Below are 57,049 nucleotides of genomic sequence, written 5' to 3'. Positions count from 1 at the left end.
CATCCTCGGACCCGGGCCACAGCACCGGTTGCGCCCCGGCCGCGGCCACGCGGTCGGTGTCGCCCCGCGTGGTGCCGGTGACGCGCCAGCCCCGTGCCGTCAGGAGTGGCGTCAGATAGCCGGCCGAATAGCCGTGACCGAAGACAAGCATTTCCATGTCGCTACCGTAACGGCAGCCGCGGGCGGGCGCCAGACGCTTGCCTGCGCTGCGACCTGCTGGCAGGGTCGGACAACCAGAAGGACATGACCAGATGACGGATTGCCGCTTTTTGCCGATCGAGACACCCCAGGCCCCGGATCGCAGCGAATACTTCGACGCGACCGAGGCTGTTGCGCATCTGCGCGCGCTTTACGATCAGGCCACGGGCTTCCTGCTGGAGCATTTCACGCGGGTGCTGCACGGGTCGGCGCCGACGGCGCGCTATCGGGCGTTCTATCCCGATCTTCGGCTGGCGATCCCGACGCATGGCAAGGTCGACAGCCGGCTGTCCTTCGGCCATGTTGTGGCGCCGGGCATCTATGCTGCGACGATCACCCGGCCGGACCTGTTCGAGGGCTACCTGATCGAGCAGGTCGGCCTGCTGATGCGGAACCACGGGGTTTCGGTATCGGTGGGCGTCAGCGATACGCCGATGCCCGTGCATTTCGCCGTGGCCGCGCAAAGCGACCTGGCCGTCCCGCAGGAAGGCGTGCTGGATTTCAGCCTGCGCGACGTCTTCGACGTGCCCGACCTGAACACCATGAACGACGACATCGTGAACGGCGTGGCCGGTCCCATGCCGGACGGCAGCCAGCACCTGGCGGCCTTCACCGCGCAGCGCATCGACTATTCCCTGGCGCGGCTGGCCCATTACACCGCAACCGCAGCCGAGCATTTCCAGAACTTCGTGCTGTTCACCAACTACCAGTTCTATGTCGACGAGTTCGAGGCCTTTGCGCGTCGCGTCCTGGCCGATCCGGGGCTGGGCTATACCGAGTTCGTGGCACCGGGGAACCAGGTCATTCGCGGTCCGCAGGAACCCGTCGAGGTGCTGTCGAAGATGCCGCAGATGCCGGCCTACCACCTCAAGCGGGCACACGGGCAAGGGATCACGCTGGTCAATATCGGCGTGGGGCCGTCGAACGCCAAGACCGCGACGGACCATATCGCGGTGTTGCGCCCGCATGTCTGGCTGATGGTCGGCCATTGCGCGGGGCTGCGGAACAGCCAGTCGCTGGGCGACTTCGTCCTGGCCCATGCGTATCTGCGCGAAGATCACGTGCTGGACGACGACCTGCCGGTATGGGTGCCGATCCCGGCCCTGGCCGAGGTGCAGGTCGCCCTGCAAGAGGCCGTGGCCGAGGTCACGCGGCTGGACGGATACGAGCTGAAGCGCATCATGCGCACGGGCACCGTCGCCACCATCGACAACCGCAACTGGGAGTTGCGCGACCAGTCCGGCCCCGTCCACCGCCTGTCGCTGTCGCGCGCCGTGGCGCTGGACATGGAAAGCGCGACCATCGCCGCCAACGGCTTCCGCTTCCGAGTTCCCTATGGCACGCTTCTGTGCGTCAGCGACAAGCCCCTGCACGGGGAACTGAAGCTGCCGGGAATGGCCACGGATTTCTATCGAACCCAGGTCGCCAACCACCTGCTGATTGGGATTCGCGCGATGGAGAAGCTGCGCGACATGCCGCTGGAGCGTATCCATTCGCGCAAGTTGCGGTCATTCAGCGAGACGGCGTTCCTGTGATGCGGCGCTGAAAGCCCAGCAAACGCAGGTTTTCGCGCTTGAGCCGAAAAAGGCTTGATCTGCCCGGCAAAACCGTGTGTAGCAGGCGATATGCCGCAAAAGGCGCAATTTGTGGGCCCGGTGGAACAGGGCAAGAGGAGACAGACCATGGCTACGGCTGCTGCAAAACCGATGACCAAGACCCAGCTGGTGGCGACTCTCGCCGAAGAAATGGGGTCGGACAAGAAAACCGCCGCGGCGGCTCTGGACGCGATCACCGCGATCGTCACGCGTGAAGTCGCCGGTGGCGGCGCCGTCACCCTGCCGGGCATCGGCAAGGTCGCCTGCCGCGCCCGCCCCGAGCGTCAGGTCCGCAACCCGCAGACCCAGGAAATGATGACGAAGGCCGCCGACAAGCAGGTCAAGGTCACCATTGCCAAGGCTCTGAAGGACAGCGTCAACAGCTGATCCTGCCGCTTCGTGGCGAAACGACAAGGGTCGTGCCTGCGGGCGCGGCCCTTTTGCTTTCCGGCTTCACGCCGTCGTGACGGTCTGCTAGCCGTCTTGCACCACCTGCAAGAAAGGCCCGACATGGACATTCGCGCGATCCTGATGGGGCTGGGCTTTGCGGTGATGTGGGCCTCGGCCTTCACCTCGACCCGGATGATCGTGACCGAGGCGCCGCCGCTGATGTCGCTGGCGCTGCGCTTTGCGCTGTCGGGCGTTGTCGGCGTCCTGATCGCGCTGGCCATGAAGCAGACCTGGCGGGGGCTGACGCGCGGGCAGTGGCGGGCGGTCGTGGTGCTGGGGCTGTGCCAGAACGCTCTCTACCTGGGGCTGAACTGGATGGCGATGCAGTGGATCGAGGCAGGGCTTGCCTCGATCATCGCGGCAACCATGCCGTTGATGGTGGCCTTCCTGGGCTGGACGTTGATGGGCGAGCGGCTGCGCCGCATGGGCGTCGTCGGGCTGTTCCTGGGCGTTTTGGGCGTCGGGATCATCATGGGCGCGCGCCTGCAGGGCGGCAGCGACCTGACCGGGATCGCCATGTGCTTTGCCGCGGCACTGGCGCTGGCCGTCGCCACACTGACGGTGCGCGGCGCAAGTTCCGGCGGCAACGTCATGATGGTCGTGGGCCTGCAGATGCTGGTCGGCTCGCTGACGCTTGGCCTTATCGCCCCCTGGTTCGAGACGTGGGACGTCATCTACACGCCGTGCCTGGTCTGGGCCTTCCTCTATACCGTGATCGTGCCGGGACTGCTGGCGACATTCGTCTGGTTCCTGCTGGTCGGGCGCATCGGCGCGGTCCGCGCGGCGACCTTCCACTTCCTGACGCCGTTCTTCGGCGTCGCCATCGCCGCCATGCTGTTGGGCGAGGATCTGGGTGCGGGCGACGTCATCGGCGTTGCGATCATCATGGTCGGCATCCTGGCCGTGCAGCTGTCCAAGGCGCCATTGCCGGTCAAACGCCCGCCCCCCAGTTGACGGATCCGGTGCAGGTCCTGCCGCGTTGGCCGAACAGAGATGATTTGCGACGCCTTGTCGTCGTTGATTTTCACGAAATGTTCGCCATCTTGGTTCCATGCGCGCCGACCAGATCCTGCACCCGACCGAGGCCGGGCTTTACTGTCCGCCCGGCGACTTCTTCATCGACCCCATCCGCCCGGTTCCCCGCGCGCTGATCACGCATGGGCACGGCGATCACGCGCGGGCAGGCCACGGCGCAGTCATGGCCACGCAGCAGACGCTGGACATCATGGCGATCCGCTATGGCGAGGATTTCACTGAAACGCGCCAAGCCGCAGACGGCGTCACCCGGGTCGGCGAGGTCGAGGTCAGCTTTCACCCTGCGGGGCATATCCTCGGCTCGGCCCAGATCGCGATCCAGCCCGACAAGGGGCCGAAGATCGTCGTGTCGGGCGACTACTGCCGGGCGCCGAACCCGGTCTGCGCCTCTTACGAGCCGGTGCCCTGCGACGTCTTCGTGACCGAGGCGACCTTCGGCCTGCCGGTCTTTCGCCACCCCGACCCGGTGGCCGAAATGACCCGCCTGATCGCGAGCATGGCGGAATTTCCCGGACGCCCGCACCTGATCGGCGCCTATGCCCTGGGCAAGGCGCAGCGGGTCATCGCACTGGCGCGGCAGGCCGGGATCGACGGCCCCATCGCGATCCACGGCGCGCTGCAGCGGCTGTGCGATTTTCACGTGGAACAAGGCATAGACCTGGGGCCCTTGGTGCCGGCCACGGCCAAGCAGGTGGATGCGCAGTTGATCATCGCGCCGCCGTCGGCCTTCGCAAGCGCCTGGGTGCAGCGCTTCCAGGACCCGGTGATCGGCTTCGCCTCGGGCTGGATGGCGGTGCGCGCCCGCGCCCGGCAGCGCGGGGTGGAACTGCCGCTGGTCATCAGCGACCATGTCGACTGGCCGCAGGTCACTCAGACGATCCGGGAACTGGCCCCCGAGGAAATCTGGATCACCCACGGCACCGAGGACGGGCTGATGCGCTGGTGCGAGATCGAGGGCTTTGCCGCCCGACCCCTGCGCCTTGTCGGCTATGAGGAAGAGCCGGAATGAAGGCTTTTGCGTATCTTCTGGAGCGTCTGGCCTTCACCGCCGCGCGCAATGCCAAGCTGCGCCTGCTGCGGCACTACCTGGAGCAGACGCCGGACCCCGACCGCGGCTATGCCCTGGCGGCGCTGACGGGGGACCTGAAGCTGCGCGCCGTGACGCCCAGCCTGCTGCGCGGGCTGATCGAGGAGCGCGTGGACGGCCAGCTGTTCGCCCTGTCCTATGACTTTGTCGGCGACCTCGCCGAGACAATCGCGCTGTTGTGGGAGACCGACGAGGACCAGGACGTGCCGCTGCACCAGGCGGTGGCGCTGCTGTCGGACACCGGCAGGTCGGGACTGCCTGCGGCCATCGCCGCGATGCTGGATCGGCTGGGGCCGTCGCAGCGGCTGGCGTTCCTGAAGCTGGCCACGGGCAACATGCGCGTCGGCCTGTCGGCACGCATGGCCCGGATCGCCCTGGCCGAGATGGGCGCGCCCGAGGTCAAGGACATCGAGGAGATCTGGCACGGCCTGACGCCGCCTTATCAGCCGCTGTTCGACTGGATTGCGGGCGGCACGCAGCCCGAACACGCGGCCCGTGCGCCCTTCCGGCCGGTCATGCTGTCCACGCCGGTCGATCTGGACCAGCTGCGGGCCTTAGATCCGGCAGACTATACCGCCGAATGGAAGTGGGACGGCATCCGCGTCCAGGCGATCAACGACGGGGGCACGCGCAGGCTCTATTCCCGGACCGGAGAGGATATCGGCAAGGCCTTCCCGGATCTTCTGGACGCGTTGAACTTCGACGGCGCCCTGGACGGAGAACTGCTGGTCAGACGCGGGCCGGAGGTTGCGCCCTTTGGCGACCTGCAGAAGCGCCTTGGCCGCAAGGTCGTCGGGCGCGCGATGCTGGACAGCCATCCGGCTGGCCTTCGGGTCTATGACGTGATGATCTGGCAGGGGCGCGACCTGCGCGACCTGCCGCACGAGGATCGCCGCGCCATCCTGGAGACCGCAGATTTCGGCAGCGACCGGATCGACCTGTCGCCGCTGTTGCCGTTCGAGACATGGGACGACCTGGCCGCCCTGCGCGCCGACCCGCCAAGCATCGTCATCGAGGGCGTGATGATCAAGCGGCGCGACAGCACCTATGTCGGCGGCCGGCCGCGCGGCCCGTGGTTCAAGTGGAAGCGCGACCCGATGGTGGTGGACGCTGTGATGCTCTATGCGCAGCGGGGCCACGGAAAGCGGTCGGGGTTCTATAGCGACTTCACCTTCGGCCTGTGGGACGGCCCGCAGCTGGTCCCGGTCGGCAAGGCCTATTTCGGCTTTACCGACGAAGAGCTGCGCGAACTGGACCGCTTTGTCAGGAACAACACCACAGAACGCTTTGGTCCCGTGCGCGCCGTTGCGCCCAAGCTGGTGCTGGAGGTTGCGTTCGAAGGGCTGAATGCTTCGCCCCGCCACAAGTCAGGGGTTGCGATGCGCTTTCCGCGCATCAGCCGCATCCGCTGGGACAAGCCCGTGGACGAGGCCGACCGGCTGGAGACGCTGAAAGACATGATCCCGTGAACCTTCCCAAGGAGTTTCAGGAATGGTTCGCCACGCAGGGCTGGCAGCCGCATCCCCACCAGATCGACCTGCTGAACGCCCGCGGCGACAGCCTGCTGATCGCGCCCACCGGCGGCGGCAAGACGCTGGCCGGGTTCCTGCCCAGCCTGGTCGAGCTGCGCGACCCTCCTGGGGGTCTGCACACACTCTATGTCTCGCCCCTGAAGGCGCTGACGGCGGATATCGCGCGCAATCTGTCGCGTCCGGTGGCGGATCTGGGCCTGAAGATCCGCATCGAGGATCGGACCGGCGACACCCGGTCCGGTCAGCGGGCGCGACAGCGCGTCGATCCGCCGGACATCCTGCTGACCACGCCCGAATCGCTGGCGCTGATGCTGTCCTATGAACAGGCGCCGGCGATCTTCGGGTCCGTGCGCCGCGTAGTCCTGGACGAGCTGCACGCCCTGGCCGAAAACAAGCGCGGCGACCAGTTGATGCTGTGCCTGGCGCGGCTGAAGGCGCTGGCCCCCGGCATGATCGCGACCGGCCTGTCGGCCACCGTCGAGGACCCTGCGAGGCTGGCTCGCTTTATGGGCGGGGCGCGGGTGATCCATGCCGATCCCGGCCCCGATCCAGACATCGCCATGCTGCCCACCACGCGTCCCGCGCCATGGGCCGGAGGCGGTGGCCACTATGCCGTGCCCGACGTCCTGGCCGAGGTCGCGCGGGCCAACACTACCATCATCTTCATCAACACCCGCGCCCAGGCCGAGCTGTTCTTCCAAGCCATATGGGCCGCAAATGATGCCAACCTGCCCATCGGCCTGCACCACGGCAGCCTGTCCCGAGAAGCGCGCCAGCGGGTCGAGGCCGCCATGGCGGCGGGCGAATTGCGCGCCGTGGTGGCCACGGGCAGCCTGGACCTGGGCATCGACTGGGGCGCCGTCGACCTGGTGATCCAGGTCGGCGCGCCCAAGAACGTCAAGCGGCTGGTCCAGCGCATCGGCCGAGCCAATCACCGCTACAACGCGCCGTCCAGGGCGCGGATCGTGCCGGCCAACCGGTTCGAGGTGATCGAATGCGTCGCCGCATTGCAGGCGGTGCGTGAACGCGACCTGGACGGCGACGACCGGGGGCAGGGGCCGCTGGATGTCCTTTGCCAGCACATCCTGCTGACCGCCTGCGCAGGACCCTTCGACGCCGACGCGCTGTTCGCGGAGGTGCGCGAGGCCGGTCCCTATCGCGAGCTGTCGCGCGCGGATTTCGACGCCTGCGTGGATTTCGCGGCCACCGGCGGCTATGCGCTGCGGGCCTATGACCGCTGGCAGCGGCTGATGCTGCGCGATGGGCTGGTGCGCCTGCGCGACCCGCGCGCGGCCCGCGACCTGCGCATGAACATCGGCACGATCGTCGAGGCCGAAATGCTGAAGGTCCGCTTTCGTGGCCGTGGCGGCAGCCTTCTGGGTGAGGTCGAGGAAAGCTTCGCCTCGACCCTGGTGCCGGGCGACACCTTCCTGATCGGCGGCCAGACCGTACGTTACGACGCGCTGCGCGAGATGGTGGTCGAAGTGACGAAGCAACCCGCGAAAGAGCCGCGGATCGCGGTCTATTCCGGGCTGAAGCTTGCCACGTCGACCCAGCTGTCGCACCGGGTGCAGGCGCTGATCGGCGATCCGGCAGCGCATGTCATCCTGCCACCGGACACGCAAGAGTGGCTGGCGCTGCAGGCCCGCGTCAGCGGGCTGCCACGTCCGGGCGTGCTGGTCAGCGAAAGCTTCCCGCATCAGGGGCGGTGGCACTTCGCGATGTATGGATTTGCGGGCCGCAACGCATTGCAGACGCTCGGCCTCTTGATGACCCGCACGATGGAGGTCGCGGGGCTGGGCCCCCTGGGCTTCCTGTCGACCGATTACGCGCTGCTGATCTGGTCGCTGGACCCGGTGACGGACCCCGCGCCCCTGCTGGACCGCGACGGGCTGCGCGAAGGCCTGGGCGACTGGCTGGGCAGCAACGCCGTCATGAAGCGCAGCTTTCGCAACGTGGCGACCATCGCCGGGCTGATCCAGCGCAACCTGCCGGGGCAGCGCAAGTCCGGGCGGCAGGCGACGTTTTCCAGCGACATCCTCTATGACACGCTGCGCAGGTACGACCCCGATCACCTGATGCTGCGCATCACCGCCGACGAGGCCCGGCGGGGCCTTGTGGATTTCGACCGGATCGAGGAAATGCTGGCCCGCACCGACCGATTCGACCACCGAGTCCTGGACCGCGTCCCGCCACTGGCCGCACCGCTGCTGCTGGAGATGGGCCGCGTGCCCATCGCGGGCCAGGGCCGCGAGCGCATGGCCGAGGCCGAGGCGGCGGCCCTGATGGCAGAGGCAGGATTGACGACGTGACGGCCCATCCCTTCGACTTCGACGGCCAGCATCTGCTGGCGCGAACCTCTGGCGCGCTGGTCTGGCCGGCGCGGCGCTGGCTGATCGTGTCCGACCTGCACCTGGGTAAATCCGAGCGGATGGCACGCCGCGGCGGCGCGCTGCTGCCCCCCTACGAGACCGAGGCGACGCTGGACAGGCTGGAGGCCGAGATCGACGCGACCGAGCCCGATACAGTGGTCAGCCTTGGCGACGGGTTCGACGACGATGCAGCCGGGCGCAGCTTGCCCGATGCGATCTGCCGGCGTCTGCGGGCCATGGCTGCCGGGCGCCGCTGGATCTGGATCAGCGGCAACCACGATCCCGGCGGCATCTGTCCGCGCATGCCGGGACAGTCGGTCGATGCGCTGCACGACGGCTTGATCCTGCGGCACCAGGCCGGGCAGGGCCCTGACGTCTCGGGCCACTACCACCCTTGCGTCACGCTGGCTGGCCAGCGGATGCGCTGCTTCCTGGTCGGTCGGGACCACCTGATCCTGCCGGCGTTCGGAACCTATACGGGTGGTTTGCCTGTGACGGACGCAGCACTTGCGCGACTGGTGCCGCAAGGCACCGCCATTGCCTGCGGCGCGCGCCCGATCGCGTTTCCGGTCGATGGGGCGCGGGTGCGGCCACGCAAAAGGGCAGGCGGGTTTCGCCGGCCCTTCTGATGCATCAAGCCGCTAATCAGAACCGGAAGTTCAGGCCGACCTTGACGTTGCTGTGGGTGGGTGTCGGGCGGGTCGCGACTGCAGTGTCGTCGCCGATGTCGAATTCGACCGTCTTCTCGCCGAAGTCGCGGTACTGGTACTCGGCGAAAATGGACATCCGATCGGACATCCGGCGTTCGACGCCCAGTCCCAAGGCATAACCGGTGTTCGAGTATTCGACCGTCTGCGAATCATCGTTCAGGGTGCCGGTATAGTCGAATTTGCCATGCGCGATGCCCGCGGTGCCATAGACGAGCGTGCCGGGCGAGACCTCGTAGCCGGTCTTCATGACCAAGGTCGCGACGTACTTGACGTCGCTTTCCAGCGTGCCCTCGGAGCCGAATGCCGACACTGCATCGCTGCCGTCGACACTGCCGCCTTCGATGCCAAGTTCGGGGCCGAAGACCCACTTGTTGCGCTGCCAGCGATAGCCAGCATGCAGGCCGCCTGTGACCCCCTTGATGTCAGCCTCGCCAAGGTCGTTCGCGCGGCCGACCGTGCTTCCGTCCGAGAGCAGCTCCAGGCCAATCTCGTCATCGCCGCTGAAGGAGTAGCCAAGCGACCCGCCGACATAACCGCCTGCCCAGGTGCTGACCGAAACGGGTGCCACCTCGACCGGGGTCACCTCGACCACCGGCGCGACGACGGGTTCGCCAGCAAGCGCAGCCTGAATGCCGATGAAGACGGACGCGGACGCGGCGAGTGCGAGTCGGTTCGAGTGCATGATGGTGTCCTGCAAATGCGGCCGGAGGGCGACCGGATATATCAATACTCTGCGCAAGTAAGGCAGATCGAGCCTTGGGAATCAAATGGAACGGCACATTGGATGAGGCGATCCGGCCGCTGAACGGCCGGCCGTGGTCTTTGTGCAACAACCTAAGGATGTACTATCAGGTATCAAGATTCTCGACGTTCAGCGCGTTCTGCTGGATGAATTCCCGCCGCGGTTCGACCACGTCGCCCATCAGCTTTGTGAACAGGTCCTCGGCTTCGGCCACGTCTTCGATCCGCACCTGCAGCATCGTGCGCGCGACCGGATCGAGCGTCGTTTCCCACAACTGCTCGGGATTCATCTCGCCCAGACCCTTGTAGCGCTGCAACGACAGGCCCTTCTCGCCCTCGAGGAACACGGCCTGCAGAAGCCCCAGCGGGCCGAAGATCGGCTGGTCGCGATCCTTGCGGATCAGCCGCGCGGGCTTGCCATAGATGTCCTGCAGTGCCTGCGTCATCTCACCCAACCGGCGGCTTTCGGCGCTCCGCAGCATCTGACCGTCCAGGGTGCGATTCTCCTCGACGCCGCGCAGCGTGCGCGACAGGCGGATACCGGCATCCTGGGTCGGACGGCCCTGCCAGCCGCGCTCGTATTCTTCGGCGATCAGGTCCAGGCGTGCGGCGATGTCGGCGGCCACGCCCTTTGCATCCTGGTCGATCCGCCCGACCACCAGTGCACCGGCAATGGCTGCCTGTTCGGTGATGTGTGGCGGGTAATGCGTCGGGTAGGCGCGCAGATAGCGGCGGGCCTGCCGGGCGTCTTCGATCACGCGGGCCAGGTCGTTGCCGGTAATCTCCTCGCCCGATGCCAGGCGGAGGGTGGCGCCTTCGGCACCCTGGTGGATCAGGTAATCCTCCAGCGCGGCCTCGTTCTTCAGATAAACCTCGGACCGGCCGCGCCCGACCTTGTAGAGCGGCGGTTGTGCGATATAAAGATGCCCGGCCTCGATCAGCTCCGGCATCTGCCGGAAGAAGAAAGTCAGCAGAAGCGTCCGGATATGCGCGCCGTCCACATCGGCATCTGTCATGATGACGATCTTGTGGTAGCGCAGCTTCTTGAGGCTGAACTCGTCGCGCCCGATTCCGGTGCCGAGGGCGGTGATCAGCGTGCCGATCTGGTCGCTGGACAGCATCCGGTCGAAGCGGGCGCGTTCCACGTTCAGGATCTTGCCCCGAAGCGGCAGCACCGCCTGGTTCTGGCGCGACCGGCCTTGCTTGGCCGACCCGCCGGCCGAGTCTCCCTCGACGATGAACAGTTCCGACAGCGCCGGGTCCTTCTCCTGACAGTCCGCCAGCTTGCCGGGCAGCGAAGCCACGTCCATTGCCGTCTTGCGCCGCGTCAGTTCGCGTGCCTTGCGCGCGGCCTCGCGCGCCAAGGCGGCCTCGATGATCTTGCCGACAATCTGGCGGGCCTCGGTCGGGTTTTCCTCGAACCACTCGGACAGCTTTTCGTTCACCAGGCTCTCGACCGCAGGGCGCACCTCGGATGACACAAGCTTGTCCTTGGTCTGGCTCGAGAATTTTGGATCGGGCACCTTTACCGACAGTACGCAGGTCAGGCCCTCGCGCGCGTCGTCTCCGGTGAAGTCGACCTTCTCCTTCTTGGCGATGCCGCTGTCCTGGGCGTATTTCCCGATCACCCGGGTCAGGGCACCGCGGAAGCCCGCCATGTGCGTGCCGCCGTCGCGCTGCGGGATGTTGTTGGTGAAGGGCAGCACCGTCTCGTGGTAGCTGTCGTTCCACCACATCGCGACCTCGACCCCGATGCCGTTCTTCTCGCCGGTCATGAAGATCGGTTCCGGCATCACGGCGGTCTTCGACCGGTCGAGGTACTTCACGAATTCCCGCACGCCGCCGTCGTAGAAGAGCTCGGTCTTCTGGACCTCGGCATGCCGCTCATCCTCGAGGATGATGCGCACGCCGCTGTTCAGGAAGGCCAGCTCGCGCAGGCGATTTTCCAGCGTCTTGAAGCTGTAATCGAGGTTCGAGAACGTCCCTTCGGGGTGGTTGGTCTTGGCCGAAGCCATGAACCGCACCTCGGTCCCCTTCTGGCCGGGAGCGTCGCCCACCACGCGCAGATGTTCGACCGTGTCACCATGTTCGAAGCGGACGAAATGTTCCTTGCCATTGCGCCAGATCCGCAGCTCCAGCCAGTCGGAGAGCGCGTTCACCACCGACACGCCCACGCCGTGAAGGCCGCCAGAGACCTTGTAGCTGTTCTGGTCGAACTTCCCACCCGCATGCAGCTGGGTCATGATGACCTCTGCCGCGCTGACACCTTCGGATGCGTGCATGTCGACCGGGATACCGCGGCCGTTGTCGCGAACGCTGACGCTGCTGTCCGCGTGGATCTTGACCTGGACGAAGTCGGCGTGGCCGGCCAGCGCCTCGTCGATGCCGTTGTCGACGACCTCGTAGACCATGTGGTGCAGGCCCGACCCGTCGTCGGTGTCGCCGATATACATGCCGGGCCGTTTGCGCACTGCCTCCAAGCCCTTGAGAACCTTGATGGAAGAGGCGCCGTATTCGGCGGGCTGCTGGGCGGTGTCGGTCATGCGTCGGGGTTCCTGTTCATACTGTCCCGATATAGGCCTTCGGACCGGCAAAGTCACGGCTTTGGCTGGGTTTTTCAGCCCTTTCGGCGGGTTTTCTGCAAACTGTCAGCCCCGGCCGGACCAAAGCTGCCCCGCCGCCAGCGCCAGTCCCACCAGGACCAGCAGCCAGCCCGAGATCCTGTTCATCCACCGCATCCCTTGGGGCGTCGCCAGCCGGGTTCGCGCGGCCGCGATGGCGGCGCCCATGACCAGGTTCAGCCCCAGCGGGATCGTGGCCGACATCAGCGCGATCAGCGCAACATCGCCGCCCGTCAGGCGGGCGATGGGGAAGAAGCCCGGCAGCACCGAAACGTAGAATAGCGCGGCCTTGGGGTTGCCGGTGATCGCCAGAAGCCCGGCCGAAAAACCAGCCCAGCCCCCGCTGCGCGTCAGGCGGCTGTCGCCCTGGACGGGTCGGCCTGCGTGGCGCAGCAGCGCGAGCCCCATCCCCAGGAACACCGCGACCGCGGTCCAGCGCAGCGCCGACAGAAGGGCCTGTTCGCCGACCAGAAGCGTCAGCCCGAAGATGGCGACCAAGGGCCAGACCAGGTCGCCAACGGCCACGCCAAGCGCCAGCGGCCAGACCCCGGCCCAGCCAGACGACAACCCTCGTGCCATGATGGCCACCCAGACGGGGCCGGGCGTCAGCCAGATCGCGCCAAGCGCGCCGGCATAAAGCCAGAAGGATTGCGCCGTGAACGTCATGCGACCTCCACGGCGGCCGAGCGGCCGTCGGTCTTGGTAACCGACAGGCGGCGGGCGCGGGGGCCGAAGGCGTCAAACAGTTCGGGTCCGGTGCCGGACAGCAGGCTCTGGGCGGGCAGGGCGATGATCCGGTCATAGAGCGCGGCGCGCCGGTCGGCATCGAGGTGCGCCGCGACCTCGTCCAGCAGCAGCAGCACGGGCTGGTCCGACAGCGCCCGCGCATTGGCCAGGATCAGCGACAGCAGCAGCGCCTTTTGCTCTCCGGTCGAGGAGAGGGCGGCGGGCATGTCCTGCGGCCCCCAGGACGCGCCCAGATCGGCGCGGTGGGGACCGGACAGCGTGCGCCCCGCCGCCACGTCGCGCGGCCGCATTGCGGCAAGGCGCGCGGCGATGCTGTCGGCGTCAGCGTCGTCGGCCGCGCCTTCGCCTGGCAGAAGGGTCAGCTGCGCCGCCGGAAAGTCGCCGCCGTCCTGTGCGGCCATGATGGTCGCCAGCGCGTCCTGCCGGTTGCGGGTCAGGGCGCTGCCGGATTCGGCCATCTGCCCTTCGAGCGCGCGATACCAGCCCGCGTCCTGGACCTGGTCGCGCAGCAGCCGGTTGCGTTCGCGCATCGCCTTTTCATAGGCCAGCGCAAGGTCGGCATGATCGGGCATCAGCGACAGGGTCACGCGATCCAGGAACCGGCGGCGCCCCTCGGGTGCGTCCGACCACAGCCGGTCCATCGCCGGGACCAGCCAGATGACGCGCACCAACCGGCCCAGCTGCGTCTGCGGCACCGTCTTGTCGTCGATCGTCACGCTGCGGGTCTCTCCGGGCGCCGCGGCAGTGTCGACCGCATGATCGCCAAGGGCCGCGCGGATGCGCCAGCCCGCGTCAGGGCCCTGGCGCGCCTGTTCGGCGGCCGCGGCGCCGCGAAGACCGCGCCCCGGCGCCAGCATAGACATCGCCTCGAGGATGTTCGTCTTTCCCGACCCGTTCGGCCCGAAGATCGCCAGCGGCTGCTTGTCCAGCCCAAGCTCCAGCCGGGGCCAGGACCGGAACTGCGACAGCCGCAGCGAGTTCAGTGTCACACGCGCATCGGCATGACGACATAGACCGCCGTCTGGTCGCTGCCTTCGCGGATCAGCGCCGCATCGCCCGACCCGTTGAACATGAAGACCGCATTGTCGCGGTCCACCTGGCTGGCGATTTCCTGCAGGTATTTCGCGTTGAAGCCGATCTCCAGCGGCTCGTCTGCATAAGCGACGATCAGTTCTTCCTCGGCCGCGCCGGCATCGGGGGCGTTCACCGACAGGATCAGCCGGTCCTGGTCCAGCGACAGCTTGACCGCGCGCGAGCGTTCGCTGCTGACGGTGGCGACGCGGTCGACGGCACGGGCGAAGTCGGTGGCGTCCACCTCCAGCTTGCGGCTGTTGCCCTGCGGGATCACCCGGCTGTAGTCGGGGAAGGTCCCGTCGATCACCTTTGAGGTCAGCGTGATCGTCGGGGTGGCGAAGCGCACCTTGGTCTCGCTGACCGACACGGCGATTTCGGCCTCGTCGTCGTCCAGCAGCTTGCGCAGCTCTCCGACCGTCTTGCGGGGGACGATCACGCCCGGCATCTCGTCGGCGCCGACCGGCAGCGGCGCGTCGATGCGCGCCAGGCGGTGGCCGTCGGTGGCCACGCAGCGCAGCATCGGGCCGTCCTCGGACTTGGCGACGTGCATGTAGACGCCGTTCAGGTAGTACCGGGTCTCCTCGGTCGAGATCGCGAACTTGGACTTGTCGAACAGCCGTCGCAGCACGCCCGCGGGCGCGCGGAAGTTCGCGCTGTATTCGCTGGTGGCCATGACCGGGAAATCGGCCCGCGGCAGGGTCGCCAGGCTGAAGGACGACCGCCCGGCCTGGACCGACAGCCGGCCCGCCGCGTCGTCGCTGGCGATCTGCACCAGCGCGCCGTCGGGCAGCTTGCGCGCGATCTCGTTCAGCATGACGGCGCTGACGGTGGTCGAACCCGGCCGCTCGACCTGGGCGGCGGCGCTGTCCACGACCTCGGTATCCAGGTCGGTGGCGCGGAAGCTGACGCCGTCGGGCGTCGCCTCGATCAGGACGTTCGCCAGGATCGGGATGGTGTTGCGGCGTTCCACGACCGACTGGGCCTGCGACACGGCCTTCACCAGAACGGCGCGCTCGATCGAGAATTTCATCAGCTTCCCCTGTCCCATAGGCGCTTCGGCCCGTTCGTCGGACCTGATGTGTAACCGCGCCGGCGGGCGGTCACAAGATTTTCGTTTTTCAGGCTTCGAGCATCCGCTTCAGGACGGCGATATCCTCGACCATGCTGCTGTCCTCGACCAGCAACTCCTCGATCTTGCGCACGCCGTGCATGATCGTGGTGTGGTCGCGCCCGCCGAAGCGGCGGCCGATCTCGGGCAGGGACCGGCTGGTCAGCTGTTTCGACAGATACATGGCGATCTGGCGGGGCCGGGCGACGTTGCGGGCGCGCTTCGGGCCCATCATGTCGGCCAGGCGGATGTTGTAGTGCTCGGCCACCTTGCGCTGGATGTCGTCGATGTTGATCTTGCGGTCGTTGGTGCGCAGGATGTCGGCCAGGCATTCCTGCGCGACCTCCAGCGTGATCTCGCGGCGCAGCAGGCTGGCATGTGCAAACAGCCGCTGCAGCGCGCCTTCCAGCACGCGGACGTTGGTGGTGATGCGGTGGGCCAGGAACTCCAGCACCCCCGCGCCGATCTCCAGGTCGGGCTGCTGGGCGCGGAAGACCTCGGTCTTGGACTGCAGGATGCCCAGGCGCAGCTCGTAGGTGGTCGGGTGCAGGTCGACGATCAGGCCGCAGGACAGCCGCGACTTGATGCGTTCCTCGAGGCCCTTGATCTCGGCGGGCGCGCGGTCTGCGGAAATCACGATCTGCTTGCCCTGGTCGACCAGAGCGTTGAACGTATGAAAAAATTCCTCTTGGGTGCTGTCCTTGCCGGCGATGAACTGCACATCGTCGACCATCAGCATGTTCACGTTCCGGAACATGCCCTTGAAGTCCATGATGGTGCTTTCCCGCAGCGCCTGGACAAAGCGGTACATGAACTGCTCGGCCGACAGGTACAGCACCTGCGCCGCCGGGTGGCGCGCCTGAAAGTCATGCGCGATGGCGTGCATCAGGTGCGTCTTGCCGAGGCCCACGCCGCCATAGAGGAACAGCGGGTTGAAGCCCACCGGACCGCCCTCGGCCACACGGCGGGCGGCGGCGTGGGCCAGCTCGTTCGGCTTGCCGACGACGAAATTGTTGAACGTGTAGCGCGGGTCCAGCGGCGCGCCCAGGTCGGCCCGGGGGGCGCGTGTGGTTGGCGTTTCGGCCGCGTGGCTGGCGGGGGCGGCGGCCTGCGCGGCGGGACGGGCCGCCTGGCTGCCGACGTCGAAGCGCAGCCTTTCGACGGTGGCGCCAGAGCGGGTCAGGACCGCCATGATGTCCTTGGCGAAATGCCGGTTCACCCAGTCCGAGATGAAACGGGTCGGGCTGACGAAATGCGCGGCCCCGTCATCGATGGACGCCAGGCGCAGGGGCTTGATCCAGTGGTTGTAGTTGTTCGGCCCGACGCTTTTTTCCAGCTCGGCGCATGCCTGACCCCAGATCCTGTCCATCATCATCCTGTTTCCCGTGCCTGTCCCCACCCCCCGCCGGTTGATCCGACGGGCCAGGATTCGCGCGGCCTGGGGGCTTGGCGACAGAAACAGCGCCACCCAGCGGCCGGAATGGCCGCATGAGGGGCGTCAGCCCGTTTCCAATCACAGACACAGATCCAAGGCATGCCAATGGCAGTCGGCACTATTGAACCCGAAGGCGAAGATACTCGCCTGGCCGTTTCATGACTGACCCGAAGGCTTGTTCACGAGGTCCGACCCGTCCCCCAAGCGACGTGAATCGCAAGAAGCAAACTAGCCCCAGCAGCGCGATCCCCGCAACCGAACTATGCGCTTGACAGCAACTTGTCGGAATCGAATCTGCGATGTCTTTGACTCGATTATCAAAAATGCCAAGGCGCTGATTTCTTGAAGTTTTCCGGTTTCGCAGGTGCAGAAAGAAAAATCGGGCGCGGCTATCTTGGCCACACCCGATCCGCTCTTTTCAAGCTGTTCCAGCGGCTTTTCGGCCTGCCGGAAGCGCAGGCCTCAGGCGGCCGAAAGTGCCTTCACGCGGGCAGCCAGACGCGAGATCTTGCGCGAGGCGGTGTTCTTGTGAACGACGCCCTTGGTGACACCGCGCATCAGTTCGGGCTGGGCGTTCCGCAGGGCATCCTTGGCGGCATCGGCATTGCCCGAAGCGATCGCCTCTTCGACCTTGCGCAGGTAGGTGCGGATGCGCGAGCGGCGAGCCTTGTTGACGTCGGTGCGACGTTCGATCTGGCGGGCGCGTTTCTTGGACTGGGGCGTGTTGGCCATGGGTCGGAGATCCTATCGGGTCGTTTGCATTTCACTGTTTCGAACGTGCAAAAGCCCCATGACGCCGACCCTTGACAGGGACGGACATGATTCTTGCCAAAGCGGGCCCACACGCATGTAAGCCCGGGCCTATAGGCCAAGGCGCGGCAAAAGGAAACCCCCTACCTGTCGCGGAACTGCGCTTCGCGCTTTTCCAGGAAGGCGGCCATGCCCTCCTTCTGGTCCTCGGTCGCGAAGAGGGCGTGGAAGGACCGGCGTTCGAACAGCAGCCCCTCGCGCAGCGTCGTTTCATAAGCGCGGTTCACGGCCTCCTTGACTGTCTTGGTGGCGATCTGCGACTTCTCGGCGATCTTGCGGGCGGCGGTCAGCGCCTCGGGGATCAGCTTGGGCGTGGGCACGACGCGGCTGACAAGGCCCGAGCGTTCGGCCTCGGCCGCGTCCATGAAGCGGCCGGTCAGGTTCATGTCCATGGCCTTGGACTTGCCCACGAATCGCGTCAGGCGCTGGGTGCCGCCGATGCCGGCGACAACGCCCAGGTTGATCTCGGGCTGGCCGAACTTCGCGTTCTCGGCGCAGATGATGAAGTCGCAGACCATTGCCAGTTCGCAGCCGCCGCCCAGGGCATAGCCGCTGACGGCGGCGATGATCGGCTTGCGCACCCGGCCGATGGCCTCGATCTGCGCGCCGAACAGGTCCTCCTCATAGACCTCTACGAAGGACTTCTGCGACATCTCCTTGATGTCGGCGCCGGCGGCGAAGGCCTTTTCGCTGCCGGTCAGCACGATGCAGCGGATCTTGTCGTTGCGGTCGGCCTCGGTCATGGCGGCAGACAGCTCGTCCAGAAGCGTGGCGTTCAGCGCGTTCAGCGCCTCGGGACGGTTCAGCCGGATCAGGGCAACCTCGTCCTCGACTTCCACGATGATGGTTTCGTAAGCCATAGGCTTGGACCTCGTTGCCAATTTGCATTGCGGCCGAGTCCTATCAGCAAGGGGCGCAAAAATCCAAGGGTTCAGCGCTGGCAGCCCGGGCACCAGAAGCTGGACCGCCCCGACTGCACGATTCGGCGCAGCGTGCCGCCGCAGCCGTCGCGCAGGCAGGGCTGCCCCGCGCGGTCATAGGCGCGGAAGCTGTGCTGGAAATAGCCCAGCTCTCCGCTGGCCTGCCGGTGATCGCGCAGGGACGACCCGCCGGCGGCGATGGCGTCCGACAGCACGTCGCGGATATGGCCCACCAGAGCGGCGATCCGCGCGGCCCCGATGCGGCCAGCCGCCCGGCGCGGGTCGATACCCGCCCGCCAGAGCGATTCGCTGACATAGATGTTGCCCAGCCCCGCCACGATCCGCTGGTCCAGCAACGCCTGCTTGACCGGCACCCGCCGCCCGGCGAAGGCCGCCGCCAGATAGGCGGGCGTGAAGGCCGGGTCGAAAGGCTCCGGCCCCAGGTGGTCCAGCAGCGGATGGTTGGTCCCTTCGCGGATCAGGTCGACCATGCCGAAGCGGCGCGCGTCGTTGAAGGTGATCGTGGTCCCAGCGTCCGTCGTCAGCACGACATGGTCGTGGCGCGCGATGATGCCGGGGTCGCGGTGAAAGCCCGCCAGTCCCGCACCCTCGACCAGCATCCGGCCCGACATGCCCAGGTGCCACAGGACCGTGCCGCCGCGATCCAGGTCCGCCAGCAGGTATTTCGACCGCCGCCGCAGCTGCGTCACGGTTGCGCCGGTCAGGACCTGCACCAGGTCCACCGGCATCGGCCAGCGCAGGTCGGGGCGACGGACCTCGGCCCGGGCGATGCGCGCGCCCTCCAGATGCGGCAGCAGGCCGCGGCGGACGGTTTCGACTTCGGGCAGTTCTGGCACGTGGTCCCTTTCGGCGCGTCGCGCGTTGTGCATCCGGCCGCCGCGCGTCTGGTCGCATTGCACCCGTGGCGCATCGCGGTCATTGTGCCGGCGTCAGGCTGGACATATCTGGCGATGGAACAGGCAAACGGCAAGCGCATGACGGACAGCAGACAGACCCATTTCGGCTTTCGGACCGTCGACGAGGATCAGAAGGCCGGGATGGTCCACCAGGTCTTTTCCAGCGTCGCATCCCGATACGATGTCATGAACGACCTGATGAGCGTCGGCATCCACCGCATCTGGAAGACCGCGATGATGGACTGGCTGGCGCCCAGGGCCGGCCAGCACCTTCTGGACGTGGCGGGCGGCACCGGCGACGTGGCCTTCCGCTTCCTGGACCGCGCACCGCAAGGCCGGGTCACGGTCTGCGACATGACCGAATCGATGCTGGTCGAGGGCCGCAAGCGCGCCGAGGCCGCCGCAAAGGCCGACCGGCTGTCCTGGGTCACCGGCGATGCGATGGCGCTGCCCTTCGGGGACAACAGCTTCGACCGTTACACGATCAGCTTCGGCATCCGCAACGTGACCCGCATCCCCGATGCGCTGGCCGAGGCCTACCGCGTCCTGAAGCCCGGTGGCCGCCTCATGGTGCTGGAGTTCAGCCAGATCCCGGTCCCCGCCATGCAATGGGCCTATGACCGCTACAGCTTCAACGTGATCCCTGCCATGGGGCAGGCGGTGACGGGCGATCGCGACAGCTATCAGTATCTGGTCGAGTCGATCCGCCGCTTTCCCGACCAAGAGACGTTCGCCCAGATGATCCGCGATGCGGGGTTCGGTCGGGTTCAGTGGCGCAACCTGTCGATGGGCATCGCCGCGCTGCATTCCGGCTGGAAGCTGTAAGGCGTGCGCGGACCACACAACATCCTGCGGCTGATCCGCACCGGCGCCACCTTTGAACGCACGGGCGCCATGGCCGCCGTTCTGAACGCGGTCGATGCGCCGGTGCGGCTGCGGCTGGCGGCGCGGGTTCTGGGTTGGCCGTTCCGCTGGATGGGCTATCGCGGCGACCCGGCGCTGCCGCCGATCACGCGCGCGATCACCGCGCTGGGTCCGGCGTATATCAAGTTCGGGCAGATCCTCTCGACCCGCGCCGACGTGGTGGGGCCTGAACTTGCCGGGCAGCTGCGCATGCTGCAGGACCGCCTGCCGCCGTTCCCGACGCGTGTCGCGAAAGAGGCCGTGGCGGCTGAGTTGCGCGCCCCCGTCGACCAGCTCTTTTCGGAATTTTCGGAACCGGTGGCGGCGGCCTCGATCGCGCAGGTCCACCGCGCCCGCGTGCGAGAAACGGGGCGCGAGGTCGCCGTCAAGGTCGTGCGTCCCGGCATCGGCGCCGCCTTCAGGCGCGACATCGACGCTTTTCACTTCGGCGCCCGGCTGATCGAGATGCTGTCGCCGTCGACCCGCCGTCTGCGACCCCGCGACGTGGTCCGCCACTTTGAACAGACCGTGACCGGCGAACAGGATCTACGCCTGGAAGCCGCTGCCGCGTCGGAATTCGCCGAAAATACCGCGCGCGATACCGGGTTTCAGGTGCCGCTGCCGCATTGGGCGCTGTCCAGCCGTCGGGTTCTTACCGCCGATTGGGCGGAGGGTCTGCCGATGGGCGACCCCCAGGCGCTGCTTGCCGCGGGTCACGACACGACCGACCTGGCCCGCCGGGTGATCCAGCTGTTCCTGTCGCACGCGCTGCGCGACGGGTTCTTCCATGCCGACATGCATCACGGCAACCTCAAGGTGGCGGCGAACGGCGACATCATCGCCTATGACTTCGGCATCATGGGAGAGATCGACGACTATACCCGCCGGGTCTATGCGCAGATCATCTATGGCTTCATCCAGCGCGATTATCGCATGGTGGCCCGCGTCCATTTCGAAGCGGGCTACGTGCCCCGCGACCGGGACGAGGCCGCCTTCGCCCGCGCGCTGCGCGCGGTGGGCGAACCGATCTTCGGCGCCGATGCCAGCCGGATCAGCATGGCCAACCTGCTGTCATACCTGTTCGAGGTGACCGAACGCTTCGGCATGCCCACCCGGACCGAGCTGATCCTGCTGCAGCGAACCATGGTCGTGGTCGAGGGCGTGGCCCGCTCGCTCGACCCGCAGCTGAACATCTGGGACGCGGCCAAGCCGGTCGTGTCGGACTATATCAAGGCAGGCATCGGCCCCAAGGCGGCGCTGCACGACCTGAGCCAGGTGGCGCAGACCGTCGGCCGCTATGGCCCGTTGCTGCCCCGCATCATCGAGCAGATCCTGTGGGACCGCGCCCATCCCGAGGAGGCGCGCCTGACCCTGATCCAGCCCCGCCCCGCGCTGCCCTTGTGGCTGGTGACGGTGCTGGCGCTGGCGGCAGGGGCTGGCATCGGCCTGGCGCTGGCCTGATCAGAAGCAGATGATCTCGGCCTCGGCCTCGGCGCGCCGCAAGGTGGCCACGGTTTCCGTCAGCGCCGCCATGCCCCGGAACATGCCCGCCCGCTCACCGGTCGTCTGCCGCATGCGCAGGACCGTTTCGGCGCTGACATAGTCGCGATAGGGCAGGACTTCGGCGATACGGTCGACGGCGCAAGAGCAGCGGTCCAGCATGTCGCGCGTCTGCCCGTTCGCGGCCATGCAGGCAAACACGTACTCGGCCCGCGCGTTGGTCGGATAGTCGTTGACGGCCTGCGCGCCCACCGGCGCCGCGTGGGATGCCAGCAGAGCCAGCGCGGCAAGCCCGGCAGACCAGTGAGGTAGCAGGGTCCGGCCAAAGCATGTTTGCCGGGTCATTCAAGCACCAGTTCGTTGCGATAGCCCGGAGTCTCGGCCGTGGCGGCGCGCAACTCCTGGATCGGGTCGGCCGGATCGCCCATGACGAAAGTCAGGGTCAGCGTCTGGAAACCGTGCATGCGGGCGGCGTTCGGGTCGTCCTCGAAAGGATGGAAGGTGGCGGTGGTCGTCTCGCCGTTGCGGGCGATCTCTCCGCCCCGGAACAGCGCGTCCTTCATCCGGTTGCGGATGTAATCGGGGCTGCCGCCGGTCAGCGCGGCCATGTCGCGCGCGGTCTGTTCCAGGAAGAAGGTCAGTACCGGGTCGCCGCCCGAAACCGGGAAGGGCCCGATCTTGCGGTCGCGGGTTTCGGTCTTCTGGTTCAGTTCCAGCACCGGTTGCTGGTCGCTGGGGTCGACGACTTCGGACAGCGTCAGGGCGCCGTCGGCCGTGGGCTGGAACCCTTCCGCAGCCGGACCCTCGATGGTCATGCGATAGGCCAAGCGGTCCTGGCCCAGGTTCCACGGGCCGCGTTCGGCGAAGACCGCATCGCCCGCTTCGGCAGCCAGAAGCGGCTGCGGCGACAGGGCGGCAAGCCCCAGCCACAAGGCTGCTGCGATGGCGCGTTTCATGGTATGTCCTCCCACTCTTGTCGGAACATGATGCGTGGCAGTCAAAGCCCGGCGCAAGCCCTGCCACGTGACGCATCAACCCTTGGTCTTACGCCATAAGCCGGCCCAGCATCTCGGCCAGTTCGGCCGGCCGCACCGGCTTTTCCAGAAGATGCACATCCATGGCCGCGCAAACGCGGGCAATGGCCGGATCGCGATGCGCGGTGATCATCACCGCCGGCACCGGACGGTCCGACGCCGCACGAAGCGCCTCGACGGCGGCAAAACCGGTCTCGCCGTTTTCAAGGTGATAGTCGGCAAGGATCACGTCCGGAGGTTCCTCTCCCATCGTGGCCAAGGCTTCGGCGGTGTCGCCGGCAATGCGGGGCACCATGCCGAGGCGGTCGCGCAGGATCATCTCGTATCCGCGGCGCATGTCGAGGTCGTTTTCGACCACCAGCGCCACGCGCCCGCGCAGCGCCAGCATGGCGGTGTCGACGGCGCGGGGCGCTGGCTCGGGGCCGCCGTCGATCAGCGGCAGCCCGACACGGAAGACGGTGCCGCGCATCGCCTCGGAGTGCAGGCTCAGCGGATGGCCCAGCTTGGCGCAGGCCCGCCGGACGATCGACAGGCCAAGGCCCATGCCGGGAGTGCCCGAATCATGCGCCAGCCGCTGGAATTCGTCGAAGATGCGGTTCCGGTCCACGGCCGGAATGCCCATCCCGCTGTCATAGACGCAGAGCCAGCACATCCCGCCCCGACGGCGCGCGCCCACGACCACGCCGCCGCGCTGCGTGTACTTGATCGCGTTCGAGACCAGGTTCTGGGCGATGCGGCGCAGGAAGATCGGGTCGCTTTCGACAACGGTGCCGGTCGGGACGAAGGTCAGCCGCAGGCCCTTGGCCTCGGCCAGCGGCGCGTATTCAGTGGCCAAGCGACGAAACAGTTCTCCCAGCGCGACGGGCTGGCGGTTGAACTCGATCCGCTGGCTGTCCAGCCGCGAGATGTCCAGCACCGCGTGCATCAACTGCTCGACTGATTCGAAGGCGCCGCCAAGGCGGTCGGTCAGTTCAGCCTGGTGTTCATCCATCCGAGTGTCGGCCAGCGCCGACAGGAACAGCCGCGCGGCCGAGAGCGGCTGCAGCAGGTCGTGGCTGGCCGCGCGCAGGAAACGGGTCTTCGAGCGGTTCGCCTCTTCGGCCGCCGCGCGGGCCACCGCCAGTTCGCGGTTCCTTTGCGACAGGTCGGCCATGGCGCGTTCCAGGTCGCGTGTGCGGGCCAGGACCTCCTGCTCCAGCGCGACGGCCGCCTGGAACATCGACCACGCCGAGCCGCGCGATTCCTCCAGCCGGTCGATGCGGTCGATCAGCACCTGGTTGATCCGGGTCAGCTTCTCGATCTGCCTGGCCGGCGGATCGTCCTCACGCAGCATCGACACCCCCGCCGGGGTCCAGAAAGGCCAGGCCGACGAAGGTCTGGTTCACGTGCATGCCGCTGTGCTGTTCGCCATAGGTGTTGAACCCGGCGACGCGGTGGCGGCGATAGATGTCGGACATGCAGCCGATCAGGCCCGCGCGTTCCAGCGCCAGGCGACGCAGGATGCAATCGAAGCCCAGGATCATCAGCGGCGGCCGGGGCAGCGCGTCGAGCGCATCGGCGAAGCCGCGCGTCATGTCCTCGGCCCGGCCGAGGGTCAGGATCGTTCCGGTGTCGATGGCCGACATCAGGGACAGCCCGCCGTCGTCGGTGATCGCGCTGATGGCACGGACATGGTGGCGCCGGCCCATGCGCAACAGCAGGGGGTGGCGCGCGAATTCGGGCGGCGTCAACTCGGTGCGCGGCAGGCCGGTCAGGCGCGCATATTCATCGGCCGCGGGTTCTGCGTTCAGCTCCAGGATGCGGCGCTTTTCGGGGATCGCGGCCGTGACGACGGCGCGGGTCGGCGTGGGGCTGAAATGCGCGAAGGTGATCTCGGCGATGTCCAGGTCCGTTTCGACCAGCACGAACACCGCCATGTTCGACTGCACCCGGCCCTCGGCCAGCAGAGAGGTATGACGGAAATCCAGCCCGTCCCCCGCAGACCCGCCGAGCACCGGGACCGATGGCAGGGCCGCGTCCAGCGTCGCCACCAGCGCGTCCTCCTGTCCCGCCAGGCCGTCGACCAGCAGCAGGCCGAACAGCCGTCGCGCCGGGTCGGTGCCAAAGTCGCGGTGCATCGCCCGAAGGCGCGCCATCCAATCCGAGACCGGCAGCGACGCAAGCTCGGGCAGCGTCAGAGCCGTGGCGCGGAAATGGCGGACCGGGAACCCGATCGCGACCACGCTGCCCGAGGCATAGCCGCCCGGCCCGATCTCTCCGGCGGATGAGCATCCGACGATCACGCAATCGGTCGGGAGCTCGGCCGCCAGGGCCTCGTGCAGGGCGGCAAGCCCGTCGCCTGCGGCGCCGAACAGCAGCACCAGGGCGGGATTGGTGCCGCGCAGGCCGTCCAGCAAGGTCGGGACCAGGTCGATCCCGCCGCGGTCGGCCTGCACAGCAACCGGCCCGGTTGCGCCCTCCTTCGCCACCGGGCCGGTATTCATCAACCGGCCTCGAACAGCCGGACGGAGTTCGCCAGCAGCACTGCCTGGGTGCGGCGGCGCGCATTGATCTTGGACATGATCGCCGTGATGTGGGTCTTCACCGTGGCCTCGGCGATCGACAGCTCATAGCTGATCTCCTTGTTGGCCTTGCCTTGGCAAATCAGCCGCAGGATCTTCATCTGCTGCGGTGTCAGCGTGGCGAAGCGGCGGGCCAGTTCGGCCTTGGCCTCGTCGCCGGCGTCGTCGCGGGCGGGGTCATAGCACTCGGGGGTGACGTGTTCGCCTTCCCACATGCGGCGCAGGCTGTCGACCAGCGCCTCTCGCGACAGCGACTTGCTGATGTATCCCTGCGCCCCCGCCGCCATCGCGGCCGATATCATCGCGCCTTCCAGATCCGCCGAGATCATGGTGATCGGCACGCCCGGCAGCTGCCGGCGCAATGTCACGATGCCTTCGGCGCCGCGCGCGTCGGGTAGGTTCAGGTCCAGAATCACCGCGTCGGGCGCACCCTGCATGCGGATCTGCTCCACCGCCGCAGCAAGGCTGCGGGCGGTGCGGACGTTCTTCAGGCCAAAACTGATCTTCAGCGTCAGTGCCAGCGCGTCACACATCAGCGGATGGTCGTCCACGATCAGAATCTCGCGGACCTGATCTGCGGTGGGTCGCGGTGACGACACAGGACGCGCCTGCATGGCGGCTGCGGTCATGGCATTCCTCCCTGTTGCAGCGGCCCGCTCCTCCTCCAAGGTGCGACCGCATGTGACAGTTTAGGGACGGTTGCCGTTAAAGCAAGCGCCTTGCCAAGACAAAGGTGGGACGAGGACCTCTTGCTGCTTGGGCGTCACCCGCTGACGGAGTCGAACGTTTGGTCCCAGATATTGCCCTCCGTGTCTTCGACATGGACGTGGATGGGCTGGCCATCGGAGTCAAAGGCGAAGCGGAAGACCGGGTCCTCGCTGACGGAAATGCCAGCCGCCATGGTGAACAGCAGCTCCTCGCCCTGGCGCACCTCCAGCCGGTCGATGAAATGTGCCGGGATGTTCAGCAGCGTCACCTGGTCGCGCTGCAGCCCCGAGAAGTTCGGGTGCCGGATCATCAGCGTGCCGATGCTGCGGTCACCCTCGATCGCGGTGCGCCAGCGCATCTGTCCCATCGTGTCCTTCACGGCGGCCATGTCCTTGCCCGCGGGCGCCGAACAGCCGCCGGCCGCCTTGACGAAACGCCCCGCCATCACCGGCGCGCCGTTCGCCAGCGTGGCGATGGCGCGGACGTCGGAATAGCTGTCGACGCGGACCCGCACCTCGAAGTCCAGGGGCATCAGCGCCTGCCCGAAGGTGTACTCGGCCGCAACCGGGGCCGGATTTTCGTCGATCACCAAGGTCGTTGCCGTCACTGCCGGCGCATGCGCAGGCTGGGTCAGGCGTATGGGCACAATGGCCGCCTCATGCGCCCGCATGGGGGCGTCGAGGTCCAGCACGGCCGGATCGACCGGCGGCTCCGCCTCCAGCCCGATGACCGACACGCGCAGGTCGTCCCAGGTCGGCGACGGCTGCAGGGGGTTGTCCTGCGCCAGGGCAGGCGCGGCCAGCAGGACCGCGCCAAGGGTCAGCCAGAGTCTCATCCTCCTATCCTCCCTTTTTCATCCTCCGATAGATGAAGTCCGCCGTCGTGGCGGCCGCGTCCTCCTCGGCCCGGGCGACGACCTGCGCCCGCAGCGGCGACTTGGAACAGACCGGATCGGTCGCCCGCGCATCGCCCGCCAGCGCCATCGCCTGACAGCGGCAGCCGCCGAAATCGACAGTCTTGCGTTCGCAGCTGGCGCAGGGTTCCGGCATCCAGGACGTGCCGCGGAAGGCGTTGAAGCTGTCCGACAGGTGCCAGATGTCCGACAGGCTGCGCTGCTGCGCGTTCTCGAACTGCATCCACGTGATCGACTGCGCCGCGTGGCAGGGCAGGACGGTGCCGTCGGGGCCGACGTTCAGGCCGGTCGAACCCCAGCCCCCCATGCAGGCCTTGGGATAGACTGCGTGATGGTCGGCGGGCACGAAGTCGATGACCATCCGCCCGCGCAGCCGGACGCGCGCGTCGTTCACGACCTGCCGGGCAAAGGCCGCCTGCTCGCGCGTCGGCATGAGCGCGGCGCGGTTCAGGTCGGCCCAACCGTGGAACTGCACCGTCGCCACCTCGATCCGGCGCGCGCCAAGCCGTTCGGCCAGATCCAGCATGTCGGGCAGGCGTTCCATGTTCTGGCGGTGCACGACGGCGTTGATGGTCAGCGGAAAGCCGATCTCGGTCACCCAATCGGCAAAGCCCATCTTCTTGTCCCAGGACCCCGGATGGCCGCTGATCCGGTCCGCCATGTCGGGGCGGATGCCCTGCAACGACAGCTGGACATGGTCGACGCCGGCGCGGTCCAGTTCCTCCAGCCGCTCGCGAGTGATGCCGATCCCCGAAGTGATGAGGTTGACATACAGCCCCGCGTCCCGCGCATGCGCCACGATCTGCGCCAGGTCGCGCCGCGCACCCGGTTCACCGCCCGAGATGTGGACCTGCAGCACGCCGAGGTCGGCCGCCTGCCGGAACACCCGGCCCCAGTCGTCGGCGCTGATCTCGGATTGCGCGCGCACCAGTTCGACGGGATTGCTGCAATAGGGGCAGGCTAGGGGGCAGCGATGCGTGACTTCGGCCAGCATCGCCATGGGCAGGCCGGGGGTGACGGGGTTGCCGTCCAGGTCGCGGGGCTGCTCTGCCAGGTCCTTCATGCCGTGTCCTTCACGAAGACCATGCGGCGTTCGATCAATCCGGACAGGAAATCGCGCACGTCTCCGGCGATCTGGTCGGCCGGCGCCTTGTAGCGCACGGCCAGCCCCGCCACGATCGCCTCCATGCTGCGGCGGCCGTCCAGCTCGGACAGGATCGCCTCTCCGATCTGGTCCAGCTGCATGGCGCGTTCGGGGGCCTGCAGAACGCGGATGCCGCGGACGCGGTCGCCCTGCAGCCTGACGCCGCGGGGCAGGTAGGGGACGTCATGGGCTTCGATCAGGGGGGTCATGCGCGCATCCCCTCTCCGGGGCGCCAGGCGCCGGGGGGGATGTTGCCTTCGACATAGCCGTGCCACAGAGCGTCCAACTGCGCCCACAATACGTCCGTCTTGAAGGTCAAGGCTGCCGCCGCCGCGTCCTGCTTTTCCAGCGTGTCGGCGTGGGCCAGCACGAAATCCAGGCCGAACTTCACGTCCTCGGGCGCCTCGGTCAGGCGCTTCTTGAAATAGGACAGGCTGCTGTCGTCGGCGAAATCATAATGCGCCAGCAGCCCCTCGATCCGTTGCGCGTGGATCTTCGGCGCGAACAGCTCGGTCAGGCTGGCGGCGACGGCGTCCAGCAGAGGCATGTCCCGCACGAAGCGGACATAGGCATCCACCGCAAAGCGGGTCCCCGGCATGATCCCCACGCCGCTGGCGACATAGTCGGGGTCCAGCCCCACCGCCTCGGCCAAGGCCAGCCAGCGGCGGATGCCGCCGCCCTCGGTCGCGCCTCCGTCATGATCCTCGATCCGCTTGCGCCAGGCGCGGCGCAGGGCAGGGTCGTCGACCCGGCTCATGAAGGCCGCGTCCTTCATCGGGATGCGCGACTGGTACATCCAGCGGTTGATGACCCAGGCTCGCACCTCGTCCGGAGTGCACTGGCCGCCGTGCAGGCGGGCGTGGAACGGGTGGCGGTCGTGATAGCGTTCGGCCCCTATGGCGCGCAGCCTGGCCTCGAAGTCCTCGCGCGATTGGGCGGTTCCCTGGATGTCCCTCACAATGTGATCTCCATTCCGTCGCGGGCGACCTGCCAGCCCTGAAGGGCCGCGTCGGCGACCTGCGGGCTGGCCGGGTCGGTCAGCGGGTTCGAATTGTTCATGTGCACGAAGATGCGCTGCCCGACCGTGGTACCGGCCAGCGCGGGCATCGTGTCCGTCACCGGCATGTGGCCCATCCGGCGGCCGGTCTTGCGGCCGAGGCCCATGCGGATCATTTCCTCATCGTCCCAGAGCGTGCCATCGAACATCAGCGCGTCCGCGCCCTCGATCCGGTCCAGCAGCCAGTCGGGCAGGTCAGCGCAGCCGGGGATATAGAGCGCCCGGCGACCATTGGCCCGCAATTCGACGCCTACCGTGTTTTCGCCCAGCAGGCCGGTCTCGACCACCTCGCCCTCCTGGTAGAGCGGCACCTTCCCCGGCACGGCGAACAGCGTGGCCGTCAGGCCAGAAACCAGTTCGACCGTCTGGTCCAGCGCCGCCGCGCGGCGGGGCACAAAGTCAGGGTTCACCGCGGCCAGCATCGGGTTCGCCGCCAGCGCGTCATGGATCGCCGCCGTGGCATAGAGGTCGAAGGGCTGGCTTTCCCGCAGGGTCAGCAGCCCGGCCACATGGTCGATATCGCCATTCGTGACCAGCACCGCCCGCAGCGGCATGTCGCGCGGGCCGCTTGGATGCAGTGCCGACGTCGCGGCCAGTTGCGCGCGAATGTCGGGCGAAGCGTTCAGGATTGCCCAGTCACGCCCGTCGGCGCTGACCGCGATCGAACTTTGGGTCAGCGACGGAATCCGACCGGCGCGTGCGGCATTGCAGTTGCCGCAGCCGCAGTTCCATTGCGGCAGGCCGCCGCCCGCCGCCGCCCCGAGGATGATGATCCGCATCGCTATGTCCCGACGAAAAAGGCTCCGTCCGATCTGATCGGACGGAGCCGTTGCCTTATCTGTCCGACAAGGCTCAGAACAGGACGGGCTCGTCCTCGGCGGGTGCGTACATGTTGATCTCCATGCCGCAGGCGATCTCGGTCAGGGTCGGTTTGGTCCAGGCCATGTGTTCTCCTCCTACATGCCGTTTGCGCCAGGATAAGAAGGCGACTGGATTCAAATGTAGATCAGGGGCAGGATGAATCAACCCGACAAAGGTCGCAACTGCGTGATCGAATGCACGAAATAGGGGCAGTTCGTCGATGTTTCACCTGATCCTGGCCGCCTGCCTGGCCTCTGCACCGACCAATTGCGGCATCATCCTTCTGCCGCAGGGCGATGCCGCGACGCAGCAAGCCTGCGAGGCCGGGGCCGCGCGAATCGCGCAGGAATGGCTGGAGGCGCATCCGGAACTGGTAGGTGACGCGCCCGCCTGCCCGGCCAACGTGGACCTTCCGGCCGCAGACCTGCAAGAGGTCGCGCCGGGCGTCCACGTGAACCTGGGCACCAGCCTGCAGATGGAGGACAGCACGGACGGCCACATCGCGAACCTGGGCGCTGTGATCGGCCGCGACACTGTCGCCGTCATTGACGCGGGCGTGTCGCGAGCCGAGGGACAGGCGCTTTATACCGCGATCCGGCGGATCACCGACAAGCCGATCAGCCACCTGATCGTGACCCACATGCACCCCGACCACAGCTTCGGCGCCGCCGTCTTCGCCGAGGCGGGGGCCGTCGTCCTGGGCCACCACGCCCTGCCGCAGGCTCTGGAGGGGCGTGGCGCGGCTTACCTCGCGAACCTCACGCAGCTTTATCCCCCGGCCGAGTGGATCGGGACCGAGATCGTTCTGCCAGACCGGGTCGTGGGCGACCGGATGCAGATCGACCTGGGCGACCGGATCCTGGAGCTGCGGGCCTGGCCGCCAGCCCATACCGACAACGACCTGACCGTCTTCGACCGCCAGACCGCCACCCTGTTCGCGGGCGACCTTCTGTTCCGCGAACTGACGCCGGTGGTGGACGGATCGTTGAGGGGATGGCTGGAATGGCTGGACAGCGACCCTGCCGCCGGGGCACGCTTCATCGTGCCGGGGCACGGGGCAGTGACCGGTTCCTGGGCGGAAGCGTCGGGTCCCCAGCGGATCTTCCTTGAGGCGCTGGCGGGCGAGACACGGAAGGCCATCGATGCCGGGCAGCCGATGTCGTCAGCCGTCCCGGAGATCACCAAGGCGTTGGAACCGTTGAAGAAGGATTGGGCTTCCTTTGAGGCGACGGTGGCACGGGACGCGACGGTCGCCTTTCAGGAACTGGAATGGGAATGACCACGATCTGACACGCCCGCCGGTGTGCGGGAGCTGGCGCAAGCACCCGGACCTTGACGGTCCGGACCTTTGAGGGAGGAAGACTTGAAGACGACATTGTTCACGACCGCCGCCATCGTTGCCCTGGGCACGGGGATCGCGCAGGCGCAGCTGGTGATCGAGCCGGGCAGCGACGATCGCATCAACTGGGCCAGCCTGGAGGAATTCGCCGCCGCCCATCCTGACCTCGAAGGCGAAAGCTTCAACATCCTGGGCCCTTGGCTGGGTGGCGACCAGGAGCTGTTCCTGTCGGTCCTGGCCTATTTCAACGAGGTGACGGGGGCCGGGGCGCAGTATTCCGGATCGGACAGCTTCGAACAGCAGATCGTCATCGACAGCGAGGCCGGATCGCCCCCCGATGTCGCGGTCTTCCCGCAGCCAGGGCTGGCCGCGGACCTTGCGGCCAAGGGGTTTCTGAAGCCCTTGGGCGAAGAAACCGCGCAGTGGCTGCGCAACACCTATGCCGCCGGAGAAAGCTGGGCCGAGCTTGGCACCTATGAGGGCCCCGAGGGCGAGGAGCATCTCTATGCCTTCCCCTACAAGGCCGACGTCAAGTCGCTGGTCTGGTATGTCCCCGAGAACTTCGAGGATGCCGGATACGAGATCCCCGAAACCTACGAAGATCTGAAGGCCCTGACCGAACAGATCGCCGAGGAGGGCGAGACGCCCTGGTGCATCGGCCTGGGATCGGGTGGCGCGACCGGCTGGCCCGCGACCGACTGGGTCGAAGACCTGATGCTGCGCACCGCCACGCCGGAACAATACGACCAGTGGGTCGCGAACGAGATGCCCTTCAACGACCCGGTCGTGGTGAACGCGATCGAGGAATTCGGCTGGTTCGCCAAGAACTCCGACTTCGTCGCGGGCGGCACGGGGGCCGTGACCTCGACCGACTTCCGCGAAAGCCCGGCGGGCCTTTTTGAATTCCCGCCGTCCTGCTACATGCACCGCCAGGCCAGCTTCATCCCGACCTTCTTCCCGGAAGAGACCGTCGTGGGCGAGGATGCCGACTTCTTCTACATGCCCGCGCCCGCATCGGGCGATCTTGGCCAGCCGGTCCTGGGCGGCGGCACGATGTTTGCGGCCCTGTCGGACAACCCGGCCGCGATGGCCTTCATCGACTTTCTGAAGACGCCCGCCGCGCACGAGATCTGGATGGCGCAGCAAGGTTTCCTGACGCCCCATACCGGCGCCAACCCCGAAGCCTATGTCGATGAAACGGTGCGCCGCATGGGGCAGATCCTTCTGGACGCCACGGTGTTCCGCTTCGATGCGTCGGATCTGATGCCGGGCGCCATCGGCGCGGGGGCTTTCTGGACCGGGATGATCGACTTCGTGGGCGGGTCCTCGGCGCAGGAGGTTGCCGACCAGATCCAGCAGACCTGGGCGTCGCTGAAGTGACCTCGCACCGGCGCGGCGTTATTGCCGCGCCGTCACCGGACAAGGGGAGGGGAAAGCGATGGAGCTGTTCTGGCTGGCCGTCGGCACGATCGTCGCAGGCGTCTTCGGCTGCGTGGCCTGGTTCTGGGGATCGAACTGGGTTCTCGACAAGATCTACCCGCCGCGCGGCGACCGTGCGGGCGACAACATCCGCCGCGCGAACCAGATCAGGCCTTGGCTGTTTCTTGGCCCCGCGATCGTGTTTCTGGCGACCTACCTGGTCTATCCGGTGCTGGACAGCCTGTGGCGGTCGCTGTTCAGTTCGAACGGTTCGGCCTTCGTGGGCGCCGACAACTACCTCTGGCTTCTGGGCGACGACAAGTTCCGGGAATCGATGCTGAACAACATGCTGTGGCTCTTGGTCGTGCCGGCGCTGTCGACGCTGTTCGGCCTGCTGGCGGCGCAGCTGACCGACCGCATCAAGTGGGGCAATATCGGCAAGTCGCTGATCTTCATGCCCATGGCGATCAGTTTCGTCGGTGCCGGCGTCATCTGGAAGTTCATCTATGAATACCGCGCCTCGGGCGAGACCCAGATCGGCCTTCTGAACTGGATCGTGACGCGGTTCGGGGGCGAGCCGCAGATCTGGCTGACGCTGCCCGGCTGGAACAACTTCTTCCTGATGATCGTGCTGGTCTGGATCCAGACCGGCTTTGCGATGGTCATCCTGTCCGCCGCCCTGCGCGGCATCCCCGAGGAAACCATCGAGGCCGCGATCCTGGACGGCGCCAGCCCCCTGCAGGTGTTCTTCAAGATCAAGGTGCCGCAGATCATGGGCACCATCGCGGTCGTCTGGACCACCATCACCATCGTCGTGCTGAAGGTCTTCGACATCGTCTTCGTCATGACCAACGGGCAATGGGGCACGCAGGTGCTGGCCAACCTGATGTATGACTGGATGTTCCGCGGCACCCCCGACTACGGGCGCGGGTCGGCCATCGCCATCGTCCTGATGATCCTGGTCACGCCGATCATGGTCTGGAACATCTGGAACGCCCGCAAGGAGGTCCGCTGATGGAGGGCATGGCCGGACAGAAATCCTCGCTGGCATGGGTGGTCAACCTGTCTGCCTTTTTGCTGGTGCTGCTCTGGACGATCCCGACGCTGGGGCTGTTCGTGTCGTCGTTTCGGGACCGCGACCAGATCTCCACCTCGGGCTGGTGGCAGTCATTTTCCGGATCCGAACAGACCGGCTTCGTCAGGTCGGGCACGGTCGACGACCAGGTGCAGCAGGATGGGCTCTATGTGATCGAAGGCAGCGCCCTGGAGGGAACGCAGAAGCTGTCAGCCTGGGGCACCGGCGCACGCCAGCCGGCCGAGTTCCAGCCGGGCGAGACGACCGAAATCGAGGACGGTATCCAGCTGACCGTGGCCGCCGACGGCACCTATCGCATGACCTCTGCCCAGCCGTTCGAGATGACGCGGGGCGAACGCATCTTCACCACCACCATCTCTCCGCCCGAATTCACGACCGAAAACTATGGCCGGGTGCTGACGGCGGGCGGGCTGGGGCGCGCCTTCATGAACACGATGACGGTGACGATCCCCGCGACCGTCATCCCGATCCTGATCGCTGCCTTCGCCGCCTATGCGCTGGCCTGGATGCAGTTTCCGGGCCGCGCGCTGCTGACGGCGGCCGTGGTCGGCCTGCTGGTCGTGCCGCTGCAGGTGGCGCTGATCCCGCTGTTGCGGCTGCACAACGACCTGGGCATCGGCAAGGGATACCTTGGCATCTGGCTGGCCCATACCGGCTTCGGCCTGCCACTGGCCGTCTATCTTCTGCGCAACTACATGGTCGGCCTGCCGCGCGAGATCATTGAATCCGCCCGCGTGGACGGCGCCACTGATTTCCAGATCTTCCGCCGCATCATCCTGCCGCTGTCCTTTCCGGCGCTGGCCAGCTTTGCCATCTTCCAGTTCCTGTGGGTCTGGAACGACCTGCTGGTGGCCACCGTGTTCCTGGGCAATACGCGCGAACAGCTGGTCATGACGGGCCTGCTGCGCGAGCTGATGGGATCGCGGGGAGGTGAATGGGAGATCCTTGCAACTTCCGCCTTCATCTCGATAGCCGTTCCCCTGCTCGTGTTCTTTGCGATGCAGAAATACTTGGTCCGCGGATTGCTGGCCGGGTCGGTGAAAGGTGGATGAATTGACGGCAATGACGACGGATTGGTGGAAGGGCGGGATCATCTATCAGATCTATCCGCGCAGTTTTCAGGACACGACGGGCAACGGGATCGGCGATCTGGCCGGAATCGCGCAAAGGCTGCCCTATGTCGCGTCACTGGGCGTGGATGCGGTCTGGGTCTCGCCCTTCTTCACCTCTCCGATGCGGGACTTCGGCTATGACGTCAGCGACTATCGCGGCATCGACCCGCTGTTCGGGACGATGGACGATTTCGACTGGCTGGTGACCAGCGCCCATGACCTGGGGCTGAAGGTGATGATCGACCTGGTGATGTCGCACACCTCGGACCAGCATCCGTGGTTCAAGGAAAGCCGGGCGTCGCGGGACAACCCCAAGGCCGACTGGTATGTCTGGTCCGATCCCAAGCCCGACGGGACGCCGCCGAACAACTGGCTGTCGATCTTCGGCGGCAGCGCCTGGCACTGGGATGCGCGGCGCGAACAGTATTACCTGCACAACTTCCTGACCCAGCAGCCCGACCTGAACTTTCACAACCCAGCCGTCCAGGACGCCCTGCTGGAGATGGCACGCTTCTGGCTGGAAAGGGGAGTGGACGGCTTCCGGCTGGACACGATCAACTTCTATTTCCACGACGAGCAGCTGCGCGACAACCCGCCGCTGGCGCCGGAACTGCGCCGCGCCGACACCGCGCCGCGCGTGAATCCGTACAATCACCAGAGCCATCGGTTCTCGAAGTCGCAGCCCGAGAACATCGCGTTTCTGGAACGGTTCTACCAGGCGATCGCGCCCTATGGCGCCGCCGTCGTGGGCGAGATCGGCGACAGCGAACGGGCGCTGGAACTGCTGGAGCAATATACCGGCGTGCCGGGCCGGGTGCAGATGTCCTATGTCTTCGACTTCCTGTCGGGAGACGACCTGCGGGCCGCGCGCATCGTCGAGGTGTTCGACCAGCTGCACGCCGTCGCGCCGAATTCATGGCCGTGCTGGGCGATGTCGAACCACGATGTCGTGCGTCATATCAGCCGCTGGAATCTGCCCGAGCAGGCGGCCAAGGCCTATGCGACGGTGCTTTTGTGCCTGAAGGGGTCCGTCTGCCTCTACCAGGGCGAGGAACTGGGCCTGCCCGAGGCAGAGCTGCGCTTCGGAGAACTGCGCGACCCCTATGGCATCGAGTTCTGGCCCGAGTTCAAGGGCCGCGACGGCTGCCGGACCCCGATGGTCTGGGACATGGGCGTGAACGGCGGCTTCTCGACCAGCCAGCCGTGGCTGCCCGTGCCGCATGTCCACCTGCAGCGCACCGTCGTCAGTCAGGAAGCCGACGCGCAGTCCATGCTGCACCACTATCGGTGGGCCATCGGGCTCAGGCGCAAGCACAGCGCGCTGCGCGACGGCGACATGAGCGACATCGGCGCCGAGGGACCCGTGCTGTCCTTCCGCCGCACCGACGACAGGCAGAGCCTGCTGATCCGCGCCAACCTGTCCGCCGAAGACAGCGGCGGACTGGCGCCCTGGCAGGTGCAAATCATCGAGGGGTAGGGGAGGAATCCGCACATGGCCGACTTGAGACTGACGGATGTCGCCAAGTCCTATGGCGACGTGAACGTGCTAAGGGAAATCGACCTGACCATCCGGTCGGGCGAATTCATCGTCTTCGTCGGCCCTTCCGGCTGCGGAAAATCCACCCTTCTGCGCATGATCGCGGGGCTGGAGCAGATCACCGGCGGCACGCTGGAAATCGACGGGCGGGTGATGAACGACATCCCGCCCAGCCAGCGCGGCATCGCGATGGTGTTCCAGTCCTACGCGCTCTATCCCCACATGACGGTGCGCGACAACATGGCCTTTGCGCTGAAGATCGCGGGCCAGTCCAAGGACCAGATCCGGGAAGCCACCGACCGCGCGGGCAGGATGCTGCAATTGACGCCCTATCTGGACCGCCTGCCCAAGGCGCTGTCGGGCGGGCAGCGCCAGCGCGTCGCCATCGGGCGGGCGATCGTTCGTGATCCGAAGGTGTACCTGTTCGATGAACCCTTGTCGAATCTGGATGCGGCGCTTCGCGTCGCCACGCGGATCGAGATCGCGCAGCTGAAGGCCTCGATGCCGGACCGGACGATGATCTATGTCACCCATGACCAGACCGAGGCGATGACGCTGGCCGACCGCATCGTGGTGCTGGCCGGCGGCGGCATCGCCCAGGTCGGGGCGCCGCTGGAACTGTACCAGCGCCCCGTGAACGAGTTCGTGGCCCAGTTCATCGGCAGCCCTGCCATGAACCTGCTGCCGGGCCGCGTGATCGCCACGGGCCCGATGACCACCGTCGCGCTGGACGGCGGGCTTCAGGCGCAGGTGACCGTTCCCACCCGCGTCGGCGACGAGGGCATGGAGGTCAACCTGGGCGTCCGCCCGGAAGACATGCGCGACACCGATGGCGCGGCCGTCTTCGAAGGCACCGTCGATCTGACCGAGGCCCTGGGAGAGGTCACCCTCCTTTACTTCGGCACCAATGCCGAAACGGTGCCGATCATCACAAAGCTGCCGGGCATCCGTTCCGGGCTGAACGGCCGCCGCGTCAGGCTGACCGCCGATCCGCATGCCATGCACCTGTTTCACGAAGGGCAGTCGCTGCTTTACCGCGACGGTCCGCCGCCGCCCTTCGAAATGCGCGCCGCCGCCCCGTCCGGCAGCCCCGGCAGCACGCCTGCCAAGCCGCATGACGACCAGGGGCGGATCGACGACGGGCTGATCAAGCCCGAGGGGCCGGTGCGGTAACCTGCGACCAAAGTCGCAGGTCGCGGATCGAAATATCCGCTATACTGGCCCCGTCCCTTGGGAGGGGGGAACCATGACGCAGCGCAGCCATGCCGATCTGGTGGCGGAACAGTCGCAGTCGCCGCGCGCGACTTCGGCGCTTGCCGCATCCTGGCGGCGGTCCATGCTGAAGCACGGGCTGGACCCGGCCGACCGACGCCGTCCCGAGCGCCTGTCAGCGGCCGAACTGGCCGAACGGCACGCAGCCATGGCCGCTTTCCTGCATGTCGCGGGGCCGCAGATCGACCAGCTTTACAACCTCGTGGGGCTGTCCGGCTGCAACGTGCTGCTGACCGACGCGCAGGGCGTGGTGCTTGACCAGCGGGTTTCGGACGGCGACGCGGCGCAGTTCCGCGACTGGGGTCTTTGGCGCGGGGCCGACTGGTCAGAGGCCGCGCAGGGCACCAACGGCATCGGCACCTGCCTGGCCGAGGGGCGGCAGGTCACCATCCACCGCGACGAACATTTCCACACCCGCAACACGGCCATGTCCTGCATGGACGCACCGATCTGGGGACCTGACGGGCGGCTTCTGGCGGCGCTGGACGTCAGCAGCGCGCGGGCCGACCAGACCGAGCGGTACAACCGCCTGATCGGGGCGCAGGTGGCGCAGACGGCGCGGGCGATCGAGGCGCTGTTCTTCCGCTCCAGCTTTCCGCAGGCGCGGATCGTGGTGGGGTCGGACGACCAAGCCGACCAGGCGGTGCTGCTGGCGGTGGACAAGGACGACCTGGCGATTGGCGCCACCCGCGCCGCCCGCCGCGTCCTGGGGCTGGAGCGCGAGGGACGTCTGCGCCCTCGACCGGCGGCGGATCTGCTGGGTCGCCAGGACGACCTTCGCGGCTTCGACCGCGGCGAACGTGCCGCCGTCGTCAGGGCGCTGGCGCGGGCCGAGGGCAACGTCTCGGCCGCCGCACGGGCGCTGGGGATCGGGCGCGCGACCATGTACCGGCGCATGGCGCGGCTGAGGATCGGGGAAAATCCCGGCTGACTGTCTCACGCATGAGACAGCTTCTGCGGCGCGGCGTGGATGGCCGGTTGCCTCGAATCACGGGTCATCGGACATCTATGGCAACCCGGACTGGGGAGAGTCCGGGACATCCCGAGAGGAGGACCCGATGCCGAACGACCAGACGCACGAATTCAAGGGCGTGGGCGTGATGCCCTTTGCCAGCCGTTATGACAACTTCATCGGCGGCCAGTGGGTCGCGCCGAAATCCGGCAAGTATTTCACCAACACCACCCCCATCACCGGCGGCGAGATCGGAGAGATCGCCCGGTCGAACGCCGACGACATCGAGGCCGCGCTGGACGCCGCCCATGCCGCCAAGGTTGCCTGGGGCCGCACCTCGACCACCGACCGCTCGAACATCCTGATCAAGATCGCCGAGCGGATGGAGCAGAACCTGGAGTTGCTGGCAACCGCCGAGACCTGGGACAACGGCAAGCCTATCCGAGAGACGATGGCCGCCGACCTGCCGCTGGCCATCGATCATTTCCGCTATTTCGCCGGCGCCGTCCGCGCACAGGAAGGCGGCATCTCCGAGATCGACCACGACACCGTCGCCTATCATTTCCACGAACCGCTTGGCGTGGTCGGGCAGATCATCCCGTGGAACTTTCCGCTGCTGATGGCGTGCTGGAAGCTGGCCCCGGCGCTGGCCGCCGGCAACTGCGTCGTGCTGAAGCCGGCCGAACAGACCCCTGCCACGATCATGGTCTTTGCCGACCTGATCGGCGATCTGCTGCCGCCGGGCGTCCTGAACATCGTGAACGGTTTCGGGCTGGAGGCCGGCAAACCGCTGGCGTCGAATCCGCGGATTTCGAAGATCGCCTTCACCGGGGAAACCACGACCGGCCGGCTGATCATGCAATACGCCTCGGAAAACCTGATCCCGGTCACGCTGGAGCTGGGCGGCAAGTCCCCCAACATCTTCTTCGAGGACGTCACCCGCGAGGACGACGACTTCTTCGACAAGGCGATCGAGGGTTTTGTGATGTTCGCGCTGAACCAGGGCGAGGTCTGCACCTGCCCGTCGCGCGCGCTGATCCACGAGAAGATCTATGACCGCTTCATGGAACGCGCCCTGAAGCGCGTCGAGGCGATTGTGCAGGGCGACCCGCGCGACAGTGCCACGATGATCGGCGCGCAGGCCTCGTCCGAGCAGAAGGAGAAGATCCTTTCCTACTTCGACATCGGCCGCAAGGAGGGCGCCGAGGTGCTGACCGGGGGCGAGGCCGCGGACCATGGCGGCGAACTGTCGGGCGGCTATTACATCAAGCCCACGGTCTTCAAGGGCACCAACAAGATGCGGGTCTTTCAGGAAGAGATCTTCGGCCCCGTCGTGTCCGTGACGACCTTCAAGGACCATGACGAGGCGCTGTCGATCGCCAACGACACGCTCTATGGCCTGGGCGCGGGCGTCTGGTCGCGCGACGCCAACACCTGCTATCGCTTCGGCCGCGCGATCCAGGCAGGCCGGGTCTGGACCAACTGCTATCACGCCTATCCGGCCCATGCGGCCTTTGGCGGCTACAAGCAGTCGGGCATTGGGCGGGAAAACCACCGCATGATGCTGGACCATTACCAGCAGACCAAGAACATGCTGGTCAGCTATAGCCCCAAGAAGCTGGGCTTCTTCTGATCGCGCAGGGGCCCTCCGCAACCCGCGGGGGGCCAGCGGCGTTGGGGCTGACCGTATCGCGGAACAGCCCCATGCCCAAGGACAGCATCATCGACCCCGAAGACGCCGCCGAAAGCGCAGGCCTGGTGTATGTCAACGACGACATGCCGGGCATCACCCGGGTCCGCGCGGGCAAGGGGTTCACCTATCGCGACGCCCAAGGCCGCACGATCCGCGACAAAGCCGAGCGCAAGCGGCTGGCCGCACTGGCCATCCCGCCCGCCTATACCGATGTCTGGATCTGTCCCGACCCGAACGGGCACATCCAGGCCACCGGCCGCGATGACCGGGGCCGCAAGCAGTACCGCTATCATCCCGCCTTCCGCGAGGTCCGCGACGGTGCCAAATACGAGCGCATGTTCGATTTCGCCAAGGCGCTGCCCGGCCTGCGCGGCCGGGTCCGCCAGGACATGTCGCTGCGCGGCCTGCCCGCAGACAAGGTGCTGGCCACCCTCGTCTATCTTCTGGAAAACACCATGATCCGGGTCGGCAACGCCGATTATGCCAAGCAGAACAAGTCGCACGGGCTGACCACGCTGCGCGACCGGCATGTCACCTTCGAGGGCAACGAGGTGCGTTTCCGCTTCAAGGGCAAGGGCGGCAAGGAATGGGACCTGGGGCTGCGCGACCGGCGGGTCGCGCGGATCGTCAAGGCGGCGCAGGACATCCCCGGCCAGCACCTGTTCCAGTACCTGGACGAGGACGGAGAGCGGCATCAGGTCACCTCGACCGACGTGAACGCCTATCTGCGCCGGATCAGCGGGCGGCGGATCACCGCCAAGGATTTCCGGACCTGGACCGGTACCGTACTGGCGGCGCTGGCCCTGGCGGAATATGAGCGCGCCGACAGTGACGCCGCCGCCAAGCGCAATGTCCGCGACGCGATCGAGACGGTGGCCGCCCGGCTTGGCAACACGCCGACGATCTGCCGCAAGTGCTATGTCCATCCGCAGGTGATCGAGGCCTATCTGGCCAGCGACCTGAAGCTGGAATTGCAGGGCGAGATCAACGAGACTTTGGACGACGACCTGCACCACGAGGAAAAGCAGGTTCTGAAGTTCCTGAGGAGGAGATTGAAGGCATGAGCACCGTGACCGCCACCCCCGAGGCGCTGGACCTGCTGTCCGAGATCGTTGCCGATCACGGTCCGGTCCTGTTCCACCAGTCCGGCGGCTGCTGCGACGGATCGTCGCCCATGTGTTATCCGCAAGGCGATTTCCGCGTGGGCGACCGCGACGTCAAACTGGGAGAGATCGGCGGCGCGCCCTTCTACATCTCGGCCAGCCAGCATAAGGCGTGGAAGCATACCGACTTGATCATCGACGTGGTCCCCGGCCGCGGCGGCATGTTCAGCCTGGACAACGGGCGCGAGAAACGCTTCCTGACCCGGTCAGAAATCTGCAGCATCTGAAGCGCCGTTGTGAGGCCGTTCGCGATCGGCTAGACATGCCGCGATCCATCAAGCGAGGTATGTCATGACCCACAGCGTCTTCATCGACGGCGAGGCCGGAACCACCGGGCTGCAGATCCGAGACCGCCTGCTGGGACGCGACGACATCCGCCTGGTCCAGGTCGACCCGGCCCGCCGGAAGGAGGCGTCGGCGCGTGCCGAAGCCTTTGCCGAGGCCGATGTCGCGATCCTCTGCCTGCCCGACGATGCCGCGCGCGAGGCCGTGGCCCTCACCGCCGACATGGACGTGCGCCTGATCGACGCCTCGACCGCGCACCGGATCGACCCGGAATGGGTGTTCGGCTTTCCCGAACTGGCCCCCGAGATGCGCGAGATGATCGCCGCCGCCCGGCGCGTCAGCAACCCCGGCTGCTATTCGACCGGCGCCATCGCCGTCATCGCGCCGCTGGTCGCCGCCGGCCTGATCGACGAGGGCGAGGCCCTGTCGATCAACGCGGTCAGCGGCTACAGCGGCGGCGGCAAGGCGCTGATCGGCGAATACGACGCCGGCACCGCGCCCGCGCATTTCATCTATGGGCTGAACCAGCGCCACAAGCACATCCCCGAGATCATGACCCATGGCGGGTTGCTGGTGCAGCCGGTCTTCGCGCCCTCGGTGGGGAACTTCGCTCAGGGCATGGCTGTACAGTTGCCGCTGCACCTGGACGACGACCGCAGCGCCGCCGCACTGCACCAGGCGCTGGCGGACCACTATTCCGGCCAGCAGTTCGTCGAGGTCGTCCCTGCCGCAGAGATCGGCCCGCGCATCGACCCCATGGCGCGGAACGGCTCGAACCGCCTGCGGATCAGCGTCCATGGCGACGAGGACACCGGCTGCGCATTGGTGGTGGCCGTGCTGGACAATCTGGGCAAGGGCGCTTCGGGCGCGGCGATCCAGAACCTGAACATCATGCTGGGCCTGCCGGACGAGCTGGGGCTTTGACCCCGGCTTGACCGCCTTAAGGAACGGCACGAACAGGCGGCGCCAGAACAGATCTTGGTGAACTGGTGGAGCCGAGGGGAATCGAACCCCTGACCTCGTCATTGCGAACGACGCGCTCTACCAACTGAGCTACGACCCCAACGCGGCAAGATTTGGACCGGCTTGGCGGCAAAGTCAAGTGGCGGTGCGGCTGTCCCGCGCGGGTGCGCGGGACCGGCAGGGACTATTCCTCGGGCAGGGCGAAGGCGATCAGCTGGTCGCCGACCTGCGGCTTGATGATCGAGTTTCCGCCGACGGCGAAGACGACATACTGCCGCCCCTCATAGTCATAGACCGCGGGAATGGACACCGCGGGCGCCTCGACCTGGGCCTTCCACAGGACCTCTCCGTTCGAGGCATCCAGCGCGCGCACCCGCGCATCCATCGAGGCACCGATGAAGATCAGTCCAGAGGCCGTGACGACCGGGCCGCCGATCGTGGGCGAACCCCAGCTTTCGGGCATGTAGAAGCCCCATTTCTGGACCTGGCCGAACGGCACCTCCCACAGGTTCTTGCCCGTCTTCAGGTCGATCGCCGTCATGATCCCGTAGGGCGGCTTCCAGCAGGGCATGCCCATCGCGTTCAGGAAGGTCGACAGTCGGAAGCCGTAGGGCGCACCTTCCATCGGGAACAAGCCTCCCTCGGCCTCGGACCCGCCGGTCGTCAGGTTGGCATATTCCTCGCGCTCGATCAGCTGGAAGATCTGCGCAATGCGCGAGCTGTTGATGTAGAAGATGCCGGTTTCCGGGTCGACCGCCCCGCCGCCCCACTGCATGCCGCCTGCAGTGCCGGGAAAGGCCAGCGTGCCTTCCAGCGACGGCGGCGTGTAGCGGCCGTCATAGCGCAGCTCCTCCAGCCTGCGCGAGCAGCCGCCGAAGGATGCGATGTCGGCCAAGCCGAAGATCCCGTCCCAGTCGTCGCCCATCGTGGGCTCGGGCAGGGTGGGAAACGGCTGCGTGGGCGAAGCCTCCTCTCCCTCTATGTCCGAGGCGGGAACCTCCCGTTCCTCGATGGGGAAGACCGGCTCGCCGGTCAGGCGGTTCAGGACGAATGCGAAGCCCATCTTGGTCGGCTGCACCAGCGCCGGCGTGCTGCCGCCCTCGCCGGGAATATCGACCAGCGTCGGCGCGGACACCGTGTCATAGTCCCAGATGTCGTGGTGGACCAGTTGGCGGGACCACTCGACCTCTCCGGTGTCGCCGTTCAGCGCGGTGACCGACGTCGCCAGCGGGATCTCCTCCAGCCGGGTGCCGCCGTAGTAGTCGGCGCTGGGGCTGGAGACGGGGACGTAGACGAGGCCATTTTCCTCGTCGACCGACATGGCGGTCCAGACGTTCGCGGTGCCGGTCGTGCCTTCGTACCCTTCGGGGATCGAGTAGAACGACCATTCACGCTCGCCCGTGCGGGCGTCGATGGCGAAGACGGACCCCAGGGGGTTCTCGACGCTGTACCAGTCCTTGCCCGCCCAGCCCAGCAGCAGCTTGTCGCGGAAGACCGTGGGCGGCTGCAACTGCGACAGCGGGAAGTTCGCGTCGGGCTTGTTCCACTGGTTGACGTTCAGGATGCCGTTTTCCCCGAAGTCCTGGCACAATTCGCCCGTGTCGGCGTCCAGCGCGTGCAGATGCGCGTCCATCGTGCCGATATAGACGCGCTTGGCGCAGGGGCCGGTCCCTTCAGGGTCTTCCCAATAGCTGACGCCTCGGTTCTTCAGCTCGGGCTGGGTCAGGGGTTCCAAGGCCGTTTCGGGATCATAGGTCCACACGACCTCTCCTGTATCCGGCTGAACGGCGTAGACGCGGTAGAAGGGTGTCCCGACATAGAGCAGGTCATTGGCCAGGATCGGGGTCGCAGACCAGACCGTGCCCGGGATGTCGCCGGACCCATCGGACACGTCGCCGGTGTGGATCTCCCACGCCTTTTCCAACTTGTGCACGTTTTCGGGAGTGATCTGTTCCGACGCCGAATATTTCTGCGCCATCGCGTTGCCGTGGAAGTTCGTCCACTGGTCCTGCTGCGCCAGGGCAGCAGAGGTGGGGATCAGCGCCAGCAGCGCGGCGGTCAGGGTGTACTTGGAGGACATGCGCTTACCTTGCGACCAGAATGAAGATCAGCCAGATGGCCAGCGTCAGGACGATCGTCAGCATCAGCCAACCCTGCATCAGGAACCACGCGCAGAGCAGCGTCAGAAGCCCGCCGATCAGGATCATGACCGTGATGAATGTCCGAAGTCGACCGGGCTGCATCCGTCCGGCCAGCAATGCCGCCACGGTCAGGGCCAGCATGCCAAGGATGGCCAGCGCCGCGCCCGGCGTGCCGTCGACGCCCGAGCCGGGGCGGAAGAAGGCGACAGCGGCGATGACAAGGCCGATGGCGGCGGGAACCGCCATGAGGTTGCCGGCCAGCTCCTCTCGGGCGCGGTTGGGCGGGGAAAGGCGAGCAGGCATCGGCACCTCGTATTCAAGATCAGGTCAGCTCACGACAGATTGTCGGAACCTGACGTCCAGGTGGAATGCACGGGTCCGAGGCGGGGTTCCCCGAAAAGGCGAATTCGGGGAACCCGCTATCGTATCTGCCTACTCGGCCGCTTCGGCATAACTGTCCAACGGCGGGCAGGTGCAGACCAGGTTGCGGTCGCCATAGGCGTTGTCGACCCGCCCGACCGGGGGCCAGTACTTGTCCACCCGGAAGGCGCCCGGGGGGAAGCAGCCCTGTTCGCGACCATAGGGGCGGTCCCAGTCGCGGACCAAGTCCTCGACCGTGTGGGGCGCGTGGCGCAGGGGGCTGTTCTCGACGGCGATGCGGCCCTCGGCCACGTTGGTGATCTCGTCCCGGATGGCCAGAAGGGCGGTGACGAAGCGGTCGATCTCGGCCTTGGTCTCGCTTTCGGTGGGTTCGACCATCAGCGTGCCGCTGACCGGCCAGCTCATGGTCGGAGCATGAAAGCCGTTGTCGATCAGCCGCTTGGCGATGTCGTCCACGGTGACGCCATGTTCCGCGAAGGGTCGCGTGTCGATGATGCATTCGTGCGCCACCCGTCCGCGGTTCCCCATGAAGAGGATCGGATAGGCCCCCGACAGCCGCGCCGCGATATAGTTCGCATTCAGGATGGCCACGCGGGTCGCCTGGGTCAGCCCCTCGCCGCCCATCATCAGGCAATAGGCCCAACTGATCAGCAGGATCGACGCGCTGCCGTATGGCGCCGCGGACACCGCGCCTTCGCCGGTTTGCGGATCGCCCGGCAGGAAGGGCGCCAGGTGCGACTTGACGCCGATGGGGCCCATGCCCGGACCGCCGCCGCCATGCGGGATGGCAAAGGTCTTGTGCAGGTTCAGGTGGCTGACATCGCCGCCGATCTCTCCGGGCTTCACCAGGCCGACAAGCGCATTCATGTTCGCGCCGTCGATATAGACCTGCCCGCCGTGCCGGTGCGTGATCTCGCAAACCTGGCGCACGGTGTCCTCGAAGACGCCGTGCGTGCTGGGATAGGTGATCATCACGGCGGCCAGTTTCGCCCCGGCCTTTTCGGCCTTGGCGGCGAAATCCTCGACATCGATGTCGCCATTGGGCGCGGACTTCACCACCACGACCTTCATGCCGCACATCTGCGCACTGGCGGGATTGGTGCCATGGGCCGAGACCGGGATCAGGCAGATGTCGCGATCCTCGCCCCGCGCCTTGTGATAGGCCTGGATCGTCAGCAGCCCCGCATACTCCCCCTGCGCGCCGCTGTTCGGCTGCATCGAGAACGCGTCATAGCCGGTGATGCGGCACAGCTTCTCGGTCAGATCCGCAATTGCCTCGTGATAGCCGGCCGCCTGGTCGGCGGGCGCGAACGGGTGCAACGCACTGAAGCCCGGCCAGGTGATCGGCATCATCTCGGCCGCCGCATTCAGCTTCATGGTACAGGACCCGAGGGGAATCATCGCCCGGTCCAGCGCCAGGTCGCGGTCCGACAGCCGGCGCATATAGCGCATCATCTCGGATTCGGCGCGGTTCATGTGGAAGACCGGGTGGGTCAGGAAGTCGCTGTCGCGCAGCAGCGCATCCGGGATGGAGGGACCGGTGGCGCGTTCGGCGGGGTCGGTGATGCCGAACGCGTCCAGCAGCCGGGCGATGACACCCGCGTCGGTGGTCTCGTCCACGCTGATGCCCACGCGGTCGCGGCCCACCCGGCGCAGGTTGATGCCGCGGTGGCGGGCGGCGGCCATGATGCCCTGCTGGCCTACGCCCACGCGCACCGTGATTGTGTCGAAGAAGGCGTCCGGCGCGACGTCGGCGCCGGCCTCGCGCAGGGCTTTTGCCACCGTGACTGCGTGCAGATGCACCCGCTGCGCGATGGCCCGAAGACCTTCGGGGCCATGGAACACCGCATAGAACGACGCCATCACCGCCAGAAGGGCCTGCGCGGTACAGACGTTGCTGGTCGCCTTTTCGCGGCGAATGTGCTGTTCGCGCGTCTGCAGAGACAGGCGATAGGCCTGGTTCCCCTGCGCGTCGACGGACACGCCGACGATGCGGCCCGGCATGGCGCGCTTCAGTTCGTCCCGGCAGGACATGAAGGCCGCGTGCGGCCCGCCATACCCCATCGGCACCCCAAACCGCTGCGCGCTGCCAACCGCGATGTCGGCGCCCATCGACCCCGGTTCCCGCAGCAGGCACAGCGCCAGCAGGTCGGTCGCCACCACCGCCAGCGCGCCAGCCGCGTGCAGCGCCTCGATCTGGGGTGACAGGTCGCGGACATCGCCAGATGTGCCAGGATACTGAAAGATCGCCCCGAAGACCTGGTCGGCCGACAGGTCCTCGACCGGCCCCGTGACGATGCGGATGCCCAGTGGCTCAGCCCGCGTGCGGATCACCGCGATTGTCTGCGGGTGCAGGTCGTCGGCCACGAAGAACGCGTCCGCCTTCGACCTCGACTGCCGCCGGGCCATGGCCATGGCCTCGGCCGCCGCCGTCGCCTCGTCCAGCAGCGAGGCGTTCGCGACCGGCAGCCCGGTCAGGTCGGCCACCATGGTCTGATAATTCAGCAGCGCCTCCAGCCGCCCCTGCGCGATCTCGGGCTGGTAGGGGGTGTAGGCGGTGTACCAGGCCGGGTTCTCCAGGATGTTACGCTGGATCGCCGGGGGTGTGACGGTGCCGTGATAGCCCTGGCCGATCAGGCTGGTCATCACGCGGTTCTTGTCCGCCACCTCGCGCATCCGCGCCAGCAGCCCGGCCTCGGACAGGGCAGGCCAGTCCAGCCGGTCGGCCTGGCGGATGGCCGCGGGCACCGTCTCGTCGATCAGCCGGTCCAGGCTCTCGGCGCCCACTGCCTTCAGCATCTCGGCCATCTCGGCCGGAGAGGGGCCGATATGGCGCCGGTTGGCGAAATCGTCGGGGTCATAGTCGGTCGGTGTCCAGCGGCTCATCCGTCACTCCATCCCGCAGCGCCACGTTCGGGCCTGCCTTGGTCGTCAAATATCGGGAAGTCCGGGGGCATCACCCCCGGCAGCGCGTCACCCGACCAGCGCCTTGTAGGCTTCCTCGTCCATGAACCCGTCCATGGCGCCCGCGTCCGAGGGCTTCAGCCGAAAGAACCAGGCTGCCATGGGATCGCCGTTGACGTCGCCGGGGGCGTCGGCCAGTGCCGCATTGACGGCGGTGATCGTCCCCGCAACCGGAGCGGTGATGTCCGATGCGGCCTTGACGCTCTCGATCACGACGACTTCCTCTCCTGCCTCGACCTCGCGACCGTCCTCGGGCAGCTCGATGAACACCACGTCGCCCAACTGTTCGCTGGCGTGCTTCGTGATGCCCACGACGATCTCGTCGCCCTCGGCCCGCAGCCATTCGTGATCCTCGGTGTATTTCAGCATGGGACGCTCCTCAGCGCTTGAAGGTAGGGGAAATGAAGGGCAGGGTGCAGACGGTTGCCGGAAGGCGCTTGCCGCGCAGTTCCGCAAAGACGGTCGCGCCATCGGCGATGTCGGCGGGAAGCCGTACCATCGCGACCGGAGCGCCGACCGACGGCCCGAACCCGCCCGAGCTTACGGTGCCGATCGCCGCGCCGCCCTCGGGACCCGCAAAGATCGGCACGCCCTCGCGGATGGGGGCGCGACCCTCGGGCCGCAGGCCGCGGCGCGTCGTGGCGGGGGATCCCAGCTCGGGCAGGATTACGTCGGCACCGGGAAAGCCGCCGGCGCGCGCGCCGTCGGCGCGGCGCACCTTCGGGATCGACCAACCCAGACCGGCCGCGGCAGGGGTCACCCCGACATCCATGTCGTGACCATAGAGCGGCATCCCCGCCTCCAGCCGAAGGCTGTCGCGCGCGCCCAAACCGATCGGCGCCACCTCTGGCTGATCCAGAAGCGCCCGCGCGAACGCCTCCAGCCGCGCCTCCGGGACCGAGATCTCGAACCCGTCCTCGCCGGTATAGCCCGACCGCGATACCCACAGCTCGACCCCGTCCCAGTCATGCACCTGGCTGTCCATGAAGCGCATCGCGGTGACGCCCGGCACCAGCCGTGCCAGCGCAACCTCTGCCTGCGGCCCCTGCAGCGCCAGCAGCCCTCGGTCGATCACCGGCGTCACGCGCACCCCCGGCAGCGTCCGCAGATGCGCAATGTCCTGTTCCGCGCAAGCCGCGTTCACCACCAGCAGGAAGTGATCGCCACGGTTGGCGAACATCAGATCGTCCAGAATGCCGCCGGCATCGTTCGTGAACAGGCCATAGCGCTGGCGTCCCGGGGCCAGGCCCGTGACATCCGCGGGGATCAGCGTCTCCAGCGCCGCGGCGGCGGCTGGCATTCCGCCATCACCAGGCACCACCAGGACCTGCCCCATGTGGCTGACGTCGAACAGGCCCGCTTTGCCGCGCGTGTGCAGGTGTTCGGCCATGACACCCACCGGGTACTGGACGGGCATCTGCCATCCGGCGAAGGGCACCATCCGGGCGCCAAGTTCGACATGAAGATCGTAGAGACCTGTCCGGCGGGTCGTTTCGGCCATGTGGCCCCCTGAATTTCAGCCGGAAACCGGCATCGGTTGAACGGGAAAATCCCGTGCGACGATGCCCCCTCTGTCCTTGCCCTGCCGTTGAACGGCCATAGGCGCCTGAGATCGTTATCCCTTCGGCGGGCGCGGGGCGCCACTCTCCAGAGTCTGTAGGGAAAGCGGTCCTTTTGCCTGAGAGCTTGCCGGGGCGGCTTCTCCTTCGGCCCCGGCTCGCGCCGGCGTCTCCCGAATTCCTTCCTAGGTGCTAGCCGCAGGTCAACTTCAAGGCAAGACTTTTGTCGCAGACGGATTTTTGGTCAGGGGGATGCGGGACATCCGACGGCGCCCGTGCTGCGATCTTCGGCCGAGGCCGCGCAGCCGATTCCTTGCCTCTCAGCCGGGAAAGACGAAGACCCGGTCGCGGCGCAGCATCAGCCACATGGCTGTTCCAGTGGGCGGCAGGAACACGCCCGGCACCGTCGCGTTCAGCGCGATGCCCCCGCTGTCGGTAATGAACTCGACCAGTGATTCTCGGCCCAGGTAACGCGCGCGCCTGACCGTCGCCCGTGCGGCGGTGCCGTTTTCGGACGTGGGCGAGGGGCCTTGCCCCGCCCGGTCGAAGTCGATCTTCAGGTGCTGCGGGCGGATCACGATCTCGACGGGGGCTCCGTCCGGCAGGCCTGGCGTCAGGAACTCGCCGAACGGCGTTTCGGTCAACGCCCCCTGCACCCGCCCCGTCAACACGTTGATGTCGCTGAAGAAGGCCGCCGCCTGCCGGTCCACCGGCGCATTGTAGAGATTGTAGGGCGCCCCCTGCTGCACGATGCGGCCGTCGCGCATCAGCAGGATCTGGTCGGCCATGCGCATCGCTTCGTGCGGCTCGTGCGTGACCAGCAGGACGGCAGCGCCTTCTTCCTTCAGAAGCGCCAGGGTCTCGTCCCTGATGCCGTCGCGCAGCCGTTCGTCCAGCCCGCTGAACGGTTCGTCCATCAGCAGGACGCGCGGACGCGGCGCCAAAGCCCGCGCCAGGGCCACGCGCTGCTGCTCGCCCCCCGACAGCTCGTGCGGATAGCTGTCGATGTGGGCCGTCATGCGAACGCGGTCCAGCAGCTCGCCCACGCGTTCGCTGTTCGCCTTGAAGCCGCCGGGCAGGCCGAAGGCCACGTTCTCGCTGACGGGGAGGTGCGGGAACAGCGCGAAATCCTGGAACATCAGCCCGATGGCGCGCTTTTCGGGCGGCACGCGGGTTCGGGTGTCGCAGATCAGCTGCCCGTCGACCAGGATGCGGCCGCTGTCCTGCATGTCGACACCGGCGATGATGCGCAGCGTCGTCGACTTGCCGCAGCCCGAGGGGCCAAGAAGGCAAGCAACCTGGCCCGCCTCGATCCGGAAGCCGACGTTGTCGACGACGGGCGCGCCGTCGAAGGCGCGCGTCAGGCTGTCCACTTCCAGTCGCAGAGGCGTCGTCACGTTGGGGCCAGGCCTTTCGGTCAGGTACCCGCTGCCCCTAGCAAGGGGCAGCGGCGCCCGCAACGCGTCAGATCGTGACGCTCAGCGCGCCGCCGTCCAGCAGCACGTTCTGTCCGACGATGAAGCGCGCCTGCTGGCTGCAGAGAAACGCGCAGGTCGCGCCGAAATCCTCTGGTGTGCCATAGGTGCCCGTCGGGATCGTCGCCTGCCGCTGCGCCCGCGCCTCATCCAGAGAGATGCCCTGCGCCCCGGCAACGCCCTGGTCGAGGCTGTCCGCCCTGGCCGTGGCATGGATGCCCGGCAGCAGGTTGTTCACGCAGACGCCGTTGCCCGCGACCTGACGGGACATGCCGGCAACAAACCCCGTCAACCCCGTCCGCGCGGTGTTCGACAGCCCCAGAACCGACACGGGGGAGCGGACCGAGGCCGAGGTGATGTTCACGACCCGGCCCCAGCCCCGGTCCATCATCCCGGGCACCAGCGCCTGCATCAGCGCGATGGCCGACAGCATGTTGGCGTCGACCGCACGAATGAAGTCCTCGCGGCTCCAGTCGCGCCAGTCGCCGGGCGGGGGGCCGCCAGCATTGGTTACCAGGATATCGGCATGACCCACGGCATCGAGGACGCGGCCGCGACCCTCCTCGGTCGTGATGTCGGCGGCGACGGGGGTGACCTCGACGCCATGGCGCTCGGCGATCTCGTGGGCGGTGCGGGCGATCTCGGCCTCGGAGCGGCTGTTGATGACCAAGTTCACGCCAGCCTCGGCCAATGCCTCGGCGCAGCCCCGCCCCAGCCCTTTTGAGGCCGCGCAGACAAGCCCCCGTTTGCCCCTGATGCCCAGATCCATCGCGTCCTCCTGTCGGCTTCCCCCGCAGAAAACGCGGCCCGGCGCGGATTGTCAACGCGGCGGCGGATGGGCGCGGCGGGGCGCAGCACCGCGGCGAAGCTGGGGCTTCGATGGCCCCTGCTTCGCCTGCTGCCCCGGGATCCGACGGCCGAAGCGCATCCGGCAGGAGTCAGGGGGCGAAGGGTTCCGTCAGCGCACCGCGCAAACTGTCCAGCACGAAGACCCCGGCATGCCCGATCTGCGCCAGCGGTGTCCCTGCCGTCGAACGCGCCGCCACCAGGTCCTCGTGCATCGCGGCCATTTCGACGTAGCGGTCATGCCGCGCCAGCCCCTGCGGCGGCAGGTCCGAGATGTCGATGACCGTGATCCCCGCTTCCGCCACCGCCTCACGGACCCGCGGATCGCGGACGTCCAGCGTTCCCAGCCGACCCCGATGCGCCCCCAGCCGCCCGGCCAGCCGCAGCGCGCGGTCGTCCGGCGATACGAGGATCGTCATCGGCTGCCGCCTCCGCCCGATTACCGCGATCTGGGCGCGGAACAGGTCGGGGTCGATGTCCGGCGCGGCCAGGATCACCGACAGCCTGTCCAGCACGTCGGCGCGCCCCTCCAGCCGCAGCTGGCGCAGGCTCTCCATCGTCAGAAGCGCCCCCAGCGAATGCGCCGTGACGCTGACTGTCCCGCCACGGGCCTTTGCGACAAGGTCGATCAGCGTGCGGCTCAGCGCGTCGCGGGAAAAGGCCGCGGCATCCCGGTCTGCAAGATACCCCAGCGGTCTGCCGGCCGAGGGCCAGGAAAACAGCACCGGCACGCCGCCTGTCCCCGCATCGACCGACAACTGCACGAGGCGATAGAGCGCCTCTGGAAAGGTATGGTTATAGCCATGCACATAGAGGCCGATGCCCGCCGGAAGACGGGGGTCCCGCGCCAGGGTCCCCGCATACTGGTCCGGCGTCAGGTTGGCGCTGCCCAGGACCGCGAAGCTGGTTACGGGATCGATCTTGCCGTTCGGCCACTCGACCCGGCCCGGCCGGTGCGTCGGGGGAATCGAGACGGTGAAGGCGGCGTGGCTGGTCCCAAGCGACCAGGCGCTGCCGAAGGCTGTGCTGCCCACACCCCGCGGTGCGCGGGTCGTGGCCACGTAGACGGTGGTGACCTGCGCGCCCGTTATGGTCCCCGGGACCGCCTCCAGCGCCTCGTTGCCGGGCCGGGGCGCGCAGGCAGATATCACGACCGCCATCGCCAGGAACAGCATCCTGAGCGGGCGAAGTCGTCGTGGCGCAAGGGCTGGCGGCATGTCACGCGATGGCTGGGGGTCGATCGCCGCCCTTATACCGCAACCCTCCTCCGTCCAGCAATCCGCATCGCCGAAGCCCCGCCTTGCGCCGCTGCGTCAGGCGGCGACCGCCTCTCGGATCGTTCTCATGTTGGCGCCATAGACCTGCGGCGCGTCGACCGACCCGCCCTTGAACACCGCTGATCCCGCCACCAGCACGTCGGCCCCCGCCTTCGCGACCAGCGGAGCGGTGGTCGGATCGACGCCGCCATCCACCTGGACATGGATCGGCCGGTCACCGATCATCCCGCGCAGGCGGGCGATCTTGTCCAGCTGGCTGTGGATGAACCTCTGCCCGCCAAAGCCCGGGTTCACCGTCATGACCAGGACCATGTCGCACAGATCCAGCAGGTAGCCGACCGCCTCCACCGGCGTGCCTGGGTTGAGAGCGATGCCCGCCTTTCGGCCCGTCGCGCGAATCGCCTGCAGCGTCCGGTGGGGATGTGGCCCGGCCTCGACATGGGCCGTGATCATGTCGGCCCCGGCCTCGGCATAGGCCTCGATATAGGCATCGACAGGCGCGATCATCAGGTGGACGTCCATGAAGGTCTTCACATGCGGGCGGAACGCCTTCACCGCGGGCGGGCCGAAGGTCAGGTTCGGCACGAAATGGCCGTCCATGACGTCCACGTGCACCCAGTCGGCACCCTCGGCCTCGATCGCGCGGATCTCGGCGCCGAAATTGGCGAAATCGGCCGAAAGGATCGACGGGGCGATCTTCAGGCTGCGGTCGAAGCTCATCATGTCCTCCACGGGCTGCTGCGCTGCGGCCTGCCCTCTCGCGGGCGCTGCGTCAAGCCTGTGCTGGCATTCAGGCCCGCCGCGACTGGTCCGTCAGCCGCAGGATCATCGGCGTCAGGATCAGCTGCATGGCCAGGTCCATCTTCGGCCCCGGCACGACGATCGAGTTCGCGCGGCTCATCCATGACCCGGCGATCATCTGCGTAAGATAAGGAAAGTCGATGCCGCGCGGGTTGCGGAAGCGGATCACCACCAGGCTTTCGTCCGGCGTCGGGATCCACCGGGCGATGAAGGGGTTCGACGTGTCGACCACCGGCACCCGCTGGAAGTTGATGTCGGTCTGGGTGAATTGCGGGCAGATGCAGTGCACATAGGCGTGCATGCGGCGCAGGATGGTGTCCGTCACGGCCTCGGTCGTGTAGCCGCGATGCGCGCTGTCGCGGTGGATCTTCTGGATCCATTCCAGGTTCACCACCGGCACGACGCCGACCTTCAGATCGGCCAGCGCGGCGATGTTGACCCGGTCGTTGACGACCGCGCCGTGCAGCCCCTCGTAGAACAGAAGGTCGCTGTTCTCCTCGAACGGTGCCCAGTCGGTGAAGGTGCCGTGCGGCCGGCCCCAGCGCGCGGCGTCCTTGTCGTCATGGACATAGTGCCGCGTCTCGCCCCGGCCCGTTTCGCCGTAGATGCGCAGGATGTCCTGCAGCTTTTCCAGCTCGTTGGCGTCATAGCTGAAATGGCTGAAGGTTGCATCGCCGGCGGCCAGCCGGGCCGCAAGTTCCGCCTTCATGGCAGCGCGGTCGTAACGGTGGAAGGCGTCGCCCTCGATGCTGACGGCACGAATGCCCTCGCGACGGAAGATCTGGTCGAAGGTCGACTTGACGGTCGTCGTGCCCGCCCCGGAACTGCCGGTGACCGAGATGATGGGGTGTCTCTGGCTCATCCGCCCTGGACCCTGAACAATCCACGATGACGGAACAGGGCCGGAACCTCAGGCTCGGGCAGCGGGTGATGCCCCAAGCTGCCGGCACCTCCCAGGTTCAGCGGGCTGCGGGCCTGAAGGTCGGCGATGCGCGCCGCAAGAAGCGGCGAGATGCCGTCGGTCGCCACGCCGCCTGCTTGCTCGACCAGGAACGCCAATGGCGCGCAGACCGTCAACTGCCGCGGCAGATCGTCGCCATCCATGCACAGGAAGCTGCCGCCGCGCAGCAGGATGCGATGCGCTTCGGCGGCCAGCGATCCCGCCTGCCGCCTGCCGGCGGAGGAACGAAGGGCCGTGCGCGGCCAGTCGTGCTGAGGGTGTGCGGGAACCCGCACCTGCGGGCTTGTCAGCCGAAAGCGGCTCACGGCGGGATCGAGGATCGAGAGCTGCACCCCGCAGCCGAAGCTGGTGACCATACAGCAGTGCGTCCCATGAAGAACGTATCCGGCTGCCAGCATGTCACGCGCGGGGCGCAGGAAGCTTGACTGCCCGTCACCTGCCGCGGGAAAAATCGCGAAGATCGAGGCAAGAGGCGCGTTCAGGTCCTGATCGGCCTCTCCGTCCAGAGGCGTCAGCGCCATGGCAAGATCGCCGTCACCGTCCACTGCAACGGGCGCCTGATCCTCGGCTGGATACAGCCAGCGGATCCCCGGGCTCTGAAGCGCATCGGCGAAAAGTGTTCGCGCGCAGGCGGTGGAAAGGCTGTCACTGCGGCCGCGCAACATGTCGGACAACCGGGCGCTGGCATGCGCGACGGCGGTCATCAGGGGGCGGAAGCGTTCGGGAATCCAGGTCGTGTCGATGCCGGCGACAGTCATCGGCCCTCCCTTGTCGTCGTGGCGCAGATTGACAGTGGCGCATCTTAGGCGAAATTCAAATCGACAAAAGATGGACTAAAGTTTTCTGAACATGCGCATCGACGCGGTCACCCTGCGCCAATTGCGTGCGCTTCGTGCCGTGGCCGACAGCGGCAGCCTGACCACCGCAGCCGGATGGCTTGGGCTGACACCGCCTGCGGTCCATGGCCAGTTGAAAGCGATGGAGGATCTGGCGGGTTCGGCGCTTGTGGTTCGCGGCGACGGCGCGTTCCGGGCCGCGCCCGAGGGGCAGGCCCTGCTGCGGGCCGAGGCGCAGATCGCCACCGCCCTGTCGCGCGCCACAAGGGAAGTCGCCGCCCTCCGGCAAGGCCAGAGCGGATCGGTCGTCCTGGGCGTCGTGTCGACAGGGAAGTATTTCGCGCCGGCGCTGGTTGCCCTGCTGCGCTGCAGCCTGCCCGACATAGAGGTGACGCTCCGCATCGGTAACCGCAACGCCATCATGGCGACGCTGGCCGGTGATGAACCGGACCTGCTCATGGGCCGTCCGCCGAAGGAGCCTGCGGTCACGGCCGATCTGATCGGGCCCCCATCCGCATATCTTCATCGCCGCGTCCGATCACCCCCTGGCCCTTCAGGATCCGGTCATGCCGGGTGACCTGCTGGAACAGACGTTCCTGTCGCGGGAAGAGGGGTCTTTCACGCGGATCCTGATGACCCGGTTCCTCGATCGGATCGGCGAAGGCGCGCCCTGGCGTGCGATCGACATGGGAACCAACGAGACGATCAAGCAGGCGGTCATCGCCGGGCTGGGGGTCGCGCTCATTTCCCGGCACACCTGGACCGAGGAACTGCGCGCGGGCCGCCGCCCTACCAGGCTGCCAAAGAACTCGTCGAGGCGGAACGGTTTTCTTGGGACGGGCCCGGCTGCGTTGAGCTTCCGGCCTGTCGGGGCAAACGGTGTGCGCGGCCGATGCCGCCTTTCGTCTTCATGCGCTCAGCAGTCGTGGCAGCCGGGCCAGGTT

The 57,049-nt window shown here is 67.1% G+C and carries 54 protein-coding genes, 1 tRNA gene and 1 riboswitch (1 of these 56 cut by a window edge); of the genes, 22 read left to right on the top strand and 33 right to left on the bottom strand.

Features of this window, described 5'->3' with window-relative positions; translation table 11 throughout:
- Positions 1 to 157: the start of an SDR family oxidoreductase gene (locus OC159_RS12560; RefSeq protein WP_265501516.1), read on the bottom strand. 731 nt of this gene lie to the left of the window's left edge; the window shows 157 of its 888 coding nt (coding positions 1–157); it begins with the start codon at positions 155 to 157; its stop codon lies off the left edge, out of view.
- Between the two features lie 94 nt (positions 158 to 251).
- Between OC159_RS12560 and OC159_RS12555 the strand changes: the two genes are divergently transcribed.
- The 7 genes from OC159_RS12555 to pdeM all read left to right on the top strand — a co-directional run bounded on the left by OC159_RS12555 (position 252) and on the right by pdeM (position 8,898).
- A complete protein-coding gene (locus tag OC159_RS12555) occupies positions 252 to 1,733 on the top strand; it encodes an AMP nucleosidase (protein WP_265501515.1) in 1,482 nt (493 codons plus the stop codon).
- Between the two features lie 147 nt (positions 1,734 to 1,880).
- Positions 1,881 to 2,180, top strand: a complete 300-nt coding sequence (locus OC159_RS12550; protein WP_265501527.1) for an HU family DNA-binding protein — start codon at positions 1,881 to 1,883, stop codon at positions 2,178 to 2,180.
- Between the two features lie 123 nt (positions 2,181 to 2,303).
- The gene (locus OC159_RS12545) at positions 2,304 to 3,197 is read left to right on the top strand and encodes a DMT family transporter (RefSeq protein WP_265501514.1); all 894 of its coding nucleotides are present in this window, start codon (positions 2,304 to 2,306) and stop codon (positions 3,195 to 3,197) included.
- Positions 3,198 to 3,294: 97 nt separating this feature from the next.
- Complete coding sequence (locus OC159_RS12540; RefSeq protein ID WP_265501513.1) at positions 3,295 to 4,287, top strand: ligase-associated DNA damage response exonuclease; 993 nt, start codon at positions 3,295 to 3,297, stop codon at positions 4,285 to 4,287.
- A complete protein-coding gene (locus OC159_RS12535) occupies positions 4,284 to 5,834 on the top strand; it encodes a cisplatin damage response ATP-dependent DNA ligase (RefSeq protein WP_265501512.1) in 1,551 nt (516 codons plus the stop codon). The genes OC159_RS12540 and OC159_RS12535 overlap by 4 nt, the downstream gene beginning before the upstream one ends.
- A complete protein-coding gene (locus OC159_RS12530) occupies positions 5,831 to 8,209 on the top strand; it encodes a ligase-associated DNA damage response DEXH box helicase (RefSeq protein WP_265501511.1) in 2,379 nt (792 codons plus the stop codon). The genes OC159_RS12535 and OC159_RS12530 overlap by 4 nt, the downstream gene beginning before the upstream one ends.
- Entirely contained in the window at positions 8,206 to 8,898 is a 693-nt protein-coding gene (gene pdeM, locus OC159_RS12525) for a ligase-associated DNA damage response endonuclease PdeM (protein WP_265501510.1), read from the top strand. Before OC159_RS12530 ends, pdeM begins: the two co-directional genes overlap by 4 nt.
- 16 nt (positions 8,899 to 8,914) lie before the next feature.
- On the opposite strand, the gene OC159_RS12520 is transcribed toward pdeM, so the two are convergent.
- The 9 genes from OC159_RS12520 to mutM form a co-directional block, all read right to left on the bottom strand.
- Complete coding sequence (locus tag OC159_RS12520; protein ID WP_265501509.1) at positions 8,915 to 9,661, bottom strand: outer membrane protein; 747 nt, start codon at positions 9,659 to 9,661, stop codon at positions 8,915 to 8,917.
- A gap of 166 nt (positions 9,662 to 9,827) precedes the next feature.
- A complete protein-coding gene (gyrB, locus tag OC159_RS12515) occupies positions 9,828 to 12,263 on the bottom strand; it encodes a DNA topoisomerase (ATP-hydrolyzing) subunit B (RefSeq protein WP_265501508.1) in 2,436 nt (811 codons plus the stop codon).
- A gap of 105 nt (positions 12,264 to 12,368) precedes the next feature.
- Positions 12,369 to 13,007, bottom strand: coding sequence for a LysE family translocator (locus OC159_RS12510; RefSeq protein WP_265501507.1), 639 nt, complete (start codon positions 13,005 to 13,007; stop codon positions 12,369 to 12,371).
- Positions 13,004 to 14,077: a DNA replication/repair protein RecF gene (gene recF / locus OC159_RS12505; RefSeq protein WP_265501506.1), complete on the bottom strand. Its 1,074-nt coding sequence runs from the start codon at positions 14,075 to 14,077 to the stop codon at positions 13,004 to 13,006. Before recF ends, OC159_RS12510 begins: the two co-directional genes overlap by 4 nt.
- Positions 14,074 to 15,192: a DNA polymerase III subunit beta gene (gene dnaN, locus OC159_RS12500; RefSeq protein ID WP_265501505.1), complete on the bottom strand. Its 1,119-nt coding sequence runs from the start codon at positions 15,190 to 15,192 to the stop codon at positions 14,074 to 14,076. The genes recF and dnaN overlap by 4 nt, the downstream gene beginning before the upstream one ends.
- An 88-nt stretch (positions 15,193 to 15,280) precedes the next feature.
- Positions 15,281 to 16,642 (bottom strand): chromosomal replication initiator protein DnaA, encoded by a 1,362-nt coding sequence (dnaA, locus tag OC159_RS12495; protein WP_265501526.1) that lies wholly within the window; start codon positions 16,640 to 16,642, stop codon positions 15,281 to 15,283.
- 525 nt (positions 16,643 to 17,167) lie between these two features.
- Positions 17,168 to 17,437, bottom strand: coding sequence for a 30S ribosomal protein S20 (gene rpsT / locus OC159_RS12490; RefSeq protein ID WP_265501504.1), 270 nt, complete (start codon positions 17,435 to 17,437; stop codon positions 17,168 to 17,170).
- Between the two features lie 161 nt (positions 17,438 to 17,598).
- Complete coding sequence (locus tag OC159_RS12485; RefSeq protein ID WP_265501503.1) at positions 17,599 to 18,375, bottom strand: enoyl-CoA hydratase; 777 nt, start codon at positions 18,373 to 18,375, stop codon at positions 17,599 to 17,601.
- A gap of 71 nt (positions 18,376 to 18,446) precedes the next feature.
- Positions 18,447 to 19,292, bottom strand: coding sequence for a bifunctional DNA-formamidopyrimidine glycosylase/DNA-(apurinic or apyrimidinic site) lyase (gene mutM, locus OC159_RS12480; protein WP_265501525.1), 846 nt, complete (start codon positions 19,290 to 19,292; stop codon positions 18,447 to 18,449).
- Between the two features lie 138 nt (positions 19,293 to 19,430).
- Here mutM and ubiE point away from each other — a divergent pair, with 138 nt between their 5' ends.
- Entirely contained in the window at positions 19,431 to 20,177 is a 747-nt protein-coding gene (gene ubiE / locus OC159_RS12475; protein ID WP_265501502.1) for a bifunctional demethylmenaquinone methyltransferase/2-methoxy-6-polyprenyl-1,4-benzoquinol methylase UbiE, read from the top strand.
- Positions 20,178 to 20,180: 3 nt separating this feature from the next.
- Positions 20,181 to 21,716, top strand: coding sequence for a 2-polyprenylphenol 6-hydroxylase (gene ubiB / locus OC159_RS12470; protein ID WP_265501501.1), 1,536 nt, complete (start codon positions 20,181 to 20,183; stop codon positions 21,714 to 21,716).
- On the opposite strand, the gene OC159_RS12465 is transcribed toward ubiB, so the two are convergent.
- From OC159_RS12465 to pqqA, 11 genes are all read right to left on the bottom strand, one after another.
- On the bottom strand, positions 21,717 to 22,100 hold the full coding sequence (locus OC159_RS12465) for a hypothetical protein (protein ID WP_265501500.1): 384 nt from the start codon (positions 22,098 to 22,100) through the stop codon (positions 21,717 to 21,719).
- Positions 22,097 to 22,711, bottom strand: a complete 615-nt coding sequence (locus tag OC159_RS12460) for a hypothetical protein (protein ID WP_265501499.1) — start codon at positions 22,709 to 22,711, stop codon at positions 22,097 to 22,099. The genes OC159_RS12465 and OC159_RS12460 overlap by 4 nt, the downstream gene beginning before the upstream one ends.
- A gap of 88 nt (positions 22,712 to 22,799) precedes the next feature.
- Positions 22,800 to 24,122, bottom strand: coding sequence for an ATP-binding response regulator (locus tag OC159_RS12455; protein WP_265501498.1), 1,323 nt, complete (start codon positions 24,120 to 24,122; stop codon positions 22,800 to 22,802).
- Positions 24,112 to 25,272, bottom strand: coding sequence for an FIST N-terminal domain-containing protein (locus OC159_RS12450; protein WP_265501497.1), 1,161 nt, complete (start codon positions 25,270 to 25,272; stop codon positions 24,112 to 24,114). The genes OC159_RS12455 and OC159_RS12450 overlap by 11 nt, the downstream gene beginning before the upstream one ends.
- Entirely contained in the window at positions 25,272 to 25,979 is a 708-nt protein-coding gene (locus OC159_RS12445) for a response regulator transcription factor (RefSeq protein WP_265501496.1), read from the bottom strand. The genes OC159_RS12450 and OC159_RS12445 overlap by 1 nt, the downstream gene beginning before the upstream one ends.
- Before the next feature lie 134 nt (positions 25,980 to 26,113).
- A complete protein-coding gene (locus tag OC159_RS12440; RefSeq protein ID WP_265501495.1) occupies positions 26,114 to 26,893 on the bottom strand; it encodes a quinoprotein dehydrogenase-associated SoxYZ-like carrier in 780 nt (259 codons plus the stop codon).
- 4 nt (positions 26,894 to 26,897) lie between these two features.
- Complete coding sequence (gene pqqE, locus OC159_RS12435; RefSeq protein ID WP_265501494.1) at positions 26,898 to 28,034, bottom strand: pyrroloquinoline quinone biosynthesis protein PqqE; 1,137 nt, start codon at positions 28,032 to 28,034, stop codon at positions 26,898 to 26,900.
- Positions 28,031 to 28,324: a pyrroloquinoline quinone biosynthesis peptide chaperone PqqD gene (gene pqqD, locus OC159_RS12430; RefSeq protein ID WP_265501493.1), complete on the bottom strand. Its 294-nt coding sequence runs from the start codon at positions 28,322 to 28,324 to the stop codon at positions 28,031 to 28,033. The genes pqqE and pqqD overlap by 4 nt, the downstream gene beginning before the upstream one ends.
- Positions 28,321 to 29,073 carry a pyrroloquinoline-quinone synthase PqqC gene (pqqC, locus tag OC159_RS12425; protein WP_265501492.1) on the bottom strand — a complete coding sequence of 251 codons (753 nt, stop codon included), beginning with the start codon at positions 29,071 to 29,073 and terminating at the stop codon, positions 28,321 to 28,323. Before pqqC ends, pqqD begins: the two co-directional genes overlap by 4 nt.
- Positions 29,070 to 29,951 (bottom strand): pyrroloquinoline quinone biosynthesis protein PqqB, encoded by an 882-nt coding sequence (gene pqqB / locus OC159_RS12420; RefSeq protein ID WP_265501491.1) that lies wholly within the window; start codon positions 29,949 to 29,951, stop codon positions 29,070 to 29,072. Before pqqB ends, pqqC begins: the two co-directional genes overlap by 4 nt.
- A 73-nt stretch (positions 29,952 to 30,024) precedes the next feature.
- Positions 30,025 to 30,117, bottom strand: a complete 93-nt coding sequence (gene pqqA, locus OC159_RS12415) for a pyrroloquinoline quinone precursor peptide PqqA (protein WP_111299049.1) — start codon at positions 30,115 to 30,117, stop codon at positions 30,025 to 30,027.
- 136 nt (positions 30,118 to 30,253) lie between these two features.
- Between pqqA and OC159_RS12410 the strand changes: the two genes are divergently transcribed.
- From OC159_RS12410 to argC, 11 genes are all read left to right on the top strand, one after another.
- Positions 30,254 to 31,312 carry a quinoprotein relay system zinc metallohydrolase 2 gene (locus tag OC159_RS12410; RefSeq protein ID WP_265501490.1) on the top strand — a complete coding sequence of 353 codons (1,059 nt, stop codon included), beginning with the start codon at positions 30,254 to 30,256 and terminating at the stop codon, positions 31,310 to 31,312.
- Between the two features lie 84 nt (positions 31,313 to 31,396).
- Positions 31,397 to 32,752, top strand: a complete 1,356-nt coding sequence (locus OC159_RS12405; protein ID WP_265501489.1) for an ABC transporter substrate-binding protein — start codon at positions 31,397 to 31,399, stop codon at positions 32,750 to 32,752.
- Between the two features lie 58 nt (positions 32,753 to 32,810).
- Positions 32,811 to 33,806, top strand: coding sequence for a carbohydrate ABC transporter permease (locus tag OC159_RS12400; RefSeq protein ID WP_265501488.1), 996 nt, complete (start codon positions 32,811 to 32,813; stop codon positions 33,804 to 33,806).
- On the top strand, positions 33,806 to 34,939 hold the full coding sequence (locus tag OC159_RS12395; protein ID WP_265501487.1) for a carbohydrate ABC transporter permease: 1,134 nt from the start codon (positions 33,806 to 33,808) through the stop codon (positions 34,937 to 34,939). The genes OC159_RS12400 and OC159_RS12395 overlap by 1 nt, the downstream gene beginning before the upstream one ends.
- 10 nt (positions 34,940 to 34,949) lie before the next feature.
- A complete protein-coding gene (locus OC159_RS12390; protein ID WP_265501486.1) occupies positions 34,950 to 36,476 on the top strand; it encodes an alpha-amylase family glycosyl hydrolase in 1,527 nt (508 codons plus the stop codon).
- 15 nt (positions 36,477 to 36,491) lie between these two features.
- A complete protein-coding gene (locus tag OC159_RS12385) occupies positions 36,492 to 37,709 on the top strand; it encodes an ABC transporter ATP-binding protein (RefSeq protein WP_265501485.1) in 1,218 nt (405 codons plus the stop codon).
- A gap of 73 nt (positions 37,710 to 37,782) precedes the next feature.
- Complete coding sequence (locus tag OC159_RS12380) at positions 37,783 to 38,739, top strand: GAF domain-containing protein (protein WP_265501484.1); 957 nt, start codon at positions 37,783 to 37,785, stop codon at positions 38,737 to 38,739.
- Between the two features lie 127 nt (positions 38,740 to 38,866).
- Positions 38,867 to 40,393, top strand: coding sequence for an aldehyde dehydrogenase (gene adh / locus OC159_RS12375; protein WP_265501483.1), 1,527 nt, complete (start codon positions 38,867 to 38,869; stop codon positions 40,391 to 40,393).
- Positions 40,394 to 40,464: 71 nt separating this feature from the next.
- Positions 40,465 to 41,517 carry a DNA topoisomerase IB gene (locus OC159_RS12370; protein ID WP_265501482.1) on the top strand — a complete coding sequence of 351 codons (1,053 nt, stop codon included), beginning with the start codon at positions 40,465 to 40,467 and terminating at the stop codon, positions 41,515 to 41,517.
- Entirely contained in the window at positions 41,514 to 41,843 is a 330-nt protein-coding gene (locus OC159_RS12365) for a DUF779 domain-containing protein (RefSeq protein WP_265501481.1), read from the top strand. Before OC159_RS12370 ends, OC159_RS12365 begins: the two co-directional genes overlap by 4 nt.
- 64 nt (positions 41,844 to 41,907) lie before the next feature.
- Positions 41,908 to 42,825 (top strand): N-acetyl-gamma-glutamyl-phosphate reductase, encoded by a 918-nt coding sequence (argC, locus tag OC159_RS12360; RefSeq protein WP_265501480.1) that lies wholly within the window; start codon positions 41,908 to 41,910, stop codon positions 42,823 to 42,825.
- Positions 42,826 to 42,888: 63 nt separating this feature from the next.
- Here argC and OC159_RS12355 read toward each other — a convergent pair.
- From OC159_RS12355 to OC159_RS12300, 12 genes are all read right to left on the bottom strand, one after another.
- A tRNA-Ala gene (locus OC159_RS12355) sits at positions 42,889 to 42,964 on the bottom strand.
- Between the two features lie 84 nt (positions 42,965 to 43,048).
- Complete coding sequence (locus OC159_RS12350) at positions 43,049 to 44,944, bottom strand: pyrroloquinoline quinone-dependent dehydrogenase (protein ID WP_265501479.1); 1,896 nt, start codon at positions 44,942 to 44,944, stop codon at positions 43,049 to 43,051.
- 4 nt (positions 44,945 to 44,948) lie between these two features.
- Complete coding sequence (locus OC159_RS12345) at positions 44,949 to 45,308, bottom strand: hypothetical protein (RefSeq protein WP_265501478.1); 360 nt, start codon at positions 45,306 to 45,308, stop codon at positions 44,949 to 44,951.
- 129 nt (positions 45,309 to 45,437) lie between these two features.
- Positions 45,438 to 48,272, bottom strand: a complete 2,835-nt coding sequence (gcvP, locus tag OC159_RS12340) for an aminomethyl-transferring glycine dehydrogenase (protein WP_265501477.1) — start codon at positions 48,270 to 48,272, stop codon at positions 45,438 to 45,440.
- Positions 48,273 to 48,359: 87 nt separating this feature from the next.
- Positions 48,360 to 48,716 carry a glycine cleavage system protein GcvH gene (gcvH, locus tag OC159_RS12335; protein WP_265501524.1) on the bottom strand — a complete coding sequence of 119 codons (357 nt, stop codon included), beginning with the start codon at positions 48,714 to 48,716 and terminating at the stop codon, positions 48,360 to 48,362.
- A gap of 13 nt (positions 48,717 to 48,729) precedes the next feature.
- Complete coding sequence (gcvT, locus tag OC159_RS12330; protein ID WP_265501476.1) at positions 48,730 to 49,851, bottom strand: glycine cleavage system aminomethyltransferase GcvT; 1,122 nt, start codon at positions 49,849 to 49,851, stop codon at positions 48,730 to 48,732.
- A 155-nt stretch (positions 49,852 to 50,006) separates the two neighbouring features.
- A riboswitch (glycine riboswitch) is annotated at positions 50,007 to 50,095 on the bottom strand.
- Between the two features lie 134 nt (positions 50,096 to 50,229).
- On the bottom strand, positions 50,230 to 51,306 hold the full coding sequence (locus tag OC159_RS12325) for an ABC transporter ATP-binding protein (RefSeq protein WP_265501475.1): 1,077 nt from the start codon (positions 51,304 to 51,306) through the stop codon (positions 50,230 to 50,232).
- Positions 51,307 to 51,373: 67 nt separating this feature from the next.
- Positions 51,374 to 52,153, bottom strand: a complete 780-nt coding sequence (locus OC159_RS12320; protein WP_265501474.1) for an SDR family oxidoreductase — start codon at positions 52,151 to 52,153, stop codon at positions 51,374 to 51,376.
- A gap of 169 nt (positions 52,154 to 52,322) precedes the next feature.
- Positions 52,323 to 53,405, bottom strand: a complete 1,083-nt coding sequence (locus tag OC159_RS12315; RefSeq protein ID WP_265501473.1) for an alpha/beta hydrolase — start codon at positions 53,403 to 53,405, stop codon at positions 52,323 to 52,325.
- Between the two features lie 138 nt (positions 53,406 to 53,543).
- A complete protein-coding gene (rpe, locus tag OC159_RS12310; protein WP_265501472.1) occupies positions 53,544 to 54,227 on the bottom strand; it encodes a ribulose-phosphate 3-epimerase in 684 nt (227 codons plus the stop codon).
- 70 nt (positions 54,228 to 54,297) lie between these two features.
- Positions 54,298 to 55,170, bottom strand: coding sequence for a phosphoribulokinase (locus OC159_RS12305; RefSeq protein ID WP_265501471.1), 873 nt, complete (start codon positions 55,168 to 55,170; stop codon positions 54,298 to 54,300).
- Positions 55,167 to 56,027, bottom strand: a complete 861-nt coding sequence (locus OC159_RS12300) for a hypothetical protein (protein ID WP_265501470.1) — start codon at positions 56,025 to 56,027, stop codon at positions 55,167 to 55,169. The genes OC159_RS12305 and OC159_RS12300 overlap by 4 nt, the downstream gene beginning before the upstream one ends.
- A 91-nt stretch (positions 56,028 to 56,118) precedes the next feature.
- Between OC159_RS12300 and OC159_RS12295 the strand changes: the two genes are divergently transcribed.
- Together OC159_RS12295 and OC159_RS12290 are read left to right on the top strand one after the other, a co-directional pair.
- The gene (locus OC159_RS12295; RefSeq protein ID WP_265501469.1) at positions 56,119 to 56,682 is read left to right on the top strand and encodes a LysR family transcriptional regulator; all 564 of its coding nucleotides are present in this window, start codon (positions 56,119 to 56,121) and stop codon (positions 56,680 to 56,682) included.
- Positions 56,672 to 57,049 (top strand): LysR substrate-binding domain-containing protein (locus tag OC159_RS12290; RefSeq protein WP_265501468.1); only part of this gene is annotated, 378 nt, incomplete at its 3' end. The genes OC159_RS12295 and OC159_RS12290, both read left to right, overlap by 11 nt.

The organism is Paracoccus beibuensis, assembly GCF_026162625.1.
Classification (GTDB): Bacteria; Pseudomonadota; Alphaproteobacteria; order Rhodobacterales; family Rhodobacteraceae; genus Paracoccus; species Paracoccus beibuensis.
The sequence above is the reverse complement of the archived record's forward strand: the minus strand, read 5'-3'. Positions and strand labels throughout refer to the sequence as shown.

Bases quoted from the DNA above. Each gene is read 5' to 3' on its own strand.
- OC159_RS12555 (WP_265501515.1), top strand. From the start codon at position 252: ATGACGGATTGCCGCTTTTTGCCGATCGAGACACCCCAGGCCCCGGAT.
- OC159_RS12550 (WP_265501527.1), top strand. From the start codon at position 1,881: ATGGCTACGGCTGCTGCAAAACCGATGACCAAGACCCAGCTGGTGGCG.
- OC159_RS12545 (WP_265501514.1), top strand. From the start codon at position 2,304: ATGGACATTCGCGCGATCCTGATGGGGCTGGGCTTTGCGGTGATGTGG.
- OC159_RS12540 (WP_265501513.1), top strand. From the start codon at position 3,295: ATGCGCGCCGACCAGATCCTGCACCCGACCGAGGCCGGGCTTTACTGT.
- OC159_RS12535 (WP_265501512.1), top strand. From the start codon at position 4,284: ATGAAGGCTTTTGCGTATCTTCTGGAGCGTCTGGCCTTCACCGCCGCG.
- OC159_RS12520 (WP_265501509.1), bottom strand. From the start codon at position 9,661: ATGCACTCGAACCGACTCGCACTCGCCGCGTCCGCGTCCGTCTTCATC.
- gyrB (WP_265501508.1), bottom strand. From the start codon at position 12,263: ATGACCGACACCGCCCAGCAGCCCGCCGAATACGGCGCCTCTTCCATC.
- OC159_RS12510 (WP_265501507.1), bottom strand. From the start codon at position 13,007: ATGACGTTCACGGCGCAATCCTTCTGGCTTTATGCCGGCGCGCTTGGC.
- dnaN (WP_265501505.1), bottom strand. From the start codon at position 15,192: ATGAAATTCTCGATCGAGCGCGCCGTTCTGGTGAAGGCCGTGTCGCAG.
- dnaA (WP_265501526.1), bottom strand. From the start codon at position 16,642: ATGATGGACAGGATCTGGGGTCAGGCATGCGCCGAGCTGGAAAAAAGC.
- rpsT (WP_265501504.1), bottom strand. From the start codon at position 17,437: ATGGCCAACACGCCCCAGTCCAAGAAACGCGCCCGCCAGATCGAACGT.
- OC159_RS12485 (WP_265501503.1), bottom strand. From the start codon at position 18,375: ATGGCTTACGAAACCATCATCGTGGAAGTCGAGGACGAGGTTGCCCTG.
- ubiE (WP_265501502.1), top strand. From the start codon at position 19,431: ATGACGGACAGCAGACAGACCCATTTCGGCTTTCGGACCGTCGACGAG.
- OC159_RS12465 (WP_265501500.1), bottom strand. From the start codon at position 22,100: ATGACCCGGCAAACATGCTTTGGCCGGACCCTGCTACCTCACTGGTCT.
- OC159_RS12460 (WP_265501499.1), bottom strand. From the start codon at position 22,711: ATGAAACGCGCCATCGCAGCAGCCTTGTGGCTGGGGCTTGCCGCCCTG.
- OC159_RS12455 (WP_265501498.1), bottom strand. From the start codon at position 24,122: ATGCTGCGTGAGGACGATCCGCCGGCCAGGCAGATCGAGAAGCTGACC.
- OC159_RS12450 (WP_265501497.1), bottom strand. From the start codon at position 25,272: ATGAATACCGGCCCGGTGGCGAAGGAGGGCGCAACCGGGCCGGTTGCT.
- OC159_RS12445 (WP_265501496.1), bottom strand. From the start codon at position 25,979: ATGACCGCAGCCGCCATGCAGGCGCGTCCTGTGTCGTCACCGCGACCC.
- OC159_RS12440 (WP_265501495.1), bottom strand. From the start codon at position 26,893: ATGAGACTCTGGCTGACCCTTGGCGCGGTCCTGCTGGCCGCGCCTGCC.
- pqqE (WP_265501494.1), bottom strand. From the start codon at position 28,034: ATGAAGGACCTGGCAGAGCAGCCCCGCGACCTGGACGGCAACCCCGTC.
- pqqD (WP_265501493.1), bottom strand. From the start codon at position 28,324: ATGACCCCCCTGATCGAAGCCCATGACGTCCCCTACCTGCCCCGCGGC.
- pqqB (WP_265501491.1), bottom strand. From the start codon at position 29,951: ATGCGGATCATCATCCTCGGGGCGGCGGCGGGCGGCGGCCTGCCGCAA.
- pqqA (WP_111299049.1), bottom strand. From the start codon at position 30,117: ATGGCCTGGACCAAACCGACCCTGACCGAGATCGCCTGCGGCATGGAG.
- OC159_RS12410 (WP_265501490.1), top strand. From the start codon at position 30,254: ATGTTTCACCTGATCCTGGCCGCCTGCCTGGCCTCTGCACCGACCAAT.
- OC159_RS12400 (WP_265501488.1), top strand. From the start codon at position 32,811: ATGGAGCTGTTCTGGCTGGCCGTCGGCACGATCGTCGCAGGCGTCTTC.
- OC159_RS12395 (WP_265501487.1), top strand. From the start codon at position 33,806: ATGGAGGGCATGGCCGGACAGAAATCCTCGCTGGCATGGGTGGTCAAC.
- OC159_RS12390 (WP_265501486.1), top strand. From the start codon at position 34,950: ATGACGACGGATTGGTGGAAGGGCGGGATCATCTATCAGATCTATCCG.
- OC159_RS12385 (WP_265501485.1), top strand. From the start codon at position 36,492: ATGGCCGACTTGAGACTGACGGATGTCGCCAAGTCCTATGGCGACGTG.
- OC159_RS12380 (WP_265501484.1), top strand. From the start codon at position 37,783: ATGACGCAGCGCAGCCATGCCGATCTGGTGGCGGAACAGTCGCAGTCG.
- adh (WP_265501483.1), top strand. From the start codon at position 38,867: ATGCCGAACGACCAGACGCACGAATTCAAGGGCGTGGGCGTGATGCCC.
- OC159_RS12370 (WP_265501482.1), top strand. From the start codon at position 40,465: ATGCCCAAGGACAGCATCATCGACCCCGAAGACGCCGCCGAAAGCGCA.
- OC159_RS12365 (WP_265501481.1), top strand. From the start codon at position 41,514: ATGAGCACCGTGACCGCCACCCCCGAGGCGCTGGACCTGCTGTCCGAG.
- argC (WP_265501480.1), top strand. From the start codon at position 41,908: ATGACCCACAGCGTCTTCATCGACGGCGAGGCCGGAACCACCGGGCTG.
- OC159_RS12350 (WP_265501479.1), bottom strand. From the start codon at position 44,944: ATGTCCTCCAAGTACACCCTGACCGCCGCGCTGCTGGCGCTGATCCCC.
- OC159_RS12345 (WP_265501478.1), bottom strand. From the start codon at position 45,308: ATGCCTGCTCGCCTTTCCCCGCCCAACCGCGCCCGAGAGGAGCTGGCC.
- gcvP (WP_265501477.1), bottom strand. From the start codon at position 48,272: ATGAGCCGCTGGACACCGACCGACTATGACCCCGACGATTTCGCCAAC.
- gcvT (WP_265501476.1), bottom strand. From the start codon at position 49,851: ATGGCCGAAACGACCCGCCGGACAGGTCTCTACGATCTTCATGTCGAA.
- OC159_RS12320 (WP_265501474.1), bottom strand. From the start codon at position 52,153: ATGGATCTGGGCATCAGGGGCAAACGGGGGCTTGTCTGCGCGGCCTCA.
- OC159_RS12315 (WP_265501473.1), bottom strand. From the start codon at position 53,405: ATGCTGTTCCTGGCGATGGCGGTCGTGATATCTGCCTGCGCGCCCCGG.
- rpe (WP_265501472.1), bottom strand. From the start codon at position 54,227: ATGAGCTTCGACCGCAGCCTGAAGATCGCCCCGTCGATCCTTTCGGCC.
- OC159_RS12305 (WP_265501471.1), bottom strand. From the start codon at position 55,170: ATGAGCCAGAGACACCCCATCATCTCGGTCACCGGCAGTTCCGGGGCG.
- OC159_RS12300 (WP_265501470.1), bottom strand. From the start codon at position 56,027: ATGACTGTCGCCGGCATCGACACGACCTGGATTCCCGAACGCTTCCGC.
- OC159_RS12295 (WP_265501469.1), top strand. From the start codon at position 56,119: ATGCGCATCGACGCGGTCACCCTGCGCCAATTGCGTGCGCTTCGTGCC.